The organism is Actinoplanes sp. NPDC049316 (genome assembly GCF_040677315.1).
Classification (GTDB): Bacteria; Actinomycetota; Actinomycetes; order Mycobacteriales; family Micromonosporaceae; genus Actinoplanes.
In genome coordinates, this window is record NZ_JBFAQM010000018.1 from 113,449 (window position 1) to 166,092 (window position 52,644).

The 52,644-nt window shown below is 72.9% G+C and carries 47 protein-coding genes and 1 pseudogene (1 of these 48 only partly in view); 18 read left to right on the top strand and 30 right to left on the bottom strand.

Annotated features, from left to right (window positions below; all coding sequences use genetic code 11):
• The 13 genes from AB0K03_RS25460 to AB0K03_RS25520 form a co-directional block, all read right to left on the bottom strand.
• A protein-coding gene (locus tag AB0K03_RS25460; RefSeq protein ID WP_364689097.1) for a ricin-type beta-trefoil lectin domain protein crosses the window boundary here: on the bottom strand, positions 1–1,521 show its 5' portion. Its footprint begins 42 nt before the window's first position; the window shows 1,521 of its 1,563 coding nt (coding positions 1–1,521); its start codon is at positions 1,519–1,521; its stop codon lies beyond the left edge, outside the window.
• Complete coding sequence (locus AB0K03_RS25465) at positions 1,518–2,177, bottom strand: hypothetical protein (RefSeq protein WP_364689100.1); 660 nt, start codon at positions 2,175–2,177, stop codon at positions 1,518–1,520. Before AB0K03_RS25465 ends, AB0K03_RS25460 begins: the two co-directional genes overlap by 4 nt.
• Entirely contained in the window at positions 2,177–3,910 is a 1,734-nt protein-coding gene (locus tag AB0K03_RS25470; RefSeq protein WP_364689103.1) for a putative Ig domain-containing protein, read from the bottom strand. Before AB0K03_RS25470 ends, AB0K03_RS25465 begins: the two co-directional genes overlap by 1 nt.
• A gap of 46 nt (positions 3,911–3,956) precedes the next feature.
• A complete protein-coding gene (locus AB0K03_RS25475) occupies positions 3,957–4,157 on the bottom strand; it encodes a hypothetical protein (RefSeq protein WP_249609201.1) in 201 nt (66 codons plus the stop codon).
• The gene (pilO, locus tag AB0K03_RS25480; RefSeq protein WP_364689106.1) at positions 4,157–4,750 is read right to left on the bottom strand and encodes a type 4a pilus biogenesis protein PilO; all 594 of its coding nucleotides are present in this window, start codon (positions 4,748–4,750) and stop codon (positions 4,157–4,159) included. Before pilO ends, AB0K03_RS25475 begins: the two co-directional genes overlap by 1 nt.
• Positions 4,750–5,460, bottom strand: coding sequence for a hypothetical protein (locus AB0K03_RS25485; protein WP_364689109.1), 711 nt, complete (start codon positions 5,458–5,460; stop codon positions 4,750–4,752). The genes pilO and AB0K03_RS25485 overlap by 1 nt, the downstream gene beginning before the upstream one ends.
• Complete coding sequence (pilM, locus tag AB0K03_RS25490; RefSeq protein WP_364689111.1) at positions 5,460–6,485, bottom strand: type IV pilus assembly protein PilM; 1,026 nt, start codon at positions 6,483–6,485, stop codon at positions 5,460–5,462. The genes AB0K03_RS25485 and pilM overlap by 1 nt, the downstream gene beginning before the upstream one ends.
• Before the next feature lie 51 nt (positions 6,486–6,536).
• Positions 6,537–7,325, bottom strand: coding sequence for a prepilin peptidase (locus tag AB0K03_RS25495; protein WP_364689114.1), 789 nt, complete (start codon positions 7,323–7,325; stop codon positions 6,537–6,539).
• Positions 7,326–7,404: 79 nt separating this feature from the next.
• Complete coding sequence (locus AB0K03_RS25500) at positions 7,405–7,875, bottom strand: prepilin-type N-terminal cleavage/methylation domain-containing protein (RefSeq protein WP_364689117.1); 471 nt, start codon at positions 7,873–7,875, stop codon at positions 7,405–7,407.
• A gap of 101 nt (positions 7,876–7,976) precedes the next feature.
• On the bottom strand, positions 7,977–9,209 hold the full coding sequence (locus tag AB0K03_RS25505) for a type II secretion system F family protein (protein ID WP_364689120.1): 1,233 nt from the start codon (positions 9,207–9,209) through the stop codon (positions 7,977–7,979).
• Position 9,210: 1 nt separating this feature from the next.
• Entirely contained in the window at positions 9,211–10,341 is a 1,131-nt protein-coding gene (locus AB0K03_RS25510; RefSeq protein WP_364689123.1) for a type IV pilus twitching motility protein PilT, read from the bottom strand.
• Between the two features lie 97 nt (positions 10,342–10,438).
• Complete coding sequence (locus tag AB0K03_RS25515) at positions 10,439–12,106, bottom strand: ATPase, T2SS/T4P/T4SS family (RefSeq protein ID WP_364689126.1); 1,668 nt, start codon at positions 12,104–12,106, stop codon at positions 10,439–10,441.
• Between the two features lie 74 nt (positions 12,107–12,180).
• The gene (locus AB0K03_RS25520; RefSeq protein WP_364689128.1) at positions 12,181–13,146 is read right to left on the bottom strand and encodes a helix-turn-helix domain-containing protein; all 966 of its coding nucleotides are present in this window, start codon (positions 13,144–13,146) and stop codon (positions 12,181–12,183) included.
• 71 nt (positions 13,147–13,217) lie between these two features.
• Here AB0K03_RS25520 and AB0K03_RS25525 point away from each other — a divergent pair, with 71 nt between their 5' ends.
• Both AB0K03_RS25525 and AB0K03_RS25530 read left to right on the top strand, forming a co-directional pair.
• Positions 13,218–14,558: an MFS transporter gene (locus AB0K03_RS25525; protein WP_364689131.1), complete on the top strand. Its 1,341-nt coding sequence runs from the start codon at positions 13,218–13,220 to the stop codon at positions 14,556–14,558.
• A 57-nt stretch (positions 14,559–14,615) separates the two neighbouring features.
• A complete protein-coding gene (locus tag AB0K03_RS25530) occupies positions 14,616–15,146 on the top strand; it encodes a snapalysin family zinc-dependent metalloprotease (protein WP_364689134.1) in 531 nt (176 codons plus the stop codon).
• Positions 15,147–15,187: 41 nt separating this feature from the next.
• Here AB0K03_RS25530 and AB0K03_RS25535 read toward each other — a convergent pair whose 3' ends face one another.
• Positions 15,188–15,505 (bottom strand): STAS domain-containing protein, encoded by a 318-nt coding sequence (locus tag AB0K03_RS25535; RefSeq protein ID WP_364689137.1) that lies wholly within the window; start codon positions 15,503–15,505, stop codon positions 15,188–15,190.
• 99 nt (positions 15,506–15,604) lie between these two features.
• Here AB0K03_RS25535 and fxsT point away from each other — a divergent pair, with 99 nt between their 5' ends.
• Positions 15,605–18,028, top strand: coding sequence for an FxSxx-COOH system tetratricopeptide repeat protein (fxsT, locus tag AB0K03_RS25540; protein WP_364689140.1), 2,424 nt, complete (start codon positions 15,605–15,607; stop codon positions 18,026–18,028).
• 7 nt (positions 18,029–18,035) lie between these two features.
• Here the strand turns inward: fxsT and AB0K03_RS25545 are convergent, their stop codons facing one another.
• Genes AB0K03_RS25545 through fxsA form a run of 5 tightly spaced genes read right to left on the bottom strand, consistent with a single transcriptional unit; the run spans position 18,036 to position 23,630 of the window.
• Complete coding sequence (locus tag AB0K03_RS25545; protein ID WP_364689143.1) at positions 18,036–18,575, bottom strand: hypothetical protein; 540 nt, start codon at positions 18,573–18,575, stop codon at positions 18,036–18,038.
• Positions 18,572–20,182 (bottom strand): serine/threonine-protein kinase, encoded by a 1,611-nt coding sequence (locus AB0K03_RS25550; RefSeq protein ID WP_364689145.1) that lies wholly within the window; start codon positions 20,180–20,182, stop codon positions 18,572–18,574. The genes AB0K03_RS25545 and AB0K03_RS25550 overlap by 4 nt, the downstream gene beginning before the upstream one ends.
• Before the next feature lie 39 nt (positions 20,183–20,221).
• Positions 20,222–21,907 carry a bifunctional diguanylate cyclase/phosphodiesterase gene (locus AB0K03_RS25555; RefSeq protein WP_364689148.1) on the bottom strand — a complete coding sequence of 562 codons (1,686 nt, stop codon included), beginning with the start codon at positions 21,905–21,907 and terminating at the stop codon, positions 20,222–20,224.
• 45 nt (positions 21,908–21,952) lie between these two features.
• The gene (locus AB0K03_RS25560) at positions 21,953–23,410 is read right to left on the bottom strand and encodes an aKG-HExxH-type peptide beta-hydroxylase (protein WP_364689151.1); all 1,458 of its coding nucleotides are present in this window, start codon (positions 23,408–23,410) and stop codon (positions 21,953–21,955) included.
• Positions 23,411–23,423: 13 nt separating this feature from the next.
• Positions 23,424–23,630, bottom strand: coding sequence for an FxSxx-COOH cyclophane-containing RiPP peptide (gene fxsA / locus AB0K03_RS25565; protein WP_364689153.1), 207 nt, complete (start codon positions 23,628–23,630; stop codon positions 23,424–23,426).
• Between the two features lie 183 nt (positions 23,631–23,813).
• Between fxsA and AB0K03_RS25570 the strand changes: the two genes are divergently transcribed.
• The gene (locus tag AB0K03_RS25570; protein WP_364689156.1) at positions 23,814–24,017 is read left to right on the top strand and encodes a hypothetical protein; all 204 of its coding nucleotides are present in this window, start codon (positions 23,814–23,816) and stop codon (positions 24,015–24,017) included.
• Positions 24,007–24,402, top strand: coding sequence for a hypothetical protein (locus AB0K03_RS25575; RefSeq protein WP_364689159.1), 396 nt, complete (start codon positions 24,007–24,009; stop codon positions 24,400–24,402). Before AB0K03_RS25570 ends, AB0K03_RS25575 begins: the two co-directional genes overlap by 11 nt.
• Positions 24,403–24,451: 49 nt before the next feature.
• Here AB0K03_RS25575 and AB0K03_RS25580 read toward each other — a convergent pair whose 3' ends face one another.
• On the bottom strand, positions 24,452–24,736 hold the full coding sequence (locus AB0K03_RS25580; RefSeq protein ID WP_199515271.1) for a DUF427 domain-containing protein: 285 nt from the start codon (positions 24,734–24,736) through the stop codon (positions 24,452–24,454).
• Positions 24,737–24,894: 158 nt separating this feature from the next.
• On the opposite strand from AB0K03_RS25580, the gene AB0K03_RS25585 reads away from it, so the two are divergent.
• The 4 genes from AB0K03_RS25585 to AB0K03_RS25600 are packed head-to-tail and all read left to right on the top strand — an operon-like array spanning position 24,895 to position 28,176.
• Complete coding sequence (locus AB0K03_RS25585) at positions 24,895–25,494, top strand: hypothetical protein (protein WP_364689162.1); 600 nt, start codon at positions 24,895–24,897, stop codon at positions 25,492–25,494.
• Entirely contained in the window at positions 25,491–26,561 is a 1,071-nt protein-coding gene (locus AB0K03_RS25590; RefSeq protein ID WP_364689165.1) for a hypothetical protein, read from the top strand. Before AB0K03_RS25585 ends, AB0K03_RS25590 begins: the two co-directional genes overlap by 4 nt.
• Entirely contained in the window at positions 26,558–28,030 is a 1,473-nt protein-coding gene (locus AB0K03_RS25595; protein WP_364689167.1) for a hypothetical protein, read from the top strand. The genes AB0K03_RS25590 and AB0K03_RS25595 overlap by 4 nt, the downstream gene beginning before the upstream one ends.
• Positions 28,021–28,176, top strand: a complete 156-nt coding sequence (locus tag AB0K03_RS25600; RefSeq protein WP_364689170.1) for a hypothetical protein — start codon at positions 28,021–28,023, stop codon at positions 28,174–28,176. The genes AB0K03_RS25595 and AB0K03_RS25600 overlap by 10 nt, the downstream gene beginning before the upstream one ends.
• On the opposite strand, the gene AB0K03_RS25605 is transcribed toward AB0K03_RS25600, so the two are convergent.
• The 4 genes from AB0K03_RS25605 to AB0K03_RS25620 all read right to left on the bottom strand — a co-directional run bounded on the left by AB0K03_RS25605 (position 28,163) and on the right by AB0K03_RS25620 (position 32,938).
• Entirely contained in the window at positions 28,163–29,968 is a 1,806-nt protein-coding gene (locus tag AB0K03_RS25605) for a SpoIIE family protein phosphatase (protein ID WP_364689173.1), read from the bottom strand. The two genes, AB0K03_RS25600 and AB0K03_RS25605, sit on opposite strands and share 14 nt — an antisense overlap.
• Before the next feature lie 233 nt (positions 29,969–30,201).
• Entirely contained in the window at positions 30,202–30,870 is a 669-nt protein-coding gene (locus tag AB0K03_RS25610; protein ID WP_364689174.1) for an activator of HSP90 ATPase, read from the bottom strand.
• 26 nt (positions 30,871–30,896) lie between these two features.
• Positions 30,897–31,853, bottom strand: a complete 957-nt coding sequence (locus tag AB0K03_RS25615) for a bifunctional DNA primase/polymerase (protein WP_364689177.1) — start codon at positions 31,851–31,853, stop codon at positions 30,897–30,899.
• A gap of 53 nt (positions 31,854–31,906) precedes the next feature.
• On the bottom strand, positions 31,907–32,938 hold the full coding sequence (locus AB0K03_RS25620; protein WP_364689180.1) for a beta family protein: 1,032 nt from the start codon (positions 32,936–32,938) through the stop codon (positions 31,907–31,909).
• Positions 32,939–33,073: 135 nt separating this feature from the next.
• Between AB0K03_RS25620 and AB0K03_RS25625 the strand changes: the two genes are divergently transcribed.
• Positions 33,074–34,384 (top strand): AAA family ATPase, encoded by a 1,311-nt coding sequence (locus tag AB0K03_RS25625; RefSeq protein WP_364689183.1) that lies wholly within the window; start codon positions 33,074–33,076, stop codon positions 34,382–34,384.
• Positions 34,385–34,410: 26 nt separating this feature from the next.
• On the opposite strand, the gene AB0K03_RS25630 is transcribed toward AB0K03_RS25625, so the two are convergent.
• From AB0K03_RS25630 to AB0K03_RS25640, 3 genes are all read right to left on the bottom strand, one after another.
• Positions 34,411–35,619 (bottom strand): hypothetical protein, encoded by a 1,209-nt coding sequence (locus AB0K03_RS25630; protein WP_364689186.1) that lies wholly within the window; start codon positions 35,617–35,619, stop codon positions 34,411–34,413.
• Between the two features lie 327 nt (positions 35,620–35,946).
• Positions 35,947–36,948 (bottom strand): hypothetical protein, encoded by a 1,002-nt coding sequence (locus tag AB0K03_RS25635; RefSeq protein WP_364689189.1) that lies wholly within the window; start codon positions 36,946–36,948, stop codon positions 35,947–35,949.
• Positions 36,945–37,274 carry a helix-turn-helix transcriptional regulator gene (locus AB0K03_RS25640; protein ID WP_364689192.1) on the bottom strand — a complete coding sequence of 110 codons (330 nt, stop codon included), beginning with the start codon at positions 37,272–37,274 and terminating at the stop codon, positions 36,945–36,947. The genes AB0K03_RS25635 and AB0K03_RS25640 overlap by 4 nt, the downstream gene beginning before the upstream one ends.
• Before the next feature lie 359 nt (positions 37,275–37,633).
• On the opposite strand from AB0K03_RS25640, the gene AB0K03_RS25645 reads away from it, so the two are divergent.
• Positions 37,634–38,302: a hypothetical protein gene (locus tag AB0K03_RS25645; RefSeq protein WP_364689194.1), complete on the top strand. Its 669-nt coding sequence runs from the start codon at positions 37,634–37,636 to the stop codon at positions 38,300–38,302.
• 5 nt (positions 38,303–38,307) lie between these two features.
• Here the strand turns inward: AB0K03_RS25645 and AB0K03_RS25650 are convergent, their stop codons facing one another.
• Positions 38,308–38,748 carry a hypothetical protein gene (locus AB0K03_RS25650; RefSeq protein WP_364689196.1) on the bottom strand — a complete coding sequence of 147 codons (441 nt, stop codon included), beginning with the start codon at positions 38,746–38,748 and terminating at the stop codon, positions 38,308–38,310.
• A gap of 65 nt (positions 38,749–38,813) precedes the next feature.
• On the opposite strand from AB0K03_RS25650, the gene AB0K03_RS25655 reads away from it, so the two are divergent.
• The 4 genes from AB0K03_RS25655 (at position 38,814) to AB0K03_RS25670 (ending at position 46,473) form a co-directional block, all read left to right on the top strand.
• A complete protein-coding gene (locus AB0K03_RS25655; RefSeq protein ID WP_364689199.1) occupies positions 38,814–39,560 on the top strand; it encodes an SDR family oxidoreductase in 747 nt (248 codons plus the stop codon).
• A 111-nt stretch (positions 39,561–39,671) separates the two neighbouring features.
• Positions 39,672–41,807, top strand: coding sequence for an RNA polymerase recycling motor ATPase HelR (gene helR, locus AB0K03_RS25660; RefSeq protein ID WP_364689202.1), 2,136 nt, complete (start codon positions 39,672–39,674; stop codon positions 41,805–41,807).
• A 30-nt stretch (positions 41,808–41,837) separates the two neighbouring features.
• Positions 41,838–46,043: an AAA domain-containing protein gene (locus tag AB0K03_RS25665; RefSeq protein WP_364689204.1), complete on the top strand. Its 4,206-nt coding sequence runs from the start codon at positions 41,838–41,840 to the stop codon at positions 46,041–46,043.
• Positions 46,044–46,098: 55 nt separating this feature from the next.
• Positions 46,099–46,473, top strand: a complete 375-nt coding sequence (locus AB0K03_RS25670; protein WP_364689206.1) for a cupin domain-containing protein — start codon at positions 46,099–46,101, stop codon at positions 46,471–46,473.
• 2 nt (positions 46,474–46,475) lie between these two features.
• On the opposite strand, the gene AB0K03_RS25675 is transcribed toward AB0K03_RS25670, so the two are convergent.
• On the bottom strand, positions 46,476–48,041 hold the full coding sequence (locus tag AB0K03_RS25675; RefSeq protein ID WP_364689209.1) for a restriction endonuclease: 1,566 nt from the start codon (positions 48,039–48,041) through the stop codon (positions 46,476–46,478).
• A 399-nt stretch (positions 48,042–48,440) separates the two neighbouring features.
• Here AB0K03_RS25675 and AB0K03_RS25680 point away from each other — a divergent pair, with 399 nt between their 5' ends.
• The 3 genes from AB0K03_RS25680 (at position 48,441) to AB0K03_RS25690 (ending at position 51,778) form a co-directional block, all read left to right on the top strand.
• The gene (locus AB0K03_RS25680) at positions 48,441–50,204 is read left to right on the top strand and encodes an EAL domain-containing protein (protein ID WP_364689212.1); all 1,764 of its coding nucleotides are present in this window, start codon (positions 48,441–48,443) and stop codon (positions 50,202–50,204) included.
• A gap of 61 nt (positions 50,205–50,265) precedes the next feature.
• Positions 50,266–50,655, top strand: a complete 390-nt coding sequence (locus tag AB0K03_RS25685; RefSeq protein WP_199515294.1) for a cupin domain-containing protein — start codon at positions 50,266–50,268, stop codon at positions 50,653–50,655.
• A gap of 664 nt (positions 50,656–51,319) precedes the next feature.
• Positions 51,320–51,778 (top strand): MarR family transcriptional regulator, encoded by a 459-nt coding sequence (locus tag AB0K03_RS25690; protein WP_364689215.1) that lies wholly within the window; start codon positions 51,320–51,322, stop codon positions 51,776–51,778.
• A gap of 139 nt (positions 51,779–51,917) precedes the next feature.
• On the opposite strand, the pseudogene AB0K03_RS25695 reads toward AB0K03_RS25690, so the two are convergent.
• Positions 51,918–52,644, bottom strand: a pseudogene (locus tag AB0K03_RS25695) (hypothetical protein); the annotation flags it as partial.

Sequence of the window (52,644 nt, forward strand, 5' to 3'; positions counted from 1 at the left end):
GTACGGCGGAGCGTTCCATTTCTGCAGCTCGTCGCCCGTGCAGGGAGCGACCTTCACCTTGGCGGTGCCGTCGCTGGGATGGACGTCCGGGCTGGGCACCGTCAGGTCGGTCGGGGTGAGGCAGTTACCGTTGGTGTCGACGATGCGGTAGCTGGTGACCGGGTTGCCGGTGTCGCCGTACACGATCCATTCCATGTTCTTCTCGGGGATCGGGCCCGCGCCCTTCGCCGGGCAGGGCTTCATGGTGACGTAGCCGCTGATCGAGTCCGGGGTCCGCAGGCAGTATCCGGGGTTGCCCGGGCCGTAGGTCCGGATGCGTTCCGTGTTCGCGTTCTTCAGGTCGACTGAGATGTCCGGCAGCGCCCACTGCTGATTCCAGGAGACGTTCTTGTTCGGGTCCTGCTTGCAGAACCACACGATCATGTAGCCGAAGGTGGGCGTGTGGTTCGTGACGTCGAGGCAGCGGCTGAACTGCTTGTAGTTGACCACTTGATGGGTCGCGGCGGAGGCCATGCCGGCGCCGGCCTTCGCCTCGGGCCGGAAGACGTTCTTGTTCGTGACGCCGCCGCAGCCGCCGATGACCAGGACGTCCGGCGTTCCCGCCGTCTTCAGGTTGAGGCAGTAAACGTCCAGGTTCACGCCGTCCGACGTGCCCTGGAAGTTGCCGTTGTTGTTGAGGCTCCACTGCTGCCGGGCGTTCTTGCCGAGGCAGGGCTGGAAGGTCACCGGGTCGTTCGGCTTGAGCGGCACCGGGGCGTCCAGGCACATGCCGTTCGGCGCCACGCCCGTCTCCGAGCCGACCAGCTTGAGGTTGAGGTACTCGTTGTACGCGAAACGCTGGTCGCTGGTTCCGCCTTTGCACCACTGCATCCTGACCGCGGTGCCGGCGGCGGGTGTCGCGTCCGCACCGCCGTCCATGCACAGCTGCTGCGGGCTGGTCGGGGCGGCGAGCCGGATCACGCCGCCGGTGATGTTCTCGTTGGTGGTCTTGAAGGTGTACGTGGCCTCGAGGGTGCGCGTACCGGCGCTGCCCTTGGTGAGCGTGGCCGTGGCGACGCCGGAGCCGGTCGCGGTGATGACGGCCGTCGACGGGACGCTGACCGGGGGGCACGCCAGCAGCGCGGGCGTCGGGTCGGTGGCGTCGTCGGGTACGCCGTAGTACGCGATCTCCACGCCGTAGTACAGCAGCGAGTCCTTCGCGTTCAGCATGCCGCCGCTGTCCTGGCTGCCCGTGAACGTGCAGGGCGGCAGGCTCTCCAGGATGCCCTTCATGATCGGGGAGCCGTCCGTCGCCGTGCCCGGGGTGCCGGCGGCGCGCAGCTGGCCGAGCGCCACGTCGATGCCGATCTGCGCGGCGTCGAGCGCCACCGTGCGCGAGTCGGCGGTCCGGGTCGTGGTGAACTGAGTCACGACGACCGGCACCAGGCTCGCGGTCAGCGACATGGCGACCATGGTGACCAGCAGCGCCATGGGCATCGAGCCCTCGTCGCGTGGCCGTCCGCGCCGCAACGGGTTCCTCACGGGGTCGGCCTCCCTTCGCTGCAGTCGTTCGAGGCGGGCGTGGTCTGGGTGGTGTTGAGCGCGGTGAACGTGGTGTCGATCTGCGCGGTACCGGCCCCGGATCTCGTGGTGAGCTTGATCCGCAGCCGCTGGAAGACGGTTTGGAAGCTCGTGCCGACGGGACCGCCGCTGGGCGTGGCCGTCGGGCTCGCGTACGGGGTCGCGCCGTACGCCTGCTTCTCGAAGAACGGCCGTTTGTCGGCCGTCGTGACGACCTGCGAGGCGATGGTCTGGCCCGGCGTGCCGGCCGGTGGCGGGGCGCCCTGGGTCCAGGTGAGCAGCCGCAGCACCCCGAGATTCTGCGGGCCGGGCACGAGCTGGAGCTGGAAGCACGTCTTCGGGTCCGGACCGGCGAACTCCACGTACCAGGGGCCGGTGGTCGACGCGGTCTGGCTGCTCGGGGTGCTGACCCAGGACGCGTAGCGCAGCTCCCGGTCGAAGCGCTGGAAAGCGCGGCTCAGCTCGTTCTGCGAGTCGCTCAGTGTCTCGGTGGTGTTGACCGTGCGGTAGATCTGCACGATCGCGCCGGTGAAGAGCACCATCACCACGGACATGACCGCGAGCGTCACGAGCAGCTCCGCCAGCGACGCGCCGGCGTCGTCCGTGCGGCGCCGCATCATGTCACGGTCCAGGTGAACATCTGCTTGGCCCAGCTCGTGCCGCTGGTCACGATCAGGGTCACGTGGTAGGTGCCCTTGACCGTCGGCTTGCCGCTGACCGTGGCGGTCGTCGTGTTGCCGGGACCGGTGGAGGTCCGGGCGATCGTCACGCCCGGCGGCAGGCCGGTCGCCGTCCAGGTGTGCGAGTTCGGGTTGGACCCGGTCGAGCCCGCGGTGAAGCTCACCGAGGTGTTCACGGCCGTACTGCGGTCCGGGTTGGTCGGCGACGTGATCGTCAGGTCGCCACCCGAGCTGGGGGTCACGGTGCAGACCACCGTCATCGTCGCGGTGCCGCCGGCGTCGTCGGTCACCGTCACCGTGACGACGTACCGGGTGCCGTGCCGCACCACGCCGCTGACCTCGCCGGTCTTCGGGTCCATCGTCAGCCCGTCCGGCAGGTTCTGCGCCTGCCAGGTGTACGGCCCCAGGCCGCCCCAGGCGTACGGCGTGAACGTGCCGACGTTGGTGTTGTTCGTCATGCTCTGCGGCCCGGGGTTGTACAGCTGCACCGGCGTCAGCACGCGCCACGAGAACGTGGCCGTGACGGCGCGCTTCCCGGCGTCGGTCACCGTGATCGTCGTGGTGAGCGCCTGCACGGTGGTCGGCGTGCCGGTGATGAGACCCGTCGACGTGCTGTACGTGAGCCCGGCCGGCAGACCGGTGATGCTCCACGTCAGTGGCGCCTGCCCACCGGTCAGGACCGGCTGGAGGCTCACCGCGGTGCCGGTCCGGCTCGTCCGGTTGCCCGGGTTGGTGAGCGCCGGGGCCTGGAAGACCTTCCACGTGAAGCTGGAGTCGTCGGTGCGCTTGTCCCGGTCGATCACGGTCACCGTGACCGAGGACGTGCCGGCCGTCGTCGGCGTACCGCTGATCAGGCCGGTTGCGGCGGCGATCGTGAGGCCCGCGGGCAGGCCGGTCGCCGACCAGGTCAGCGGCGGGGTGCCGCCCGACGTGACCGGGAGGCTGACGGTGTCGCCCACATAGCTCACCTGAGCGGCGAGGCCGTTGATCGTGGGTGGCGGCAGCTTGGTGTTGAAGACGGGGTCGATGCCGATGCTGGTCATCGTCGAGGCCAGGTACGCGCAGACGTGATCCACGGTCGTGCACGCGCGGCTGGTCCAGGTCGTGGCCACCACGACGCGGTAGAACGCCGGGCCGGCCGGGGTCACGGTGGCGTCGGCGGGTGCGGTGCACGCGCCCACGACGGGCGGGCTGCCGGCGGCCACGCCCTGCCAGCACTTGCCGACGTACCACTGGGTGTTGTAGGTGGTGCCGTTCACGACGGTCTCCACGGCCTTGGTGGGCAGCGGCGCCAGCCGGCCGTCGGTGGAGCCTGCGGGAAGCATCGGATCCGACGCCGACCGCATCGTGGCGAGCCGCGACTTCACCACCGCGGGGGCGGTGTCCCACTGCTCCTTGACGCTCTGCTCGCCGCGCCCGGTCAGCAGCGACTTCGGGTTCAGGGCCCGGACCCGCTCGAGCCCGTCGGTGGCGAGCTGGATCGCGACCTGCTGGTCGGCCTGCTGGTTGCTGGCGGCGAGCGTACGGGTCATGAACGGCACCGAGGCGCCCATCACGGTCCCGATGATCGCCATCGCGACCAGCACCTCGACCAGCGAGAAGCCGCCGTCACCCGCGGCGCGCCGGCGGGGCGTGCGCGGTACGGCGACAGCGGCTCGGTCGGTCGGCATGACCGTCTCTTCGGTCGGCGGGACCGGGACTTGAGGATTGCCGGGCTCACGCCGCGGGATCGGCCTCCACCAGCAGGTGCCGGGGGACGCCGGCCTCGTCGAGGATGCGCTCGACCGCCGCGATGGAGAGCCAGTCGAGCACGTCGTCGCCGTGCACGATGCGGTACCAGCGGGTCCGGCCCCGGCGGACCACCTCGACCCGCCAGGCACCGTCCGGCGTCTGCATCGCGCCCTCGACGTCGCCCATCAGTTCGTGGTGACCGTGGGCGCCCCGGCGCCGACCGGCGGCGCCACGAACGCCTTGACCGTGAGGCTCAGACGCAGATCCTTCGGATTCTGGCTCTCGCTGTTGGCGAGGCTGGCGGATTCGATCAGAACCGCGCGCTTCTGGTCGCTGCCCTGCAACTGACCGAGGAAGTCGTCCAGCTCGTCCGGTTCGCCGTCGGCGATGAGCTGGATCTCGATGGACCAGACGCCGGGCACGGACTCGTCCTTCGTCGGGGTGCCGACGGTCAGCGCGCTGACATCGGCCCCGACCTCGGAGCCCGAGGCCTGCAGCTGCCGCAGGAACGCGGGAACCCCGGAGTCGGCCGGCAGCGCGTCCCGGTAGGCGTCCCTCGTGGCGGTGAGCTGCTTCTCGTTCTTCTTGTCCGCCTCCAGCTTGGCGATCTGCTTGCGCAGCGCCACCATCTGGATCTGCGCCGTGCCGGTCTGGTCGTGGAGAGCGTCGGCGTCGGTGGACATCGTGCTGACCACGCCGAAGTACGTGCCGGCGACGAGCAGGACGACGACCAGGAAGCCGGCGGCCAGCCAGAGCCGGTTGCCGTAACGGATAGTCATCACTTGCCTCCGCTCGGCTTGCAGGCCTGGCCGAACCGGCCGCACAGCGCCTTCTGGGTGATGTCGACGGTGAGGCTGAACGTCACGTTGCCGGCCTCGGTCGACGCGACGTTCGTCACGTACGGGTTGGCCAGCGTCGGCTGCTTGGCGAGCAGGTCCACGTACGCGGCGACGGCCTTCTTGTCGGGGGCGGTGCCGGTGACGACGACCTGTCCGATCGAGCCGGACTTGCTGGTGCTGGGCAGGGCACTGGAGGCCTCCGGGGCATCGCCGGCGGTGGTCAGCTTGCCGTTGACCCCGGTGACCTCGATGTCCACCGGCTGGCCGGTGGTACGCAGCAGCATGAGCAGCGCGCCCCAATCGAGGTCCCTGGCCATGACCGACTTGAGCTGCTTCTTGAGCAGTTCGGTGTCGCTGCGCACCTTGACCACGTCGGCGTACTCGCGCTGGTCGCGCTGCAGGGCGAGCACCTGGGTGGTGGCCTCGGTCAGCTCCCGGTCGGCCAGCTGCTTCTGGTTGTTGGCGTACGCGACCCAGCCCCCGCAGGCGGCGGCCACGAGGAGCACGAAGACGATCACCCAGATCCGGGTACGGCGGCCCTGCCGCGCGCTGACGATCTCCTCGGGCAGCAGGTTCGCCGAGATCGTCAGCAGCCGGGTGGTCCGCTGCGGGGACGCCGCCGGGTCGACCGGCATGAGGGTGGTGGCCATCAGGCTGCCGCTCCCAGAGTCAGGCCGATCGACACCGCCGCCGACGGCAGGAAACTGTCGAATCCCCGCTCCCGGGCCTTGCGGGTGTCACGCAGGCGGCCGGCGTTGTCGGCGTACATCACCGACACGCCGAGCTGGCGCTGCACGTGCTCGGCCAAGCCGGGCATGAGTGCGCTGCCGCCGCAGAGCGAAACCCGGGTGACCTGCTTCTGGCGCTCGCCGGAGGCGAGGTACGTGAAGGAGCTGCGCAGCTCGCTGATGAGCGGCCGGACCGCGTCGGCCGCGGCGGTGGCGGTGTCCGGCCGGCCGTCGCCGTGCAGCCCGAAGCGGCACTTGACGGCCTCGGCCTCGGCCGGCGGGATGCCCAGCCGGGTGGCGATGCTCTCGGTGATCTCGACCCCGCCGCGCGGCACGGTACGCACGATCAGCGGCTCGCCGTCGGCGTGCACGACCACGCTGGTGACCTCGGCGCCGATGTCGACGATGGCCTCGACCTGGGCGTCCAGCCGGGAGGCGGCGCGCAGCAGGGCGAACGAGGCCAGGTCGACGTTGACGACGTGCAGGCCCGCCTTCTCCACCGCCTGGACCAGCTCCATCACCGCGTCCTTGGGGATGGCGATGAGCAGGCCGCGTACGGTCGGGTTGGTGCCCGGCTCCTCGAGCGGGCGGAAGTCCAGCAGCGAGCGCTCGACCGCCAGGGGCAGCATGTCACGCACCTGGAACGGCAGCGACTTGCGCATCTCCTTGGCCGGCAGGTTCGACACCGACATCTCGCGGACGACCAGCTGCGGGTTCGTCACGCCGAGCATGACCTTCTTGGTGGTGAACTTGCAGGCGGCCCAGAGCTGTTTGAGCGCCGAGGTGAGCGCGACCGGTTCCGCGAGGATGCCGCCCTGCACGGTTCCGGGCGGGAGGGGCACCTGGCCGAAGTTGGAGAGGGTGAAGTCGTCCTTGGCGCGGCGTACCTCCACGGCGCGGACGGACGACGAGCCGATGTCCAGCCCGATCGGATTGACGCCAGCCATCGGTTCCTTCCTCTCTCGGTGCGGTCGGTGCGGTCGGTGCGGTCGGTGCGGTCAGACGGTCGGGACGAGCAGGGACACGTACCAGTCGGCGATGGGCGCCGCGGCGAAGACCGCCAGGAACGCGCCCGCGAGCATGTACGGCCCGAACGGGATGCGGCTGCCGCGCCCGGCGGCCTTGAGCAGCATGAGCACGGCGGCCACGACGCCGCCGATGAGGAAGCCCGCGAAGGCGCCCACGGCGACCGAGCTCCAACCGAGCCAGCCCAGGTAGAGGCCGAGCAGCGGGGCGAGCTTCACGTCGCCGCCGCCCATGCCCCGGGGTACGAGCGCGAGCAGGCGGTAGAAGGCGTACAGGCAGGCAGCGGCCAGGAGTGCGCGGAGCGCGGCGTCCCAGCTGTGGCCCGCGATCGCGGCCGGCAGGAACAGCAGGAGCGCGACGCCGTACGACGGCAGGACGATCTGGTCGGGCAGACGCAGCACGTCCAGGTCGATCGCGGTGAGCGCGATGGCGACGGCGGCCAGGTACAGGTACGCGGGCAGCTCCCACGACCACCCGAACCGCGCCGCGACCGCCACGAAGAGCGCGGCGGTGCCGGCCTCCACGAGGGGGTACCGGGCGCTGATCGGAGCCTTGCAGTCGGCGCACCGGCCCCGCAGCAGCAGCCAGCCGAGAACCGGGATGTTGTGCCGGTTGCGGACCTCGTTGCCGCAGGCCGGGCAGTGCGAGCCGGGCCGGACGAGCGACTCGCCCCGCGGCACCCGGTGGATCACGACGTTGAGGAACGAACCGACGGCGAGACCGAGCAGGGCGACGACGCCGAGCAGCATGAGCTGGGGCATCGTCGGTCCTCCTCGGTCTCGCCCGTCGTGGCCGCCGGTGGCGCCGCAGGGACGGCGCCACCGCTCAACTCGGATGTGATCAGTCGCAGCTGTCGACGCTCAGTTCGCCGTCGGCAGCCTGGACGGAACCGCCCGCGGCACTGTCGTACAGGTACCACTTGCCGCTGCCGCCGCCGTTGGTCGCGCAGATCTTGTACTGGCTCGGTTCGGCGGCGTCCTTGACGTAGCCCAGCATGGTCTTGTCCGACAGCGTGATCTTCAGGCCGGACGTGCCGAGCTCGATCGTCTTGACCGAGCCGTCGGCGTTGTCGCCCTTGGTGGTGTCCGGGTAGTTGTTACCGTTGTCGGTGTAGTACTGCTCGACCGCGCTGATCGCGCCGCGGACGTCGGACTGGGCCGACTTGTCCGCCGCGCCCTGCCGGTAGTTGAGGTAGACCGGCACGGCGATGGCGACCAGCACGCCGATGATGACCACGACGACCAGGAGCTCGATGAGGGTGAAGCCCTCGTCGTCCTTCTTGGCGCGCAGCCGGCTGATGATGTCCTGCATTGGGGGTGCCTCCAGGGTGGCGTCAGGGTGGGGCGGGGATTGGTTGTCCGGGCTCGGGCGCCCGACGTCGACCTTCAGACCGGTCGCCTTGCTCCAGGGCGTCAGTTGCTCTGGATGTTCTGGTAGATGGTGAACATCGGTAGGTACAGACAGATCACCATTCCGCCGACCACGGCACCCATGACGAGGACCATGATCGGTTCGATCGAGGCGGTCAGGGACTCGGCGGCGCTGTCGACTTCCCTGTCGTAGAAATCGGCAACTTTGTCGAGCATCTGACTGATCTGACCGCTTTCTTCGCCGACTTCGATCATCTGGGTGACCATCTCGGGGAAGATCTTGTGCTGGCGCATGGCCGAGGACATGGGCTGGCCGTCGCGTACGGCGGACTGCACGTCGCGCATGGCGATGTTGATGACCTCGTTGCCGGTGGTCTCGCCGACGACCGCGAGCGCCTGCATGACGGGCACGCCCACGTTCAGCAGCAGGCCCAGGTTGCGGGAGAAGCGGCTCATCGCGAGCTTGCGGAACAGCGACCCGAACACCGGCATGCCGAGCTTGATCTTGTCGACCGTGAGCCGGAAGGACTCGCTGGCCCGCAGCTGGCGCTTGTACGCCACCGTCCCGCCGATCGCCGCGGCGAGCGTCACCGGGCCGATCCAGTACATGTTGTGGCTGGTGTCGACGAGGAACTGGGTGATGCCCGGCAGCTCGCCGCCGAGGTTCTTGAACATGTTCTCGAAGATCGGGACGATGAACTTCAGGACCGCCGCGATCAGCACGAACGTGAAGGCGAGCACGATCGCCGGGTAGGTCAGCGCGCCCTTGATCTTGCCGCGGAGCGCGGTGTCCTTCTCCATGCTGTCGGCGATCTGCTCGAGCGCACGGTCGATCATGCCGCCCGCCTCGCCGGCGCGGACCATGGCGATCATGAGGCGCGGGAAGACCCGGTCGTGCTTGGCCATCGCCGAGGACAGCGACACACCGCCGGCCACGTCCGTACGGACCTCGCCGACCGCCTTCTTGAGCGACAGCGCGGCCGTCTGCTCCTCGAGGATGGCCAGCGAGCGCAGCAGCGACATGCCGGAGGCCGTCATGGTGGCGAACTGGCGGGAGAAGACCGCCAGATCCTTGAGCTTGGTGCGGTTGCCCAGCCCTGGGATCTTGATGTCCATGTTCAGGCCCTGGCCGGCCGCGGTCAGCTCGAGCGGCACCTCGCCGCGCTGGCGCAGCATGTGGGTGGCCGCGGCCTCGTTCGGCGCCTCGACGGTGCCCTTGGTCTTGCGGCCCGTGGCGTCGATGCTGTTGTAGTGGAACGTCTTGGTCGCCGGCATGTCACACCCGTCCGATCAGGCGCTTGAGTTCGTCAGCGGAGTGGCAGATCTCCATCGCGGACTGCATCGTCACGACGCCCTCGCGGACCCGCTCGGCCAGGTGCTGGTCGAAGGCGAGCATGCCCTCGCTGCCGCCGGCCTGCATGAACGACGGGATCTGGTGGGACTTGCCCTCGCGGATGAGGCTGCGGATGGCCGGCGTGGCGGTGAGGATCTCGCAGACCACGGCCCGGCCCTTGTTGTCGGCGCGCGGCGCGAGCGCCTGCGTGACGACGCCCTGCAGGCTGGCCGCGAGCTGGGCGCGGATCTGCAGCTGCTGGTGCGGCGGGAAGATGTCGATGACGCGGTCGATGGTCTGCGTGGCGCTCTGCGTGTGCAGGGTGGCCAGCACCAGGTGACCGGTCTCCGCGGCGGTCAGCGCCGTCGCTGTCGTCTCCAGGTCGCGCAGCTCGCCGACGAGGATGATGTCGGGGTCCTGCCGCAGCGCGTGCTTGAGCGCCTGGGCGAAGTTCTCGGTGTCCGAGCCGACCTCGCGCTGGTTGACGACGCTGCGCTTGTGCGGGTGCAGGAACTCGATCGGATCCTCGATCGTGATGATGTGCGCGGCGCGGCTGCGGTTGGCCAGGTCCAGCACCGAGGCGAGCGTCGTGGTCTTGCCGGAACCCGTCGGGCCGGTGACCAGCACCAGGCCGCGCGGCAGGTGGGCGAAGCGGGACACCGACTCGGGCATGCCCAGCTCGTCCAGCGGCTTGATCTTGTGCGGGATGGCCCGGAAGACCGCGCCGCACGAGTTGCGCTGGATGTAGAGGTTGCCGCGGAACCGCGAGACGCCCACGATGCTGTGCGCGAAGTCCATCTCCTGGACCCGCTGGAACGTCTCCCACTGCGTGGGGGAGACGGCGGCGCGGGCCAGCAGGGCGGTGTCGGCGGAGTTCAGCTTGCCGTACCCGGGCAGCGGGCGCAGGCTGCCGTCGACCCGGATCATCGGCGGCGCGCCGACCGTCAGGTGCAGGTCGGAACCGCGGGCCTCGACGAGCGAGATGAGCATCTGGTCGAGCACGGCCAGGTCGTCCGCGACCGGGTCGGCCGGGGGCGCCGCCTGGTGCGGCACTTCGTGATCGAGCGTGTACATCCGCTGCACCCGACAATCTGCTGGTGAACCTCTGACGCCTCACCATTCGGCACGGCCGCGGGCGGGTTTAGGACCTGTGCTCCGGGGCCCCGGGCGCTCAGATGGCGACCCGGGAGACCTCGGTCAGCGACGTCAGCCCGCCGGCCGCCTTGGCCAGGCCGTCCGAGCGGAGGTCGTACATGCCCTGGTGGAGGGCGACCTCGCGGATCTCGTTGGAGGAGGCGCGGCGGATCGTCAGGGACTCGATCTCGTCCGAGATCGGCATGACCTCGTGCAGGGCGATGCGGCCGCGGTAGCCGGTGTTGGCGCAGTCGCGGCAGCCCACCGGGCGGTACAGCGCCTCGGGGATCTTGAGGTCGTGGATCGGCCAGCGTGCGGCCTCCAGCTCCTCGTCGGTCGGGACGTACGCCTCCTTGCACCAGTCGCACAGCCGCCGCGCGAGCCGCTGGGCGAGCACGCAGTCCAGCGACGAGCCGACGAGGAAGGGCTCGATGCCCATCTCGGTGAGGCGGGTGACCGCGCCGGGTGCGTCGTTGGTGTGCAGCGTGGAGAGCACCAGGTGGCCGGTGAGCGACGCCTCGACGGCGATCTGGGCGGTGTGGCCGTCCCGGATCTCACCGATGAGCACGACGTCGGGGTCGGAGCGCAGGATCGCCGGGAGCACCGCGGCGAAGGTCAGGCCGGCCTTCGTGTTGACCTGGACCTGGTTGATGCCGTGCAGGCGGAACTCGACCGGGTCCTCGACGGTGATGACGTTGATCTCCGGCTTGCTGATCCGGCCCAGGGTCGCGTACAGGGTGGTGGACTTGCCGGAACCGGTGGGGCCGGTGACCAGGACCATCCCGTGCGGCTTGCTGAACGACTCCGCGAAGCGGGTCAGGTTGTGCTCGGTGAAGCCGAGCTTGCTCATGTCGAGGTCGATGCCGCCGGTGTCGAGGACCCGCAGGACGATCTTCTCGCCCCAGACCGTCGGCAGCGTCGCGGCTCGCAGGTCGACCTTGCGGTCGCGGATCATCACGGTGATGCGGCCGTTCTGCGGCACCCGCTTCTCGGTGATGTCGATGCCCGACATGATCTTCAGGCGCGAGGTCAGCGCGGACATCACGCCGCGCGGCACGGTGTCCAGCTCGTGCAGGACGCCGTCGATGCGGTAGCGCACCCGCATCTCGTCCTCGGTGGGCTCCAGGTGCAGGTCGGAGGCGCGGTTCTGGACGGCCTGCTCGATCAGGTTGTTGACGTAGCGCACGATCGGCGCGTCGTCGGCGCTGGTGACCTGCGCGGCCATGCCGGCCTGGTCGTCGAGCGAGGTGTCGGCGAGGTCGCCCAGGTCGCTGGCCTCGCGCTGCAGCCGCTCGATGATGCGGCGGACCTCGCTGCGGGCCACGACGACCGGGCGTACGGTCATGCCGGTCGCGGCCCGCACGTCGTCGAGCGCCACCACGTCGCCGGGGTCGGTGACGCCGACGGTCAGCTCGCCCTCGTTGATCGCCAGGCCGAGGACCCGGTGGCGCAGCACGACCGAGAGCGGGATGCGCCGCAGCGCGGTGGGGTCGAGGGGGTAGCCGACCAGGTCGACGGTGTTCATGCCGAAGGCGTACGCGGCCGCCTCGGTCAGCTGCTCCTCGGTGACGATCCGCTCGCTGATCAGGACCGCGCGAACCGACCGGCCGCTGCGCTGGGCCTCGTCGGCCGCGGCGTCCACCACGTCTTCCTCGATGCCCATCTGCTTGAGGGCGTCGAGCAACGGGCGGAAGGTCTGGTCCATGACATCCTCACGACAGGCACTACGGGGGTACGCCTGTCCCATCGGACACTTCCGCTGCGAACTGAGCCCACGAGTCACGGGTGCCGGAACGCGCGCCGGTACGCGCTCGGCGCCACCCCCACGGACTGCTGGAAGTGCTGGCGCAGGGCGGTGCCGCTGCCCAGCCCGGCCCGGCGGGCGACCACGTCCACGCTGAGGTCGGTGGATTCGAGCAGCAGCCGGGCGTGCGCCACCCGCTGCTGCAGCAGCCACCGGCGCGGGCTCATGCCGGTCTCGTCGCGGAACCGGCGGGTGAACGTCCGTACGCTCATCCGCGCGTGCGCGGCCATCTCCTCGAGGCTCACCTGCTCGCCGAGCCGGCTCAGGGCCCAGGCGCGGGTGGTCTCGGTGCCGCTGCCGTGCGCCGCCGGCACGGGACGCTCGATGTACTGGGCCTGGCCGCCGTCGCGCCACGCGGGCACCACGCAGCGCCGGGCCGCCTGGTTGGCCACCGAGCTGCCGTGGTCGCCGCGGACGACGTGCAGGCACAGGTCCACGCCCGCCGCCACGCCGGCCGAGGTCAGCACGTCGCCGTCGTCGACGAACAGCACGTCGAAGTCCCACGCGACGCGCGGGTAGAGCCGGCCCAGGCGCTTGGCCCAGGCCCAGTGGCTGGCGGCCTTACGCCCGTCGAGCAGCCCTGCGGCCGCGAGCACGGAGGCCCCCGTACAGATGGAGATGATCCGTGCCCCGCGGGCGTGCGCGGCCCGCAAGGCCTCGGCCACCTCGCCGGGGACCGTGCCGTCGGTCATGGTGGGGCCGCCGCTGACGCCGGGGACCAGCACCGTGCCGGCCGTGGCGACCGGGCCGAGGTCGTGGTCCGGCACGACCTGGAAGCCGCCGCGCTCGGGGCGTACGGGCAGGCCGCCCACGCCGCACGTGACGACCGAGTAGAGCGGGCGGTTCTGCGTGTCGCGGGCGGCACCGAAGACCTGGGGCGGTACGCCGAGGTCGAACCCCACCACGCCGTCGAGCGCGATCATGGCCACGGAATGCGTCATGGCCCGATTCTTGCGCATGATGGCTCTCTGGCCACTCGTCCGTCCGTACCCGGGTTCCCCAGAATGATCGGGTGACTTCCCGCCGCCTGCACCCCGCCTGGCTCGTCGCCGCCGTCGCGTTCATCGCGCTGGTCGGCGCGGCCGGCTTCCGTGCCACGCCGTCCGTGCTGCTCCAGCCGCTGCACGAGGAGTTCGGCTGGTCGCTCGGCACGATCTCCGCGGCCGTCTCGATCAACCTCCTGCTGTACGGCCTGACCGCGCCCTTCGCCGCCGCGCTGATGGAGAAGTTCGGCATGCGCCGGGTGGTGGCCGGGGCGCTCCTGCTCGTCTCCGCCGGCAGCGGCCTCACCGTGTTCATGCACGCCAGCTGGCAGTTGCTGCTCTGCTGGGGCGTGCTGGTCGGGCTGGGCACCGGCTCGATGGCCCTGGGTTTCGTGGCGATCGTGGCGAGCCGCTGGTTCGTGCACCGGCGCGGCCTGATCACCGGCGTGCTGACCGCGGGCGGCGCGACCGGTCAGCTGATCTTCCTCCCGGTCCTGGCCGGACTCACCGGCGAGCACGGGTGGCGGGTCGCCGCGCTCACCGTGGCCGCGGCCGCGTTGCTGGTGGTGCCGCTGGTGTGGTGGCGGCTGCGGGACCGGCCCGCCGACCTGGGGGTCACCGCGTACGGTGCCGGCCCGGACGACGTGGCCCCGCCGCTCGCCGTGCCGCCGGGCAACGCGGCTCGCAACGCCGTGCGCGCCCTCGCCCGCGCGGCCCGCACCGGGCCGTTCTGGCTGCTCGCGGGCGGTTTCGCGATCTGCGGCGCCACCACCAACGGGCTGGTCGGCACCCACTTCATCCCCGCCGCGCACGACCACGGCATGGCCGGGACGACCGCGGCCGGCCTGCTCGCGCTGGTGGGCATCTTCGACATCGCCGGGACGATCGCCTCCGGCTGGCTCACCGACCGGGTGGACAGCCGCCTGCTGCTCGGCGGGTACTACGCGCTGCGCGGGCTGTCGCTGCTGGTCCTGCCGTCGCTGTTCGCCGCCACGGCGCACCCGAGCATGGTCGTCTTCATCCTCTTCTACGGCCTCGACTGGGTCGCCACCGTCCCGCCGACGGTCGCGCTGTGCCGCGAGTACTTCGGGGCGAGCGGCGCCGTCGTGTTCGGCTGGGTGTTCGCCTCGCACCAGTTCGGCGCGGCGATCGCGGCGACCGCGGCCGGCCTGGTCCGCGACCGGCTCGGGACCTACGACTGGGCCTGGTACGGCGCCGGCACCCTCGCCCTGGCGGCGTCCCTGCTGTCGCTGATGCTGCTCGCGGGCCGGCGCGCCCGCGATGGCGGCCCCGCAGGGCCGGGCATCGGCCTCGCGTTCCCATCACGTGCCGAGGAGGCGGCAGTCGGTATGACCGAAGCGCATCGATAGGCATCACTTTCTGGATACGGTGTGGGCAGTCCGTCCCCCACCCCAGGGAGGTCCCCGATGCTGTTCAAGAGACTGTCCGCCGTCCTGCTCGCCGTGCTGGCGACGGCCGGCCTGCAGGTCGCCGCCGCCGGCCCCGCGGCTGCCGCACCGCGGGTGCTGTACTACGACGCGAGCCAGGCCCAGGAGTTCGTCGCGGCGGTCGACCAGGGCGCCCAGATCTGGAACAGCCGGGTCACGAACGTGCGCCTCGAGCGGGTGCCGGCGGGCCGCACCCCCAACATCCGGGTGTACGCCGACAACGGCTGGCCGCGCACGTACACGACCTCGCTGGGTAACGGCCGCTGGTACATGGGCCGGGAAGCGGTGAACGACGGCTACTACGTCCCGCGGATCGCCGCCCACGAGTTCGGCCACATCCTCGGGCTGCCGGACCGGCGTACGGGCCTCTGCGCGGACCTCATGTCGGGCAGCAGCGCGCCGGTGTCGTGCACCAACGCGTACCCGAACGCCACCGAGGCGGCCACCGTGAACAGCAACTTCCGCACCTCGGCGGTCGTGCCCGCCCGGGAGTTCGCCTGGGTCGGCTGACGCCGCGAACCGCTGAGGGCCGTCCGCGCGCCGGGCGGCCCTCACTGCTGCAGATCGACCACCTCGAGCACGCCGCTGAGCACCAGGATCTGGTGCACCCCGCGGGTGGGCCGGGCCAGGGAGAACGTGATGCCCTCGTCACGCGCGCGCTGGAAGCCGAAGATGATCGCGCCCAGCCCGGTGGAGTCGATGAAGGACAGCTGCGACATGTCCACCACCAGCGCCCGCGGGCGCGTCTCGATGGCCTCGACGAGCGCCACCCGTACCTGGTCCACGTTCAGCACGTCCACCTCGCCCTGCAGGGCGACGGTCGCCACGTCGGCGTCGCGGTCGAGACTCGTGACGGGTTCGTCGGTCACCAGCGGCTCCAAAGCAATCTTCCGTAGTGGCGATAATTCCACGTACGGTAATCGGCAGAATGACAGTAGAGTGCCGAGTCACCAGTGGGGAGGGGCGGCGTGCCGATCCGGGGTGGTCTGCCGCCGCGTAATCCACGCTTCGCCGGGCGCGAGGATCTGCTCGCCCGGATGCGCGGACTGCTCGGCAACGGACCGGTGGTGCTGTTGCCTGCCGCCGATCACCAGTTGGGTGGCACGGGACGTACCCAATTGGCGGTGGAATACGCCTACCGGTACGCGGACACGTACGACCTGGTCTGGTGGATCCCCGCCGAGCAGACCGCCGGCATGCGCGCCGCGCTGGTCGGGCTCGCGCAGGAGCTGAAGCTGCCCGAGGCCCGCGACATCAACCGGACGCTGGGCGCGGTGCGCGACGCGCTGAGCCGCGGGGAGCCGTACCGGAACTGGCTCGTGGTCTTCGAGAACGCCAACCGGCCCGAGGACATCAAGCCGTACCTGCCCAGCGGCGCCGGGCACGTACTGGTCACCTCGCGCAACCCGCGCTGGACGACCGAGGTGGCACAGGCGGTGCCGGTCGCCGTCTTCGACCGTACGGACAGTGTGGACTTCCTGCGGCGCCGCAACCCGGAACTCTCAACCGAGGACGCCGAGCGCCTGGCCGCGCATCTCGGGGACGTGCCGATGGCGCTCGACCAGGCGTCCGCCCTGCGGTTCGCGACCGGGTGGAGCGTCGACGAATACCTGAGCCGCTACGACGCGCGCGCCGCCGAGCTGGCGTTCCCGACCCCCATCCGGGTCGCGTGGGGACTCGCCGCCGACGGGCTCGCCGAGGCCTCCCCGGCCGCCTTCGAGCTGCTCGAGCTCAGCGCGTTCCTGGCCAGCGCGCCGATCTCCTGGGAGCTGTTCTGGGCGGCCCGCGGCCTGGTCGGTGGCGAGCTGGCCCGGACCCTGCGCGTCGAGCGCCGGCTCAAGGCCGCGGTCCGCCTGATCGGCCGGTACGGGCTGGCCGACCTCGACCCACCCGGCGAGAGCCTGATCGTGCACCCGCTGGTCCGCGGCATGCTCGGCCAGCAGCTCACCTCGGAGCGGCACGCCGCCCTGCTGCGCTCGGTGCGGGCCATGCTCGCCGCGGCCGACCCCGGCGACCCCGACAACCCGGCGCACTGGCCGCGGTACGCCGAGATCATCCCGCACCTCATCCACTCCGATGTGCTGGGCGGCGACACCGAGGAGGTCCGCCAGCTGGCGATCGGCTGCGCGCGTTACCTGTACGCCCGCGGCGACTACGACTCCAGCCGGGACCTGGCCGCGCAGGCGGTGGCCCGGTGGCGCGACAGCCTGGGGGAGACCGACGAGCAGACGCTGCTGGCCTCCTTCCACCTGGCGAACGCGTTGCGCGTGGTGGGGCGTACGGCCGACGCCCGCGTCCTCAACGCACAGACCCTGCGTTCGCAACGCGAGGTCCTCGGCGGCGACGACGAGACGACCCTGGCGACGGCCAACAGCGTCGGCGCCGACCTGCGCATGCAGGGCCACTTCGAGCAGGCCCGGCAGCTGGACGCCGACAACCTGGTCCGTTACCGCCGGCTGTTCGGCGAGGGCTTCCCCACCGCGCTGCGCTGCGCCAACAACCTGGCCGTCGACCTGCGGCTGCTCGGCGACTTCCGGGGCGCCCGGGCGCTGGACGAGCAGGTGCTGCGGCACCGGCAGGTGATCTTCGTCGAGGGGCACCCGGAGACGTTGTCGTCGCGGGCCGGCCTGGCGTTCGACCTGTTCGGGCTCGGCGACTACGCGGGGGCGGCCGCCCTGCTCGCCGCCGCCGGGCACTTCGAGGCGCTCGGCGACGACCACCCGATGGTGCTGTGGGCCGGGCGGTTCGCCGCGATGGCGGCCCGCCGCGGCGGCCGGGCCGAGGCGCGTGAGCTGGCGGCGGCCAACGTCGAGCTCTTCCGGCACAAGTTCGGCGACCTCAACGTGGAGACGCTCGGGGCCGTCGTCTCGCTGGCCAACTGCGCCCGCGACGCCGGTGACCTCGACGAGGCGCACCGCCTCCTCGAACGCGCTGTCGCCCGCTACCACGCCGTGCTCGGCGACGAGCACCCGTTCACCCTCGCCGCCGGCGCCGACCTGGCCGGGGTGGTCCGGGCGACCGGCCGGTACGCCGAGGCCCGCACGATCGACGAGGAGGCGCTCGGCGGCCTGCGGCGCAGCGTCGGCGCCGACCACCCGTTCACGCTCGCGTGCGCCAACGGGCTCGCGGCCGACCTGCTCGCCGTCGGGGAGGCGCAGCGGGCGCGGGAGATCGCCGTCGACACGCTCACCCGGTCGCGTGCGGTGCGCGGCGCCGAGCACCCGGACACGCTGGCGTGCGCGTTCAACGTGGCCCTGGACGCGGGTGACGAGCAGTCCGCCGAGGCCGCGGTCCAGCGGCTGCAGAAGGCGTACGGCGAGGGCCACCCGGTGCCGGCCCGCGCGCAGGCGGGCGTACGCCTGGAGACGGAGATCGAGCCGCCGCCGCTGTGACCCGGGGTCAGGGCGTGTAGACGATCGCCATCCGGGTGACGGTGCCGTCCTCGGTGGCGATCGCGACCATGGCGCCCTTGTTGAGCTTGAACCACCCGGCGAACTCCTTCGCCGTCATCGGGCAGGTGCCGCCCTTCTCCGGCGCGTCGATGCACACGTCGCCGTCGGCGCCTTCCCAGGTGAAGTACTTCGCCGTGGTGGCGATCGGCACGGTGATCTTGGTGTGGCTCTCCTCGGTGACGTACTCGTGGTGGACACATCGGTTGTCCGAGCGCTTGAGCTTGAACGTCCGGCAGTACGCGTCGCCGGTCATGAAGATGATCGGCTCCACGACGGCGGACGCGTTCTCCGCGTCGTACGCGTGCAGGTTCACGACCGAGGTCGTGCTGCCCTGGGTGAGGTCGGCGAATCGGGGCTGGGGCGCCGCCGCTGAGGGCGACGGCGAGGCCGACGCCGACGGCACGGGCGGTGCCGACGCCTCCGGCGTGGCGGTGCCACAGCCGCCTGCCATGAGGATCAGCACGACGGCGAGGAGTGCGCGCTTCACAGTTCCATGACCTCCGCACGGGCGAACGCGGCTCGGGCGTCGCCGCTGATGATGTCGTCGACGACCCCGAAGGTCACCGTGCCGGCCGGCCGGTACGGCTCCCCGAGCCGCGTGGTCAGCAACGCCGCCCCATCCACCGTCACGGTCGCCTCGTCGCGTCGCACGACGATCTCCACCCGGCGCGCGCGGCCCGGCGTGCCCCCGGTGACCGCGGCCTTCACCTCGTTCACGACGCCGTCCGCGGTGTCCACGCCGAGCCGGACCTCCGTCTCGCAGAGCGACACCAGGTACGCCTCGGCGCCGGCCGACCGGAACCAGATGCCCGCGCAGGCTCCCGGGGTGAGGACCGTCGCGTCGACGCTGATGGCCTGGTCCTTGGCGATCGACTCCGCCGGGCCCCGGCAGCGGTAGACGGGAGCCATCCCGGTCCGCGCCTCGAGCCGGCCGTTCTCGAAGACGCAGCGGCCCTCCGCGTCGCCGCGCGCCGCCCGCCACTGTCCCGGCCGGTCCAGCCGGTCGATGATCGCCGCGCCGCCGGCCGCCCGGCGCAGCGAGGGGGCCGGCGAGGGCGCGGTCGTGCCCGCGCTGAGCGACTTCGAGTCGTCCGAGCGCGCAAGCGTGTGAGCAGCGAGGAGGCCGGCCGCGCCCAGCACCAGCACACCGGCGCCGGCCAGGACCGTGCGCCGCATCCGGCCGGACCGGGGGCCACGCGGGGCGAGCCGCCGGGTCCGCTGCGCGGCCGCGGCCGCGCGGAGCAGTTCCGGGCGGACCGGCTCCGACTTCGCGTCGGTATCCTGATCCAGCAGCAGGTCGAGCAGTTCGTGCGCGGTGGGCCGCTCCGCCGGATCCTTCGCCAGCGTGCGGGCGACCACCTGGCGCAGCGGATCGGGCAGCCCGGACAGGTCGGGCGGCTGGGTCAGGATGCGGGCCGCGGTCGCCGCGGGGGAGTCCGCCTGGAAGGGGGTACGCCGCGTTGCCGCGTACGTGACGACGGCGCCCCAGGCGAACACGTCGGCCGCCGGGCCCACCACGCCGTGCCGATCGGTCTCGAAGCGTTCCGGCGCCATGTACGCGACCGTGCCGACCATCTGGTCGGTACGGGTGTGCTGGCTCGTCACCTCGAACGCGCGCGCGATGCCGAAGTCGATGACCTTCGGCGTGCCCAGCGCGAACAGCACGTTGCCGGGCTTGAGGTCCCGGTGGATCACCCCGGCGCCGTGGATCGCGGCCAGCGCCGTCGCCACCCCCACGGCGACGCTGTGCAGGTTGCCGCCGGTCAGCGGGCCGTTGCGGGCGATCACCTCGGAGAGGCTGGGCCCGTCCACGTACTCGACGACCAGGTAGGGCGTCGGATGGTCGGGGTCGGCGTCGAGCACCTCGGCGGTGCAGAACGGCGGCACCTGCCGGGCCCGGTTGACCTCGCTGCGGAACCGGCCGCGGAACTCCGGGTCGTACGCGTATTCGGGCCGGATCATCTTGACGGCGACCAGCCGGCCGTCGGCGGCCCGCCCGAGGTAGACAGCTCCCATGCCGCCCTGGCCCAGCCGCCCGAGCAGCCGATAGCCGCCCAGTTCGGCCGGATCTCCCGGTAGGAGCGGATCAGTCACCCGCAGGACGATACCTGGATTGCGCTGAGTGACTTGGATCTATGCGGACAGCGCCGACTGCCGGGTGAGCAGCTCGGTGAGCTGGCCGGCCGGCATGGGCCGGGCGAAGTGGTAGCCCTGCGCCTGCGCGCACTCCAGCTCCCGCAACCGGGAGGCCTGGCCGGCGTCCTCGACGCCCTCGGCGACCGGCGCGAGGTTGAACGTACGGGCGATCTGCAGCACCGCCTCGGCCACCGACGCGCCGGTGGTCTCCTGCATCGCCTGCACGAACGACTTATCGATCTTCACGACGTCGACGGGCAGCGTGCCGAGGTGGCTCAGCGACGAGAAGCCGGTGCCGAAGTCGTCGAGCGCGATGCGGACGCCCAGCGTCTTCAGCGCGCCCAGCACCCGGGCGGACTCGACCAGGTCGACCAGCGCGACGGACTCGGTCAGCTCCAGCACCAGCAGCGACGGCGGCAGGCCGGTCCGCTCCAGGACGCCGCGCACCTCCTCCACCAGGTCCGGGTTGCTGAGCTGGCTCGCCGAGAGGTTGACGTTGAGCTCGAAACCGGGCCGCTGCTCCTGCCAGGCGGCGGCCTGCCGGCACGCCTCCTCGAGGACCCAGCCGCCGAGGCGCGGCAGCAGGCCCAGCGACTCGGCCATGTCGAGGAACGCGATCGGGGGCACCAGGCCGCGCTCGGGGTGGTTCCAGCGGACCAGCGCCTCCACGCCGACGGTGTGCTCGCCGGCCAGGTCGACGATCGGCTGGTAGTGCACCTCGAACTCGCCGTCGTCGAGGGCGCGGCGCAGGTCCGCCTCCTCGCGCCGGCGGGCCTCCACCGCGGCGAACTGCGCCGGGTCGAAGCGCCGGGCGACGCCCTTGCCCTCGCCCTTGGCCTGGTAGAGGGCCAGGTCGGCCTCGCGCAGCACGTCGTCGACGAGCACGTCGCTGCCGCGGGTGATGGCGATGCCGGCGCTGGCCCGCATGCTCAGCACCGCCTCGCCGACGGCCAGCGGCTGGGCGAGGTCGCGCAGGATGCGGTTGGCCACCGTGTCCGCGATCTGGTCGTCGACCAGGCGCGGCAGCAGCACCACGAACTCGTCGCCGCCGAGGCGGGCCACGGTGTCGTTGGTGCGGACGTTCGCGGTGAGCCGGTCTGCGGCGCTGCGCAGGAGCTCGTCGCCGACGGTGTGCCCGTACGTGTCGTTGACCTCCTTGAACCCGTCCAGGTCGACCAGGATCACGGCGGTCATCGTGTCGTCGGCGTCGGCCAGCGCGTCGATGGCGTGGTCCATGAAGAGCTTGCGGTTGCCGAGCTCGGTCAGCGGGTCGCGGAACGCCTGCCGTACCAGCTGGGCGCGCTGCCGGGTGAGGTCCCGGACGAGGCCCTCGTTCGCCCGCGCGCCGAGGAACTGCCGGACGAGGATGACGGCGGCCACGGCCAGCGTGAGCCAGGTCAGCCCGGGGCTCAGCTGCCCGTCGCGGCCGAACCGGAAGGCGGCGAGCACGACGGCGGCGGCGACCGGCACGTAGTGCACGAGCGGCCGGCGCCGGGCGAGCAGCAGGACAGCCGCGGCGGCCGTACCGACGACGGCGATCGCGGCGATCAGCCGGGTGGTCCCGGCCTCGCCGCGCGCGACGTCCTCGAGCAGCGCCGGCCACGCCAGCAGAAGAAGCGACGAGAGGATCATGGCGTGGTCGACCCAGCGACGCACCCGATCCATGGCACCCGTCCGGCTCATGCTCACCTCCAACGGGGGCCATGATCGGCTCGTCGGCCGCGGACTTTAGGAAAGCCAGTTCACTATGGCGAGCGGATCGGGCCGGTCGGGTCCCAGCGCCGCGTACGTCGCCGCGGCCACCTCCGGCGCGGCGCGCGCGCCGCTGACCAGGAGCATCCCGGCCCAGTCGACCTGGTCACCCGCTGGTGTCGCGTACGCCCGCAGCGCGGCGCCCTCATCCCCGCGGACGTACGCGACATCGCCGTCGGAGCCCTCGAGGGGCAGTCCGCGCAGCAGCCGATGCGCCAGATCGAGCCGCGCGCTCGCCTCCAGGGCCCGCCGGGGCGCCCGGTGCAGCCGCGCGGTCACCGGCGGCGGCCGCTCGCCGCGCCGCCAGGCCCGGGCCAGTGCCGCCGCGCCGTCCGGCTCGACGTGCAGGTTCCGCAGCCGCCAGCGCAGGTGGTGATCGTGGTTGGCGCCCTCCGCGAGCCGCAGGATGCCCGGATCGACCGGCTCCGCCGGCCAGGGGCGGACCTCGGCGAGCAGGGCGTCCACGAACCGCCGGCCCGCCGGGGTGAGCTCCGTCAGGCTCTCCGCCGCGGAGACGACGGCCGCCCGCCAGCGGGCGAACTCGAACCGGGCCAGCGGATCCGCGGGCCACGTCCGCCAGAAGCGGGTCACCGTCAGGTACGCGTACGCGCCGTGCAGGATGCCGGAGGCGGGCCGCGGATCGTCGCGCCACGGCGAGTAGCCGGGGGTGTTCGGGGCCTTCAGCAGGTCGAAGAGGTACAGGACCGCGTTGAGGATGCTGTGCTGCGCCTCGTGCAGCAGCCCGACGGCGAGCGCGGCGGGGTCGGCCGGCTCCGAGATCGCGACGGCCCCGTAGGCGTGCGCCGAGGTCGCGCTGATGCCGCGCGCCGCCGGATCGGTCTCGACGGGCACCACGCAGTCCAGCGCGCGGGTCAGGACCTCGGCGTCGGGGCGTACGCGCTCGGCCAGCATCCGCCACGCCTCGGTGAACGCCGCCTGCCAGCGGGCCGCCGCGGCCTCGGACAGCGGCGGGGTTGGGGTCAGCCCGAGGCGGGCGCGCAGCGGGTCCCGGTCCTCCAGGCGTACGGAGATCGACAGGCCGTCGTGGGTGGCCGTGAGCAGCCGCTCCGCCTGCCGTGGCCGGGGGATCCGGGCGCGCGCCGCGAGCTCGGCCAGATGGCCGACGCCGGCCTCCGCCGGGGATGCACCCTCCCGCAGGGCCCTGAGGCAGTCCGCGGCCCACGCACCGAAGAGCGGCCGGTCCAGCAACGCGCGCGTACGGGCAGGGTGGGCGCGTTCGGCGGCGGCGAGCGCGGTGAGGCTGCCGGTTCCTGCGACGGCGGCGATCTGGCGCAGCAGGAGCAGGTGGCGGCTCAGCCGTACCCGGCGCAGCTCGGCCAGCACCTCGGGGCCGGGACGGCCCGAGCCGAGCGCGACCAGCGCCGCGTCGCTGAGCCGGTGCGGGCGCGCCGCGCGGACGCCGGCGACTGTCATCGGGCTCGACGCGTCACAGGGCCGAGTTGAACCCGGCGATCGGCTCGGCCGGGTGGGCCAGGTCGTCCGCGAGCCGGCGCAGGCAGTGCGCCAGCGGGCTGTCGTCCGCCCGGTCGGCCTCGGCGTCGGCCGCCAGCTCGGCCAGCGAGAGGCCGGAGACGTCGATCATGGCGGACCGCCAGTCCGGCGTCGCACCGGTGGTGCTCGTGCCCCCGTCCACCTACGCCTACCTTCGTCGGAGGATGTCGGTTGTCGTCCTGCAACGATCAACCCGTTGCCGTGAAGATTACGGCGGTCGTCGGGTCGGGTGATGTCCGGGCGTGTCGCCGGGCGGGGTCGCCCGGCACGGCGGGTCGTGATCTCATAGGCCGACACCGCGAAAGTCGGCAACGGAGGACAAACTGTGCTAAGGCGCCAGGCCGGGGAGACCGGGGAGCAGGTGCACGACCACGCCGAGGACGAAGGGACCGACGATTCCGCCGAGACCGCGCCCGAGTCGCCGGTGATGCCGTCGCCGCCGTTCCCGACCTTCCGCAGCCGGCCCACGCTGCCGGCCCAGACACCGGGCGTGGGCTTCGAGAGCGGACGGGACAGCCGTGCCCGCTGACGACTCCCGGCCGCCGCTGCCACGCCGCGGACCGGCCCCCGCGGTCGAGCGGATGGACAACGCCGAGCTGGCCCGCATGGTGGAGGCGGAGCACCCGTACCGGGGGAAGGCTCTCTTCGAGCTGTCCGACCGGATCGCGCACGACGACGACGCGGCGACCAAGGTGGCCATGCTCAGCCGGCTGACCTCGCTGCGCCAGGCGCGCCTGTTCGACCGGGTCTCGCTGGCCTGGTCGGCGATCATCGCGCTGCTCGCCGCGGAGACCCCGCACTCGCGGGCGGCGGCGTACGAGGCGTTCGGCGCGCTCGACGTGGCGGAGCAGCGGGACATGCTGGACTACCTCGAGGTGACCGCCATCGAGGACGCTCACCCGAGAATCGGCTGACGCCGCCGCCGGCGGCGCGGACCCGTCCGGTCCGCGCCGCGGCGGCGGGTCAGGCTTCGACCTTCACGTCCTTCCAGAACGCGACCCGGTCGCGCACGGCCTTCGCGTCCGGCTTGGGGTCCGGGTAGTACCAGACGGCGTCCTGGCTGACGTGGCCCCCGGACTCGAGCGTGTAGTAGGACGCCCGGCCCTTCCAGGGGCAGACGGTGTGCGTGTCGGACGGGCGCAGCACGTCCTCCCGCAGCGCGGAGCGCGGGAAGTAGACGTTGCCCTCGACAACCACGGTGTCGTCGCTCTCGGCGATGATCTCGTCGTTCCAGATGGCCTTCGGCATACCCCGAACGTAGCGCGCTCCCGGGCCCGCGTCCGATATGCGCGCTTTATTCGCCTCCCGGGGGTGAAACGCCGTCGGACAACCAGACCGTTGCTAGGGCCCCGTACGAGGATCTAAGGTCGATCCGCCCACGAGACCCCCGAACGGGAGCAGCCGCCATGAGCACGAGCATCCTGAGCACGTTCCCGGTCCTCCGGGAACAGGCCCGGCACGCGTTGCTGCTGCTCGGGGCGCCGGCCCCGGCCAACCTCGTGGTGGACGTGCACACCGCGCTGTTCGACGGCGACCTGTCCATGTCCGGCCTCGCGACGGTCCTGCGCGACGAGGAGCGGCAGTACGACCCGGACGCGCTGCGGCCGTACCGGATCTGCCCGGCCCTCCACCACGACCTGACGGTGGCCCGCGGCCTCGTCGCGCTCTCCTGCTGGCCGGGCGAGCGCCGAATGATGTCGCCCGTCGCGGCCCGGGCCAACGCGCTCGCCGCGGTGGTGCGCATCGCCGAGTTCGTCGTCATCCGCAACACCGCGAGCCCGGCCGTGCTCGACCTGCTGCGCCGCCTCGCCGAGACGGTCCCCGGCGGTCCCGAGGCGTTCCTCGTGCACGACCCGCGGGCCCTGGCGGACGCCGCCCGCGCGGCGCGGGCCGAGCTGAGCGTCGAAGCCGTCCCCGAGACGGTCCTGCGCCGGTGGGAGGGGCTCGACGAGCGGCAGCGGCTGTTCGGCATCACGAGCCTGCCCCACCAGCGAGCCCGCGCGTGACGTCGGCGCTCGACCGGCTCCGCGGCGGGGCCCCCGCCAAGCGGCACAACGCGCGCACGATCGCCGCGCTCACCGCCAACCCCGGCTGCACCCGCCGCGCGGTCCTCGACGCGGCCGGGATCGACAAGCCGAAGCTTGCCCAGCACATCGGCTTCCCCGGGAACTTCGGGCAGTCCCGCTTCGCGCTCGCGCGCGGCAACGGGTTCGAAGCCATGCTCAAGGCCGACGACTGCGCGCTGCTGCTGTCGGTGCTGCGCGACGTGCTCGGCCTCGAGACGCCCGAAGTGTCGTACGACGACCTCGGCGAGGATGCCGACGACACGCTCGCCGCGCGGCACGGGCGTACCCGTGATCTGCTCGCGGCCGCCGCCGGCGCCGCCCTGATCGACCACCCGCTGCTCACCCTCGACGTGGCCGGCCGGAAGGTCTTCCTGGAGCCCGACCTGATCGCGTTCCAGGTGCGGGGACGGCTGCACGTCGTGGAGATCAAGTCGTTCGCGATCGTCGACGGGCAGGCCGACAGCGCCAAGGTGTCGGCCGCCGCGGTCCAGGCCGCGGTGTACGTGCTCGCGCTGCGCCGCCTGCTCGCCGAGCTGGGCCACGACCCAGCCCTGGTCAGCCATGACGCGGTGCTGGTCTGCCCGCGCGACTTCTCGCTGCAGCCCACGGCGGTCCTCGTCGACGTGCGCAAGCAACTGTCCACCCTGACCCGGCAGCTCAAGCGGCTCGCCTCGGTCTCCGACGTGGCCGAGGCCCTGCCGCCGGGCGTCAGCTTCGACCTGTCGTTGCCGCCGGCCGACCTGATCGCCTCGCTCCGGCACGTCGAGGCCCGGTACGCGCCCGAATGCCTCTCCGCCTGCGAGCTCGCGGTGCACTGCCGCCACGAGGCCGCCGGCACCACGGCCGCGCTGGGCCGGCCCGTCCGGGACGCGCTCGGCGGCGTCGACACGGTCGAGGAGGCGCTGGCGCTGGCCGCGGGCACGCGGACGCCCACCGGGGAGCAGGCCGAGGCCGCCGCGCTGCTGCAAGCCGCCGCCCGGCTGCGCGCCGAGGTGCTCGGTTCTTGAGCACGCTCACCGCACTCGCCCGGGCGCAGGCCCGCGCCGAGGGGCGCGCGCAGCCGATCGCGACCGTACGCCACCTGCACCTGCACCCGCGGCCGTTCGTGTTCATCCCGTACGCGATGGCCGGCGAGGCGAACGCACCCCTCGCGGCGCTCGCCGGCACCGGACCGGACGACCCGCGGCTGCTCGTCGTGGCGCAACCCCGCAACCGTGACGACCGCTTCGCCTTCGCCGCGGAGCTCGCGGAGCTGCTGTTGCCGTACGTCGACTCGTTCACCGGCGTGGCCGAGCCGGTCGCGGTGGACCGGGGCCGGGACGTGCGCTACCGGTACGTGGACGCCCCGCAGCTGTGGGTGCCCAACACCGGAGGCGTCGACTTCGTCCGGCTCTTCGGGCGCTCCACCCGCTTCCGCACCACCGAGGGCGAGTACGCGGTGCCGGCGGGCGTACCGCTGCTCGGGCGCTGGCTGACGTTCTTCGCCGGGTCCGCGGAGGTGCCGGGCTCGTCGCTGCTGCTCAACGCCGTACAGGCGCTGTCGTCGCACTGGGCGACCGGGCAGAGCAGCGCCGAGGACGCCCAGCTCGCCGCCCTGATGGCCTGGCTGCGTCCGGAGCCGGGCCGGTCCGTCCTCGAGGCCGCGGCGGCGGCCGAGGATCCCTCGGTGACCCCGCCGGCCGGGCCGGCCACCGACCCCTCCTTCGACAACCACGTGCTCGCGCCGCTGCTGTCGGTCGCCGAGCCGGACGTCGCGCAGCTCTCCGAGGTGCTGCGCGCGCAGCTGATGCCGACCTGGCGGCTCATGTGGCAGGCGCTCGACCTGCTCGCCACGCTCCCGCCGGGCACCCGGGTGGCGAGCCGGTGGGACGGCGACCGCGACGCGTTCTCGGCGTTCGCGCAGCATGTGGCCGAGGGCGGCGCCCCGCAGCCCCGCCGTGACGGCGCGGTCGCCGCGGCCGCCCGCCTCAGCCGCCTGGAGGCCGCGGCGACCCGGTACGCGGTCCAGCGCGCCTTCGACGACCCCCTGGTCATGGCCGAACACCGGCTGGCGGGCTCGGCCTTCGCCGCCGAGGTCACCCTCGCCAAGGCGGACCGCGTCGACGACAGCGGCAAACGCCCGGTGCTGCGCCCGCGCATCATGGTGGTCACCTCCGAGCCGGTACGCGTCGAGCCCGGCGCGAACCTCACCTCACCGGCCCGGCCCGGCCAGAAGGCGACGGTCATCTCGGTGACGCCGCTCGGGGACGGCGCGAAGACCGAGGTGCTGCTCGAACTGTCCGGGGGGATGGGGCGCAAGCTGGTCGCCGAGCCGGGCAGCGTGCCCGAGGTGGGGGAGCGGATCCTGCTGACCACGCTCAGCGAGGCGTACCGGCCCGGTGGTGCCCTTCCCGAACCGGACCAGACCCCGTGGACCCACGGCGGACCACCGGCTCCCGTGCTCTTGAGAGGAGTAGCTTCGCCGGCATGTCCGTGATCAGCAGTGGGACCATCGAGCTGGGCGGACGCACCGTCCACCGGCTCGGCTTCGGCGCGATGCGCATCACCGGTGAGGGCATCTGGGGGCCGCCCCACGACCACGACGAGGCGATCCGCGTCCTGCGCCTGATCACAGCAGTCTGATCAGCAGGAACGCTATGTCGTCGGCGCGGCGGGGGGCTGTCCCCACCAGACAGGTGCACAGCTCCTCGCCGGGCCGCTCCGCCTCGCTGCGCAGCGTCTCCGCGACCCGGGCGATGCCGTCGTCCAGCAGACGCCCCGGCTCCTCGACCAGCCCGTCGGTGTAGAGCAGCAGGGTCGACCCCGCCGGCACCGTGCGCCGGTGGGTCGCCCGCTGCGCGCGCTGCGCCAGGCCCAGCAGCGGCTGCGGCGTCTCCCACCAGGCCTCGACCGTGCCGTCGGCGTGCACCAGCAGCGGCGGCGGGTGACCCGCGTTGGCGAACGTCACGTCGTAGCCGGCGTCGCCGCGGCGGATCCGGGCCAGCACGGCCGTCGCCGCCGCCTTGACGTTCAGCCCGCGGATCGCCCGGTCCAGCTGGGTGAGCAGAGCCCCCGGCTCGTCGTCGCGCCCGTACGCGTCCCCGCGGACGAGATTGCGCAGCTGACCCATCGCGGCGGCCGCCTCGACGTCGTGCCCCGACACGTCACCCACGGCGAGCATCACGGAGCCGTCGGGCTGGGCGAACGCGTCGTACCAGTCCCCGCCCACCGCGGCCCCGTCCTGCGCCGGCAGGTAGCGGGCGTGCAGCTCCATGCCGGGGATGTCCGGCAGCTCGGTGAGCATGCTGTGCTGCAGCACCTCGGCGACGTGGCGCTGGCGGCCGTACAGTCTGCTGTTGTCGATCGCCAGGCCGGCCCGCCGCGCGATGTCGAGGGCGGTGCGCTCGTCCGCCTCGGTGAACGGCGGGCGGCCGGGGCCGTTCACCAGCGTCACGGAGCCGAGCATCCGCTGGGTGACCGGGGCGGAGACGGGGGCGATGACGAACGACGCGTACCCCAGCTTCTCGGCGATCTGCGCCAGCTCAGGGTTCGTCGTCCGCGCCAGGATCTCGTCCGAGGTCTCCCCGGCGCGACGGATCGGCTGCCCGGACCGCTGCACCCCGAGGACCGCGGACCGCGTGCCCAGCCCGGTTTTCATCAACTCGGCGAACCGCTCCACGTCCGTCGCGGCCCCGGCGTCCCGGTGCGCGGCGGCGACATGGCGTACCGCCCCGTTCTCGTCGACGAGCGTGACCAGACACCAGTCGGCCAGCCGCGGGGTCACGCCCTCGGCCAGCCGCCGCATGCCCTCCGCCATGTCGAGGGTGGTCGCGAACGTCTCGGTCAGCTCGGCCAGCATCGCCAGCTGGTCGTGGGCGCTCTCGGCGAGCCGCCGCGCCTCCTCGGCCCGGTCCCGGGCGATCCGCAGCCGCAGCTCCGACGCGCACGCCTCGGCGAGATCCTCGAGGATCGCCAGCTCCTCCTTGGTCCACGCGCGTGGTTCGGTGTCGATCGCGCAGAGCGAACCCAGCGTCAGACCGTCGGAATCCTTGAGCGGCATGCCCGCGTACGCCACCACCCCGAGATCCGGGATCGCCAGGTTGTCGCGGACCTGCGCGTAGACCCGGGCGTCCGGGAAGACCTTCGGCGCACCCTCGGCGACGACATGCTGACAGAACGAGTGCGACAGCGGCGTCTCCCGCTTGTCACCCCACGGCTCGGCCAGGCCGACCTGCCCGGGGAAGAACTGCCGCTCGTCGTCGACCAGAGACACCAGAGCCACGGGTACGCCCAGCAGGCGCTTCACCATGGCGGCGAAACGGTCGAAAGCGGCGTCCGACTCGGCGCTGACGCAGACCCGCTGCAGCGACCGGAGCCGCGCAGGATCACTCAACGTGCGCGAAGCGGACGCGGCGGCGTCACCGTGCTCGGCCATGCCCCTCCACCCGTCGCCCCCCGGCGGCTCGATCAGCCAGGCTACCCGCCGGAACGCGACACGCAACCCGGGTTCAGGGTGTGCACCCTGAGCGGCGACGGGTGTCTTCGCTTGGTCGGGCCGGGTGTCTGCGCGCCCGCCTGGGCCGGGTGTCTGCGCGCCCGCCTGGGCCGGGTGTCTGCGCGCCTGCCCGGGCCGGTTGGGTGCTCGGCGGGGCCCGTTTGCTGCCGTCGTTACGGGGCCGGGGTGTCGGCGGTCGTGACGCGGGCGTCCCGGGCGACCCGCGCCCAGCGTTCCCGCCACCGTTTGCGCAGCACGTCGAAGGCCGCGTCGTCGAGGCCGTACGTCGACACGGTCACCTCGACCATGCCGGTGTCCAAACTGTCCAGCGGTTCCTGCCCGGCGACCACCACCAGATGCCCGTCGGCGTCGATCAGCCACGCCACCCGCTTGCCCGCCCGGGTCGCCTCGCCGCCGGCCGTCTCCAGTGCCCGGCGTCCCGTCGTCGTGCCGGTGAGATACACCGTGCGGCGCGCACCGCTCGGCTGCTCGCCGAGGAAGTGGCGGAGCTGGATGAGGAACGACCGCCAGCCCTCCTCGATCGCGTCGTAGCGGTCGGCGTCACCGGTCCGCGGGCCGTCGCGCGCGACCCGGACCGTGGCCCGCTCGTCGTCGCCGGTGACCACCAGATACGACCCGTCGGCCCAGCCCATCTGCTCGGGCGCCTGCAACGTCGCCTCGGTCACGAAGATGTGCCGGATCTCCGCGTCGAGCTCGTCGTAGTCCCAGCCGAACCACTGCCGCAGCACCTCGGGCTGCGTCACGGCGGCCCAGACCCGGTCCCGCCCGGCGGCGACGGTCACTTCGACGGCATACGGCTTCGATATGCGTTGATCGCTCACGCCCCCATCCTTGCGTAGTCCATGGATCACGCCACGCGATGGTCATCGATTTCCGGCAGCGACATTCCGGATCTTCCACCACCCCTCCCGGACGCCGGCGCCGGTTCCGTGCCGCGGCCTGCCCTCGGCCGCGCACCCCGGCCCGCCCGCCGGCCCGCTGTCAGTCCCGAGCGGATCGTCCGCACCGTCTCCGTGCGGCCGAGGCCCGCCCACGCCGCGGCCGCGGTGAGGTCGCGGGTCGCCGTCGCCGCGTCGAGCAGCCCGGCGGCGACCAGCCGGCCCAGGGCGAACGCGGCCCGGTTCAGGGTGTCGTTGCGCGTGCCGACGGGGGCGCGCGCCACCCGATCGGTCTCGGCCTCGAGGGCGACCGCCGCGTACCGGTCCGGGTGGACGATCTGGGAGCGGCCGGGCTCCCAGCCGCCCTCGTCGCGGCCGGCAGGCGGGGGATCGGGGCCGGCGATCAGGCCGCACAGGGCCTCCGGCGCCGGTGCGCACGACTCGTCCGGCCGCACCACCCAGTAGTAGGAGGTGCCGTTCGCGTGCCGGGACGGGGGCGCGAGCACGTACCCGCCGGCGCCGCGCCAGTCGACCCCGGGTAGAAGGTGCACCCTGTTGCCATACCCGGTGGGGGTGAACCAGAAATGCCAGCCGCCGCCGCCCGTGCGGACCTGGGGTCCCGCCGGGATCGCGCCGCCCAGCAGGTGGCGCAGGCCGTGCCAGCCGGTGGCGGAGTCGACGTCGGCCACGTCCATGGCGATGCCCGTGCGCAGCCCGATGTTCGCGTCGGGCCAGCGGGCCCACCACATCTCGATCCGGCGGGGATCGGTGCTGGCGTCGGTGAGCCCGTGCCGTAGCCGTGGATGCTTGCCCGGCCGATCGCAGTCCGGCCGCCCGCACGAGCAGGATCCGTCCTGCCCAGGGTGGTGCACCGGCAGGACCGGGATCCCGTGCCGGGCGTACGCGAGGGCGGCGTCGAGCATCATTCGAACAAGTGTACGAGTGTTCGAGCGGGCTCGCTGGCCGGCCTGTGGACAACTCAGGAAACGAGTGTGTGCAGGACGTACGCGATGTGGTGCGACGTGCTCCAGGCCATCCACCCCGACGGGCTGCCGCCGCCGCGGGCGCTGCGGGCGTTCTGCGCGATCTGCGCGTCTCCCCATGAGAAACGTGCGCCCGTCGGCGGCCAGTGCGGGGAGGTGACGAGCGTACGGCAGAGGTCGTGGCATCGGTCGTCGCTGCGGCCGCCGCGCCGGGCCCAGCGGTAGATCCACCAATCCCGTTCGGCGGTGTAGCGCAGCGTGGGGAGTTGGCGGTGGTGGATGCCGTTGCGGCGTACGGGAGAAGTCACGCCGTAGTCCGCATAGCCGACACCGGGCTCGCGCAGCCGGGCCCACACCCGGGCGTCGTGCCGGCCCACAGTGACAGGCTCGTCCGTCGGCAGGTCGTCCAGGTTGGGCGGCATCGCGCCCGCCGCCACGGTGACCGAACGCCACGGCGTCGCGCGCGCCCACCGCAGCACGTGCCGGGCGCGTTCCTCGAAGCGGTCGGCGTGCGCCGCGCAGGCCGTCTCCGCGAGGTCTATCACCAGGTCGACGTGTTCGGCCTCCAGTCCCGCGCCGGTCAGCAGGCGGGTGGTGGTCGCGGTCGCCTCGGCCGGGTTGCGGGCGTCGGTATGCGGCTGAAGCCGCAGAACTGCGCGCATCAGGTGCATGCGCGCGGCCAGGCCGTGCTCCACCAGGCGGCGACGGCTGTCGTACGCCCGCAGCACCGGAAGCATCGCCACGCCCAGATCCGCCAGTTCTTCCGCGAGATCGAGCGGCGGTGACGACAGCGGGCCGGCGGGATCCGGCACGGCGCCCAGGTCGACGGCCATCACCCCGGTACGCGGCGGCATCTGGCGGACGAGCTGCGGCAGCCGGTCGGCGGGGGAAACCTCGACGATCGGGGTGACCCGGCGCGCCGCGGCGGCGTCGAGGTGGTGGAGGGCGGCCAGTTCCCCGCGCCGGGGTCGCAGGATCGGGCGGTAGACACCGTCCTCTCCGGCCTCGGGCGCCGTGAATACGGTCATTCACTCAAAGTAGCGAAGAATGTCCGGCGCGGGCCGATGCAGACTCCATTCCTCACATCGGGCGAAGATGCGAGGCTCGCCGGGCGCCGATCCGCCTCTCGAAGAAGTGTCGGTGCCGACCGCTACGGTGACGCCGTGACAGTGATTCCGCAGCTGGAGACGCCGGCCGCCGAGGCCGCCCGGGTCGTCGACGCCGTCCTGCGCGACCTCGCCACGTCGCCGCACCGCGGTGTGGTGGTCGACTCGCCGCCGGGCGCCGGCAAGAGCACCCTCGTGGTGCGTGCGGCCGGGGTGCTCGCCGCCACCGGCGCCCCGCTGATGATCGTCGCGCAGACCAACGAGCAGGTGGACGACCTCATCGCCCGGCTCGGTGCGGCCTCGCCGGAGCTGAGCGTGGGACGGCTGTCCGCCGTGGACTACTCGGCCAGCGAGCGGGTCCGCAACCATCCGTCGTGCCGCGTCGGCGCCAAGGTGGCCGACCTGGGCGGCCCGCCCGTGACGATCGGCACCGCGGCGAAGTGGGCCACGGTCACGGACGGCACGTGGCCGTGGGCGATCGTCGACGAGGCTTACCAGATGCGCTCCGACGCGCTGCTGCGGGTCGCGGCCCGATTCGACCGGGCGCTGTTCGTCGGCGATCCGGGTCAGCTCGACCCGTTCTCCACGGTGGAGGTCGACCGCTGGACCGGCCTGTCCTGGGACCCGATGCAGAGCGCGGTCGCGGTCCTGCTGCGGCACAACCCCGACCTGCCCGTGCACCGGCTTCCCGTCTCCTGGCGGCTGCCCGCCTCCGCGGCGCCCGTGGTCGCCGAGGCGTTCTACCCGTTCACCGGCTTCCGCTCCGGCACCGGCCCGGGGGACCGCACGCTCAGCTTCGCCACCCCGGCCACGTCGCCGCTCGACGAGGCGCTGGACACGGCGGCAGCGTCCGGCTGGGGTCTGCACGAGCTGCCGTCGCGCTTCACCGTGCGTACGGATGCGGAGGCCGCCGCGGCGTGCGCCGGTCTGGCCGCCGCCGCGCTGTCCCGTGGCGGCACGACCTCGTCGGAGTCGGGCACGGCATCGCTCACCGCCGACCGCATCGCGATCGGAGCCGCCCACCGCGATCAGGTCGCGGCGATCCGGTCGTGCCTGCCGCCTGAGGCGCGCGACGTCACCGTGGACACCGCCAACCGTCTCCAGGGCCGGGAATACGACCTCACGGTGGTCCTCCACCCCCTGTCCGGGCGCCAGGACGCGACGGCGTTCCACCTCGAATCGGGTCGCCTCTGCGTGCTGACCTCCCGCCACCGGCACGCGTGCGTGGTGGTGGCCCGGGCGGGCATCGCCGAGCTGCTCGACGCGCACCCCTCGACGGAACCGGTGCACCTGGGGGTGCCGGTGAAGTTCCCGGACGGATGGGAGGCCAATCAGGCGATGCTCGCCCACCTGTCCGCGCTGCGATGACCCACGCCCCGTCTGGTGAGACCGGCTCAGCCGAGCCAGGCCCTGATCTGCGGCTCGCAGACGGTCTGGACCCGCGGCCAGGGCACGCCGAAGACCGTCGTCGCCGAGTGGTCCACCGTCCGTCCTTCGTGGACCAATCGCGTGAAGAAGGCCACCAGCTTGTCGTCGCCGTAGGTCGCGCCCAGGCAGCGGATCGCCAGGTAGCCCATGGCGTAGAACCCCGCCCGGTCCGCCCGGTCCGGGGACCACGCCAGGTCCAGGCGGCCGGTCCAAGCCGTACGGGCCGCGTGCCGGCGGGCGTCCGGCAGGCGGGGGTACGCGGTGACCGGTGTCCGCCCGTACGCGATGTATTCGGCCATGCCCTCGATGGCCCAGGTGTCGTGCGCGCCCAGCGTGCCGAGGAGGGTGGCGATGTGACCTAGTTCGTGCGCGAGCAGCCGCTCATCCGGTGCGCCCGCCCCGTCCATCACGGCGAAGGCCGTCTGCGCGCTCGTCCGGTCCACGAACCCTGCCGCCTCACGGTCCTCGCCGATCGTCGCGTTCCAGTCGTCGCGGTCGGCCAGGTAGATCAGGTACCTGCCCGGTCGCCGGCCGGCCGCGGTGAACCGGTCCGCGTCCCGGGCGGCGTTCTCCGCCGCGGACAGCCAAGCCGCCGGCTGGGTGCCGTCCGATGCGGCGACGACCGTACGGGACCCGCGCGCGAACGTCAGCGCGGCCTGTTTCCACGGCACCACCCCGGCCGCGCCGGCCTGGTCGAATCCGGTCAGCACTGCCCGGCGCCCGGTCAGCCGCCACTGCGTCCGGGCGGTGATCACCTCGTCGTGCGGGACGTACGAGTCGGGCGTACGGCGGCAGGGCGCCCCCGCGAAGCAGACGCGCACCTGGACCTGCGCGGACCACGACTGGCCGCCGCCGGTCGGTGCGGCGGCGCGCGGAAGCCACGCCGAGATCTCGAAGCCGCGCAGGTTGGCGTACAGCCGTCGCAGTTGCGGGGTGAGCGACGGGTCGGCGGCGCGCAACCACCCGGCTTCGTCGCCCCGCAGCAGCGCGGCACCCTGCTCCTCGAGCACGCCGCGGATCGTGCGTTGCACGGCCTGGGCCCGGGCGGCCGCGGTGCGCGCGCGGCTCAGCGCGACCACCGACACGCCGCCCACCAGCACCGTGAGGATCGCGATCGCGGCCAGCCAGCGGGCCCGCCTGCGGGGCGGGGCATCGACGAGGGCCGGGCCGGTCACAGTGGCGGACCCTACCAAGCGGGGAGCCGGCTGAGCCGTGGTCGCGGCCGGATCGGCGCGGGTCCGGGCCGCGATCGGCCGCCGGATCGACGCCGGCGGCCGCGGCTCACGAGCGCTGCGTGTTCGGTAGACAACCGCCCGGTCACGACCGTGCGCGACCGGGAAAGCGCCGGCCGCGCGACCGGGAAAGCGCCGGTTGCGCGGCCGGGAAAGCGCCGGTTGCGCGGCCGGGAAAGCGCCGGTTGCGCGGCCGGGAAAGCGCCGGTTGCGCGGCCGGGAAAGCGCCGGCCGCGCGGCTGGAGGAAGACCGCGCGGCCGGAGGGGCTGTCAGGCCACGGCTGCGCGTTCGTCGCGGGGCCGGGCGAGGAGCGCCCCCACGGCGATCAGCGCGAAGCCCCAGATCGGCAGCTGCTGGAAGTCGCTCGGGGTGAGGAACCAGCCCTCGCCCAGATCGAGCCCGCGCATCAGGTCGACCGTCGGCCCGAAGGCGAAGCCGTGCGAGTGCACCAGCTCTCCGGTGCCGGCCGGGTCGGCCACGGTCAGGTAGCGCAGCAGCGAGGCGACGAATCCGGCGGCGGACGGAACGATCAGCACCAGGCCGGCCGCGGTGAGGATCGCGCTGCGGCGGGGCCGGCCGGCCGCCCGGATCCGGTGGCTCAGCGCCACGCCGGTGAGCCAGCCGGCGACGAGGCCGAGCAGGGTGCCGGCGATCGTCAGCGGCAGGTAGGAGGCGGGGCGCTTCGGCCAGCCGGCGATGGTGAGCATCGGGTGGCCGCCGGTGTCGGGGTACGCGTACACGTCGAGCCGGGTGTCGGCGTTCTCCGCGGCGAAGTGGACGTTGGCGAGGACGCCGTCCGATCCGTCGCCGGCCCGCAGCGGTCCGGTCTGCCAGCCTTCGGCGGCGAGCTTGCGGCGGGTCTGTTCCGCTGCCTGCCGCGCGTCCGCTCCGGTCGGGAACGGCGAGTCGGCCTGAAGGTAGAACTCCGAGGTCTGGCCGTTGTCCGGCGACGGCAGTACCCGATGGGCGAGCGCCCCGGCGTCCGGCAGGCCGGCGTAGCCGAGGGTGCCCGCCCACGAGCCGGCGGCGGCGCCCATGGCTGCGCCGATGAACAGGGCGAGGACGGCCGCGGCCAGGGCCAGCGGGCGGCGCGCCGGGGGCCGGAACCGCTCGCGGAGGCCGTCGAGGACGAGCCGCCCCTTCTCGGTGCGGGTGGGGCGGCCGTCGGGGCCCGCCATCTCGACCATCGTCTGGATCAGTTCGGCGCCGTGCTTGCGGCGCAGCCGGGCGGGGTACGCCGCCAGCAGCGTCCGGTGTCCGTTCACGCTCATGCGGCACCTCCGGCGGTGCCCGGCCGGAGGGAGAGCTGCTTCCCGGCTGCGGCGGCGTGGCGGCGCAGGCGCTCCGCCTGCTCGGCGAGGGCCGCGGCGCCGCTGTCGCTGAGCCGGTAGTAGCGGCGCAGCCGGCCGTCGACGGACTCCTCGCGGTCGACGGCGATGAGGCCCTGCTGGTCGAGCCGGTCGAGGGCGCCGTACAGGGTGCCGGGCCGCAGGTTGACCTCGCCGTCGGACAGGCGGGTGACGGACTGGACGATCCCGTAGCCGTGCAGTGGCTGGGCCGCCAGCGCGGTGAGGATGAAGAAGGTGGGTGCTTGCACGGCGAGGACAGTACGGTCGCCGATGTATATCGTCAATCGTTCTATTGCGATCGCGAGGTCACCGTCCGTTGATGTTCGCAGCGCTGTCACCTGCTCGAAATATCCGACCGATTCACTGTGAATAGAGGACTGACTCGCGAGCTGACATGCAACTTGCACGCGCGGTTCGCCGTGCAAGTTGCATGTTCGCGGGTCTCGGACCTGCTGCTCCAACGTCGCCGCAACGGTTTGATCGTCCCGCCGGCTTTCATTCACGACCGTTTCTGAGATCTCGGCTGAATTCTCTTCCAGTCGATCTCCGGAGATGGAACTCTTCTAGCCAGACGTAGCGCCAGCGACACGGACGGTGGTGGTACCGAATGCGTCCAGACGTTCTTGTCGGTCCCAGCGAGTGGGTGGTCGAGCAGTTCGGCGACAAGGTCGCCGCCGAGCTCTGGACCCGGGTTCCCGAGGCGTTGAGCACGGCTATCGACCGGGAGGTCAACGCCCGCCCCTCGACGGCACAGACCGCGGAACGGATCCTCAGCAACCCCCGGTGGCCGTTGCCGTACGAGGAGCTCGTGCTCTTCCTCGGCACGCTGCCGGGAGCGGACATCATCAGTGTGCCCCGGTCGGTCTACCAGCTCGTGGTCATCAACGGGCACGTGGTCGTCCCGTGGTGCTACGGCCAGTCGGCCGGCGACTCCATGCGCGACGCCCCGGTGGGGCGCTCGTTCGGCCGGCTCGCCCGGGAGCTGCTGCGCCGCTTCGGCCCGCCGTGGCGGCGGTCGCAGGCGGAGATGCCGCTGCCGCTCGACGCCGTCGACGAGCGGGAGGTGGCCAAGATCTGCGCGGCGATCGCCCGGATCGAGCCCACGCCCGAGGTCGTCATCGCCGGGTACGCGGGGGCGCCGAACCTCGGTCTGCTCCGCGCCTGCCTTGGCGAGATCAAGTCGACCGACAACGGCTCGCTGAACTGGAGCCACATCGACGACCTGCCGCTGCCACCCCCGGTCATCCCGCGCCCTCGCCGCATGCAGTTCCCCTGAGTTGCTCAGGTGGGGAAGGCGCACATCCTCCAGCGGTCGTCGACCTCGTCGAGGATGTAGACCTCGTCGGTCGTGGACCCGTTCGCGCGCCTGACCTCGACGCCGACCGTCGCCTGGCGCCGGTCGTAGTCGACGTCCGTCGAGGTGATGCGGAAGCCGGTGATCGCTTTGTCCTTCTTCGGCGCGGCGAGGTCCTGCCGGGGATACACGTCCTTCGCCTCCGCGCACAGGGCGTCGTACCCGGCGGGGCTGAGCCCGTCGCGGTAGTCCTCGATGAACGCGGACGTCGCCTTCTCGACCGCGTCGTCGATGTCGCTCACGTGCCTGAGCCGGAAGTAGAGCCGGCCGATGCCGAGGCTGCACGCGATGAAGACGAGCACGAGCACCGCGCCGAGGACGAACGGCCATTTCTTGCGCTTGCGGGGCGACGGCGCGGATGAAGTCACGCGCGTCACGATAAAGGTCGTCGATCTTTTCCGTGGTCCCGTACGGGGCTGCGAGAATGCCGGTCATGTCCGTGGATGGCGGGGTGGTGGTCACCGGCGGCGGCCGGGGGGTGGGACGCGCGATCGTCGAGCGGCTGGCCCGCGACGGCGCGACCGTCGCCGTGATCGAGATGGATCCTGCCGCCCTGCAGTGGGTGGCCGACCGGCCGGAGATCGTGGCGGTCATCGGGGACGCCGCCGACCCGGGCGTGACAGAGCAGGCGGCAGCCGCGGTGCCGGGCCCGCTCACCGGCTGGGTCAACAACGCCGCCGTCTTCCGCGACGCCTGGCTGCACGAGGACCCGGCCGCGGTCGCCGACCTCATCGGCCGCAACCTGCACCCGGTGATCGCCGGGAGCGCCGCGGCGCTGCGGGCCGGCTGTCCGGCGATCGTCAACGTGTCGTCGCACCAGGCACAGCGGGCGGTCCGGGGCGCGCTGCCGTACGCGACGGCGAAGGCGGCGATCGAGGGCCTGACTCGCGCGACGGCGGTGGACTACGGCCCGCGGGGCGTACGCGTCAACGCGGTCGCCCTCGGCTCGATCGCCGCGGAGCGCTCGGATGCTCATATGGCCGGTCTGGCGCCGGCCGCCGCCGAGCACTTCACGCGTGAGATCGCCGCGCTGCAGCCGCTGGGCCGCATGGGGCGTACGGCGGAGGTCGCGGAGGTGGTGGCGTTCCTGCTGTCGGACGCGGCGAGCTTCCTCAACGGCGCGATCATCCCGGTCGACGGCGGCCGATCGGCTCAAGGTCGAGACCCGGAGGAGGTGTGAACACTCCCCGCCACTCTTAACGTATATCGCACCCGGGGGCTTGCCGCAAGACCCGGGGTGCGCTGCAAAATCGCAGGTCAGAGCCCAGATTCTGACTGAGGAGAGACCTGCGTGAAGCCGCTGACCGCCGGCGCTTTCGACCTTCCCGACCGGCTTGCCGCCAAGGCGGATCCCGTCCTCGTCGCCGCTGACGAGCGGCACTTCGCGGCCGTCGCTGCGAGCCTCGAGCGGTCGATCGCCGACCTGTCCGAGCGTCTCGAGGCCGAGCGCCGGGCGCCGGCCGGGAAGGGCCGGCAGGCGGTGGACCGGGACACCGAGGTGCGCCGGCTCGCGGCCCGGCTGCGGACGCTGCGGCGTTTCGGCCTGGATCTGTGTCTCGGGCGGATGGTCGGCGCGGAGGACGGCGAGCCGGTGTACGTGGGCCGGCTGGGCCTGACCGACGGGTCGGGGCGCCGGCTGCTGCTCGACTGGCGGTCCCCGGCGGCCGAGCCGTTCTTCGGGGCCACCCACGCGAACCCGATGGGGCTGGCCAGCCGCCGCCGGTACCGCTGGACCCGGGGCCGGATCACCGACTACTGGGACGAGGTGTTCAGCCCGGACGGCGTGGAGGGGCACGCGGCGCTCGACGACCAGTCCGCGTTCATCGCGAGCCTGGGCGGGAACCGGTCGGCTCGGATGCGGGACGTGCTCGGCACGATCCAGGCCGACCAGGACGCGATCATCCGCGCCGGGTCCCGCGGCGCCCTCGTCGTGGACGGTGGTCCGGGTACGGGCAAGACCGTCGTCGCGCTGCACCGCACCGCGTACTTGTTGTATTCCGATCCCCGGCTCGGTCACCGCCGGGGTGGGGTGCTGTTCGTCGGGCCGCATCAGCCGTACCTGGCGTATGTCGAGGATGTCCTGCCCAGCCTGGGCGAGGAGGGCGTGCAGTCGTGCACGCTGCGCGACCTCGTCGCGGAGGGCGCCACGGCGACCGTCGAGACGGACGCGGAGGTGGCCCGGCTGAAAGCGGGAAAGGGCCTGGTGGCGGCGATCGACGCGGCCGTCCGGTTCTACGAGGAGCCGCCGGCCCGGGCGATGACGGTCCCGGCCGGCGACGCCGATGTCCCGCTGACCGCCGACGACTGGGCCGAGGCGTTCGAGGCCCCGGGACCGGGAACCCCGCACAACGAGGCGCGGGACGAGATCTGGGCGGAGCTGCTGACGATCCTGCGGCGCAAGTACGACGCGGACGGGCCGGACGAGATGGTCCGCCGGGAACTGCGCGCCGCCTTCAACCGGGCGTGGCCGGTGCTCGAAGCCACCGACATCGTCGGCGATCTGTGGTCTGTGCCCGCATACCTGCGCAAGTGCGCTCCCTGGCTCAGCACTGAGGAGATCCGTACGCTCCAGCGCAGCGACCCGGCGGCCTGGACGGTGTCCGACCTGCCGCTGCTGGACGCGGCCCGGCGGCGGCTCGGCGACCCGGAGGCGTCCCGGCGCAACCGGCAGCGGGAGACCGCCCTGGCCGCCGAGCGCGCGCGCATGGCCACGGTCGTCGACGAGCTGATCGAGGCGCACACGTACGACGACGGTGAGGGGGTGCTGGCCAGCCTGCGTCAGCTGGACCTGCAGGACGCGCTGGTCGACGAGGCCGCGCTGCCCCGCGCCGACCCGGACCTGCTCGCCGGGCCGTTCGCGCACGTCGTCGTGGACGAGGCGCAGGAACTGACCGACGCGGAGTGGCAGATGCTGCTGCTGCGCTGCCCGTCCCGCAGCTTCACCATCGTGGGGGACCGGGCCCAGGCCCGGCACGGGTTCACCGAGTCGTGGCAGGACCGGCTGGCGCGGGCCGGGTTCGACCGGGTCGCCCTGGCGTCGCTGAGCATCAACTACCGCACGCCACGGGAGATCATGGCGGCGGCCGAGCCGGTCATCCGGGCCGCGCTGCCCGACGCCAACGTGCCGGAGTCCGTCCGCAGCACCGGCGTCCCCGTCGTCCACGGATCCGTGGCGGAGCTCGGCTCGATCCTCGACAGCTGGCTCGCCGGGCATGCCGAGGGAATCGCCTGCGTGATCGGCCACCCGGCCTTCCGCGGGACGGCCCGGGTCCGCTCGCTGACCCCGGAACTGACGAAGGGCCTCGAGTTCGACCTCGTCGTCCTCGTCGACCCGCACACGTACGGCACGGGCATCGAGGGCGCGGTCGACCGCTACGTCGCGATGACCCGGGCCACCCAGCGGCTCGTGCTGCTCACCAGCCGGTGACGCAGGCGGACATCGGATAACCTGCGAAGAATGCCCGAGCCGCAGCCCGAGTCGCCGACCGTCATCCGGGACCGGGCCGTCTCCGTCGCCGACTACCTGCTGGCCGTACGCGCGCAGATGGAGCGCCCCGCGCGCGTCGTGCCGGCCGAGGCGCACTGGCTCGACGCGCTGCCGTCGCATCCCGCGTGCGAGATCGGGCCCGGCGTGGACGGCACGAGCTGGCTGCGCGTCGGCCTGCCCGAGCTGCCCGGGTCGCCGCCGGTCCCCGCGGAGCTGCGGCGGCGGTTGACCGAGGTGAGCCCGGCGGCCGAGCCGGTGCTCGCCGGCGAGCCGGCCGACGACGGCTTCGCGGCGTGGCGGGACGAGGTCTGGCGGCCGTGGTCGCTGCTGAGCCGGGCGGCCGAGCAGACCCGGGTGCTGCACCGGCAGCTCTTCGACCTCATGCACCAGGTCGACATGGCCGCAGCCACCACCGAGCTGGTGTGGGGTCACGGCATCCTCGAGACCGTCGTCGACGGCCAGCGGGTGAGCTATCCGCTCATCGCGACGCCGGTCCTCGTCGAGTACGAGCCGGACCGCTCGCTGATCACCGTGTCGCCGCAGGGCCCGTCCCGGCTGCAGACCGACGCGCTGTCCGGGATGGACGAGCGCTACCTCGGGCAGTTGCTCGCGCTGGCGGGCCCGGCCGGCACGCTGGAAATGGACCTGTGGAGCGACCTCGAACGCCGCGAGCTCTACGAACGCGCGCTGGGCCGGCTCGGGTACGACCGCGTCGTGACAGCGCCCGGGGAGGTAGCGTCCGGTCCGCACGTCGTGGACACCGGGGTGCTCTTCGCTCGGCCCAAGCAGCGCCTGCTCCGCGGGTTCCTCGAGCGGCTGCGCGACCGACTGCTCGCCGGCGACACCGAGGCGGCCGGCGCGCTCGCCGCGATCGTCGCGCACGAGCCGAGCCGCCTGCGCATGCCCGGCGACCGGCCGGAGGACTGGCAGCGCGTGGGGGAGCGGCTGCTCATGCCGCTGCCCACGAACGAGGCGCAGGAGTCCATCGCCCGGCGGCTCGCCCAGCACCGCAACGTCGCCGTCCAGGGGCCGCCGGGAACCGGCAAGACCCACACGATCCGCAACCTCATCTGCCACCTCATGGCGAACGGCAAGCGGGTGCTCGTCGTCGCGCAGAAGGAGGACCCGCTGCGCGTGCTCCGCGACGGCCTCCCGGAGGAGGTGCAGGCGCTCTGCCTGGCGGTGCTGGGGCGTACGACGGATCAGCTCGTGCAGTTGCAGCTGGCGGCCCGCGAGCTCTCCGACCGCGCGGCCACACTGGACCGTTCCGCCGAGGAGCTGCGGGTGCAGCGGCTCACCCGCAAGCTGGAGGAGGCCGAGCGGGAGCTGGCCCAGGCGCTCGGCGGCCTGCGTGCCGTGGCCGAGAACGAGGACGCGACGTACCGCATCGACGGCGTCGACCTCTCGCCCGCCGACGTCGGCGCCTGGCTGCGCGAGTGCGCCGCGGCCCACGGCGGCATCCCGGACGCGGTCGCGCCGGGGGAGGAACCGCCGCTGAGCGGCGACGAGTTCGCCGACCTGCTGGAGCTCGCCGCCCGGCTCGCCCCGGCCGACCGCGCGGCGGCGCTGCGGCAGCTGCCGGACATCGCCGCCCTGCCGGGCGCGGCGCAGGCCAAACAGGACCGATCCGACCGGTACGCGGCCGCCGAGCGGGTGTCGCGCCTGGAGGCGGCCGGGGTCGACCCCGATGCCGTACGCGCGCAGGGCGCCGACGCCCTCGCCGAGCTGCTCGACGGCCTGCGCGACGCGGTGGCGTGGCTGCGCCGCCGCGAGGGTACGTGGACCGACCGGCTCGGCCGCCTCGTCGCCGACCCGCACTGGGCCACGGTGTGGGCCGACCACGTCACGGCGACCGAGGAGCTGCAGCACTCGCTGGCCGTCCTGACCCGCCGGCTCGCCGGGCACCGCGTCGTCGCGCCCGCGGCCCTGACCTCGGCGCCCAAGCGGCTGCTGGCCTCCCTCGCCGAGCTGCGCGAACGGTTCGCCGCCGGCAAGGGGGTCAACCGGCTGCTGCAGGCCGCGCTCTGGAAGCTCGCCGAGGAGGTCCGCGTCGACGGCGAACCGCTGCGCTCGGCCGGCGACACCGACATCGCGATCGCCTGGGTACGCCGCGGCCAGGAGCAGCGCCGGCTGGGCGAGCACTGGGCGGAATGGATCCAGCGCCTCGGCATCCCGCCGCGTGAGGGCGAGCCCGAGGTGTGGGCCGGGAGCCTGCTGGCGGAGGCGGCACAGTCGCTCGCCTGGGACTCGCAGCGCTGGCCCGAGCTCTCCGCCCGCCTCGCTGAGCTCGTACCCCAGGAGGAGCTGGACCTCGACGCGACCCGGCTGGCGGAGGTCTCGGCGCTGCTGGACGACAGCCCGGTCGTGCTCGAGCTCGACCGGCTGGACACGGCCGACCGGGTGGTGGCCGACCACCTCGCCCGGTGGCCGCGGCTGGCCGCGGCCTGGCGCACCCTCGACGGCTGGGACGAGGCGCTGGCCGAGACCCAGCGACTCCTCGCGCTGCGTCCCGACATCACCCGGTACGGGCACCTGCGGGACCGGCTGGCGGCCGTGGCCCCGGAATGGGCGGCGCAGATCGAGGCGGGAGCCGTCCCGGCGGTCTCCGGCACGGCGTGCCTGCAGGCGTGGCGCTGGCGGCAGGCACAGACCTGGTTCGACGTGGTCGTGGGCAGCGTCGACCCGGCCGTGCTGAGCCGCCGCGCCGAGCACGGCCGCGACCGCATCCGGCGGCTCACCGGCGACCTGGTCGTCGCGTCGGCGTGGCTGGAGGTCGCCAAGGCGCTCGACGACCGGCGCCGGGCCGCGCTCGCCGACTGGACGACCGCGCTGCGCAAGATCGGCAAGGGCACCGGCCGCAGCGCCGCCGCCTGGCAGGCGCACGCCCAGCGGGCCATGGCCGCCGCGGTCGAGGCCGTACCCGTCTGGGTCATGTCGGTGGACCGCGCGATCGAGCAGTTCGCCGGCGGCGCCCGCTTCGACGTGGTGATCGTCGACGAGGCGTCCCAGGCCGACCTGTTCGCGCTGCCGGTGCTGTCGCTGGCCGAACGGGCCGTCGTGGTGGGCGACGACCAGCAGATCGGCCCGCAGCTCGGCTTCGTCGGACCGGTCACCGGGCTCATCCACAACCACCTCGGCGACGTGCCCTCCGCGGAACACTTCGACCCCGAGTCGTCGCTGTACGACCACGCCGTGCGGCGCTCCCCCGAGCGCATCCTGCTCACCGAGCACTTCCGCTGCGTGCCGCAGATCATCGAGTTCTCGTCCCGCCACTACTACGACGGCAAGATCCAGCCGCTGCGCGCGGACCGTCCGGCCCTCGCGCCGGTCCGCGCGGTGCTCGTGCCCGAGGGGGTACGCCAGCACCTGGCCGCGTACGGGGACGTCAACGTGGCCGAGGCGGACGCCCTGGTGGACCGCGTCGCGGCGATCGTGGCGGACCCGGCGTACCGCGGACGGTCGCTCGGCGTGATCAGCCTGCTCAGCACCAGCGGGCAGGCGACGTACCTGCTGGCGCGGCTGCGCGAGACCATCGGCGAGGACGAGATCCAGGCGCGGCGGCTGCGGGTCGGGGACGCGTACACGTTCCAGGGCGACGAACGCGACGTCGTGCTCGTGTCCACAGTGGTCTCGGACAACGACGAGCGCGTCGCGGCCTTCACCAAGCGCGAATACCACCGCCGCGTCAACGTCGCCGCCTCCCGCGCCCGCGACCAGCTCTGGATCTTCCACTCGGTGCGGCCGTCGTCCCTGCGCCCCGACGACGCCCGCGCGCTGCTGCTGACGTACGCGCTGAACCTCACGACGCCCGGCCCCCAGCCGGACGCCGAGCTGCTCTGCGAGAGCGACTTCGAACGCGCGGTGCTGCGCCGCCTGATGGCCCGCGGCCACCGCCCGACCCCGCAGTTCCGGATCGGCGGCTACCGCATCGACTTCGTGCTCAACGCCCCGGACGGCCGCCGGCTGGCCGTCGAATGCGACGGGGACGCATACCACGGGCCGGAGCAATGGGAGAGCGACATGCGCCGCCAGGCGGTGCTGGAACGGGTGGGCAACTGCGTGTTCGTCCGCATCCGGGGCAGCATCTTCGCCCGCGAGCCGGAAGCGGCGCTGCGGCCGCTGTGGCAGCGCATCGACGAGCTCGGCATCACCCCGGCAGCAGACGCCCGGGCCTGAGCCGAGTCCGGGAAAGGCCTTCCGGCGTACGCGGGAAAGGGCCCAGGATCGGGGGATGACCGAACCGATCTCCCTGGCCGCGGCGCTCGCCTCCTTCGACGAGCTGTGGAGCCCGCGCATCGTGACCAGCGTCAACGACTATGACGTGCGCATCGCCAAGGTGCAGGGCGAGCATGTCTGGCACACGCACGACCACACCGACGAGTTCTTCCTGGTGATCGAGGGTGAGCTGCGCATCGCCCTGCGTGACCGGGAGGTGGTGCTCGGCAAGGGCGAGGTGTTCACCGTGCCGCGTGGTACGGAGCACAAGCCGTCGTCCGAGGCCGGCGCCGCGATCCTCATGTTCGAGCCGACCGGCACGCTGACCGTGGGGGACCGGCACGAGGAGGTGCCCGGCCACGTCGACGCGACGACCGGGCACGCCCTCTGAGCTCAGCTGCCGTCGGGTTCGATCCGGGCCTTGACGCCGAGATGCTCGGCGAGGAGGTTCAGCAGCGCCGGGCCGTCCAGCAGTTCCAGCGGCCGGCCCGCGCCCGCCTCGTGGGCCTGCGGCTCGTAGCCGTCGAGGGCGACGAGGATGCCCTTGGTCGCGCCCGCCTCGGCCACGGCGTCGCCGAGCGCGCGGGTGGCGGCGGCGTCGACCTTGCGGCCGCGGACCGCGTGCACGACCACCGGGCCGCCGAAGAGCGGGCGCGGGTCCGTGGCCTGCCAGCGGCCGTCCGCCGCGGTGCCCATCGCGAGGCCCATGGTGCCGAACAGGTCGGCGACGGTCTGCTCCCACTCCGCGGCGTCCATCGTCGCGAGGTTGGGCCGTTCGTCGATGTCGCGCAGGACGTTGAACTCCTGGGTGGAGTCGATGGCGTCGCGGTCGAGGTCGACGGCCGGGGGCACGCCCTCCAGCTCCGCGGGGCTGGGCGACAGGCCCGCGTGCAGGTGCTTCAGGCAGGCCACCGGGTCGACGCGACGCAGCTTGATGGCGGCGAAGGTGTCCCGGTCGGTACGCAGCGACACCAGGCACGGCCGCACGAAGCGGCCCGTACGGCGGTCGATCGTGTCGACGATGCCGTTGAACAGCACCTCCGCGACCAGCCCACCGCGGTCCGCCTCGATGATCTCGTGCACCGTCCGCAGCGCCACCATCGAGATGATCTCGGTGTACCGGCGGCGGATCTCGGCCTCGTCGCGCGGCACCGCCACCAGGTCGTCGCGGACGCGGTCGTAGCGGTACTCCTTCACGACCGGGATGACCTCGACCGGCGGGAGGTGGTACTCGACGAGCAGGTGACGCTTCTTCGGCAGGTACGCGAGCCGGAAGTGCTGGGGGAAGTCGTCCGGGTACACCGAGTTGCCGAGCACCATCGCGAAGTACTCGACCACCGAGGCGGGGTCGGCGTTCGCCACGGCCGCCGCGAACCGGTCCACCTCCGCGTTGTACGCAAGCAGCTTCGCCTCGTAGCGCTTGCGGCTCTCCTCGTACTGCCGGCGGCGCAGGGCGAGCTGGCGGGTACGCCTCTCCTCACGCTCCGCCCACTGCGCCTTGGCCTGCGCGAACGCGCGTTCCGCCTGGGCCGTCTGCTGCTGGTGGAGCCGCTCGCCGCCGAGGATCTTGCCGACGCCGCGGGGCTCCTGCGGGGCGTAGCTCTGCCACGACGGCTCGGGCGTCGGGCGGCCCAGCGGGCCCGGGTCGAACGGCGGCACCTCGATCGGCTTCTTGAAGCGGTCGAGGTCGATGTGGTCGTCGACGTCCAGCGTGGACAGCAGCAGCGAGTCGAGGTCCGACAGTCGGGCGCGCAGGTCCGCGTTGGCCGCCGCGGCGTCGGCCGTGCGTGCTTCCGCGTACAGCCGGCGGTGCTCGCGCTGCCGTTCCGCGTCGGCGGCCGCCTGCTGGGCCGCCGCCATCGCCAGCTCGGCGTTGCGCCGGATCAGCTGCCGCTGCTGGGTGGCCGCGGTTCGTGCCCGTTGCTCGGCGGCCGCCTGCGTCGCGTGCGTCCGCTGCATGTCCCGAATGATGCCCATGCGTCGTCGTCCTCGCTCACGTGTCCGAACGGCCACCATATCCACCGCCTCGTGATCTCGTTACGGGGTGCACCGCTTCGGGCGCGGAACGTGCATATTGATCGTGGTCGACGGGTAGGAGTCGCACATGGTTCCACAGTCGGCACTCCGCGTAACTGTCCGTCATGGAAGTCCGGGTTTCCCCGCCACGCATCGGCGCATCCCGGCCGTCAGCCGATCGGCTAGATTCACCCTCTGATCGGGCTAGAACTGCCTGTTCGCCGTTCTGGCCGGCGAGGTGCGAAAACATTGTCGCGGCTGCCCCCTGTTACCCGGGGCGGTGACGCGTTGTAGTAGGTCAGGGGTATCGGTTCACTCGTGAAGGGGAGGTGGCGGCGGCGCATGACGGCACCCGATGAGCGCTTTCCCCGTCCGCGCGCCCTCCGGGACCGGCTCTCCCGCCGTCCCCGGCTGAGCCCGAACGCCGGTCCCCAGCAGCCGCGCCTGCCCGAGTCGCGCACCCCCGTCGAGGACGAGGTCTGGTTCACGTACACGGCCGACGGTGACCGGATCGTCTGGTCCGACGGACTCGCCTCGCTGCTCGGCCGTCCGCCGCGGGACACCGAGGTGAGCCGGCAGATCCTCGCCCGCCACGTGCACCGCGACGACCATGCCAAGGCGCTGGGCTCGATCACCCGCGCCTGGACGGCCCGCGAGCCGGTGCGCACCACCGTACGGCTCATGCGCGCCGACGGTGGCTGGTTCGACGTGGACTGCCGCCTCGAGCCGATCGCCGGCGCCGACGGTGCGGTCAACGGCATCCGCGGCGCGCTGCGCGACGTGTCGGCCCGCGAACGTGCCCGCCGCGAGGTCGCCCGGCTCACCCGCCGCGGTGAGACGGTGCAGCCCTCGGTGATCGAGCCCGACCCGGCGACCGGCCTGCTCACCCGCGCCCGCTTCGCCGACGAGATCGACCGCGCGCAGCGCCGTGGCGGCGGAGCGCTGCTGGTCGTCCGCGTGGAACCGGACCGGACGGACGGCGAGCGGCTCGAGCGCAACGCTGATTTGTTGCACCGTGCTGCGCGCGTACTCGAAGGGATCGTCAGGCCGGACGACCTCCTGGGCCGCGCCGGCCCGCACGAGATCGCCGTGCTGCTGCCCGGCGCCTCCTGGGTCATGGCCCGGCGGCAGGCCGACCTCTTCGTCGAAGCGTTGCGGACGCAGCCGTTCGTGCTGCCCGACGCCTGGGTCCACGCCCGCGCCTGGGCCGGGCTCGTCCGCTTCCGGCCCGACGGCGAAGCCGGCAGCCACGACCTGCTGATCGACGCGGAGCAGGCCTGGCGCCAGGCCCGCGACGCCGACCGGCCGGTGACCCTGGTCGCCGACCCGGTGCCGGCCCGGGCGCGGCAGGGCACCTACCGCAGCCGGGTCGCCGACGCCCTCGGCACCGACCGGTTCACCCTGTTCGCGCAGCCCATCCTGGAGTTGCAGACCAACCTGGTGCTGCGCCACGAGGTGCTGCTGCGGGTGCTCGACGAGACCGGCGGCCCGCAGTCGCCGATTCAGGTGCTGGACACCGCCGAGCGGCTGGACGCGGTCTACGACATCGACCTGTGGGTGGTCGAGCGGGCGATGGAGGTCGCGGCCTCCCTGCCCGGTCACTCCTTCCAGATCAACCTCTCCGGGCGTACGGTCGGCGACCCGCGCCTGACCGGCGAGGTCGAAACCCTGATCGACCGGTACGGCGTGAACCCCGAACAGCTCACGTTCGAGATCACCGAGACGGCCCTGATCGGCAACCTCAGCGAGGCCCGCCACTTCGCCGACCGCATCCGCGACCTCGGCTGCCAGCTGGCGCTCGACGACTTCGGCTCCGGGTACGCGTCATTCCGCTACCTGCGGCTCTTCCCCATCGACCTGGTCAAGATCGACGGTGAGTACGTGCGCAATCTGGTGCACAGCCCGGAGGACCAGGTGCTGGTGCGGGCCCTGGTGCAGGTCTGCCAGGCGTACGGGATCCACACGGTGGCCGAGTTCGTCCAGGACGAGCCGACGCTGCGGATGCTGCGGGAGTTCGGCGTCGACTATGTGCAGGGTTATCTGATCGGGCGGCCGGAGCCGGTCGCGGCGCTCGGTGCGCCGGCCCAGCGCCTCCGCCCTTCCTGACCGTTATGTCCCTCGACGTCCGCTGCGATTGCCGGCCGCTTCATCGGGGTAACGAGCCGGCATGGAGCACTACACGATCGCGACGATCGCCGAGAAGAGCCCGGACTTCCGCCGGGTGCTGTGGACGGGCAAGCACACCCAGCTCGTGATCATGACGATCCCGCCGGGCGGCGAGATCGGCGAGGAGGTCCACGAGGTGGACCAGATCCTGACGTTCGTGAGCGGTACCGGCGAGGCCAAGGTCAGCGGCCAGACCCGCAAGGTGAACCAGGGCGACCTGGTGGTGGTGCCGGCCGGCCACAAGCACAACTTCGTCAACGAGGGCCCGAACCCGCTGGTGCTGTACACGGTCTACGGCCCGCCGGAGCACGCCGAGGGCGCGGTCCACAAGACCAAGGAAGAAGCGGACAAGCTGGAAGAGGCCGGCAAGGACGAGCCGCCGCAGTCCTGACTTGCGCATCCTGCGCTGTCGCCCGGGAGACGTCCGGGCGGCCCGGCTTGCTCTGTTTGCTCTTGCTTGCTCTTGCTTGCGGCGGTCGCGCCTCCCCGCGGGGCGGTTGCGCCTTTTGCGGGCTCTCGCGGGGCGGTTGCGCTTCCTTCCGGGCGGCTTTCGCCTGCATTCCGGGCGGCGCAGCGCCGAGGCTCCAGCCGGCCTGTCCCGGACGGTGCAGGCGCCGAGCCTTCGGCCGGCTTGTCCCGGACGGTGCAGGCGCCGAGCCTTCGGCCGGCCTGTCCTGGCTGAGCCCTTCAAGCCGGCCTGTCCCGGACGGCGCAGCGCCGGGGCCGGCCGAGGCCCCCCAGCCAGCCGGTCCCGGCGCCGCGCCGGGGTGGAAAGTCCGAGCGGAACGATACTCTTGAGAGTTCAAGGAAGTCGATCGGCGTGCCCGATCGTTCGGTCCCCGTTACCCGAAGAGGGTGCGCGTTCGTGCAGGTCGCTGCCTTCGCGGCGGGACTGCCGCCAGGGTCCCGCAGCATTCCGAATCGGACGGACGCTTCCGTACTCACCGCGACAAAACGCCCGCAGCTGGTGAGGACGCCACGTCAGCAGCGGTTTTCTCCGGCGGGTCGCCCACCCGGCCGGTGAGCGGTCCCGGACAGGTCATTAACCTGCAGCCATGGACGAGCCGAGGTGGTTGACCGACGAACAGCAGCAGACCTGGCGCCGCTTCGTCGAGGTGCTCGTCAAGCTGCCGGCCGCGCTCGAGGCCCAGCTGCAGCGGGACGCCGGCCTCACCCACATGGGCTATCTCGTCCTGGCCACCCTTTCCGAGCGTACGGACCGCCGCCTGCCGATGAGTCGCCTCGCGAAGAAGGCGAGCGCCTCCCTGTCCCGCCTCTCCCACGTGGTGGCCCGCCTGGAAGCGCAGGGCTGGGTACGCCGCGAACGCGACCCCGAGGACGGCCGCGTCCAGATCGCCGTGCTGACCGACGAGGGCTACCGCAAGATCGTCGAGACGGCGCCGGGGCACGCGGGGATGGTGCAGCAGCTCGTCTTCGACCGGCTGTCCCCGACCCAGGTACGCCAGCTCGCCAAACTCTGCGACGCCCTCGTCGAGAGCCCGGCCGAGCGGTAGAACGAGCCGCCGCCCACGCCCGCCGAGCCCCCGCCGCGCTCATCGAAAGCCCGGCCGAGCGGTAGGACGAACCCCCACGGCCGCCGACCTCCGCGCCGCGCTCATCGAAAGCCCGGCCGGTTGCCGGAACCAGCAACGGCTAGAACCGGCCGCCGCCGCCCGTGCGGCGTCCCCGGCTGCCGCTGCCCCCGAAGCCGCCGCCGGACCACCCGCCGCCGAATCCACCGGACCGTCCGTGCGACCGGCCGCCGCCGGCCAGGATCCCGCCGAGCACCGCCCCGGCGAACGCCCCCGGGTCGAAGCCGCCCGTACCGTAGCCTCCCGAGCCGTAGCCACCCGGGCCGTGGCCGCCCCAGCGCTGCACATCCGCGTGCGCCGCCTGGCGGGCCGCTGCCGCGTGCTGCTGGGCCTGCTGCGCCTCGGCGACGGCCGTGGCCGGGTCCGAGCCGGCGAGGCTCTCCGCGATGGCGAGGTGTCGCTGCGCCTCGCTCAGCGCGGCCCGGGCGTCGGTTTCGACGACACCGCGCCGGGTGCTGATGAAGTCGGTCGCCGCCGCCACCTCCGCGCGCGCGACCGGGAGAGCCTGGGCCAGCACGCTCCGGGCCCGGGCCGCGCGTTCGGCCGCGTCGCGGGCTTCGGCGAGGGCCTGGTCGAGGGCGGTGTCGGCGGTCTGCAGGACGGCGACGGTCGCGATCGGGTCGGGCTTGGCGGCGCTCAGCCGGGTCCGGGCCTCGGCGACCGCCCGCTCCGCCCCGGCGACCGCCGCACCGAGGCCGGGAGCGCCGCCGCCCTGGCCGGGAGCGCCGCCGCCCTGGCCGGGAGCGCCGCCGCCCTGGCCGGGAGCGCCGCCGCCCTGGCCGGGAGCG

Bases quoted from the DNA above. Each gene is read 5' to 3' on its own strand.
- AB0K03_RS25580 (WP_199515271.1), bottom strand. From the start codon at position 24,736: ATGCCGAAGGCCATCTGGAACGACGAGATCATCGCCGAGAGCGACGAC.
- AB0K03_RS25520 (WP_364689128.1), bottom strand. From the start codon at position 13,146: ATGACGCATTCCGTGGCCATGATCGCGCTCGACGGCGTGGTGGGGTTC.
- AB0K03_RS25470 (WP_364689103.1), bottom strand. From the start codon at position 3,910: ATGCCGACCGACCGAGCCGCTGTCGCCGTACCGCGCACGCCCCGCCGG.
- AB0K03_RS25670 (WP_364689206.1), top strand. From the start codon at position 46,099: ATGACCGAACCGATCTCCCTGGCCGCGGCGCTCGCCTCCTTCGACGAG.
- AB0K03_RS25665 (WP_364689204.1), top strand. From the start codon at position 41,838: ATGCCCGAGCCGCAGCCCGAGTCGCCGACCGTCATCCGGGACCGGGCC.
- AB0K03_RS25585 (WP_364689162.1), top strand. From the start codon at position 24,895: ATGAGCACGAGCATCCTGAGCACGTTCCCGGTCCTCCGGGAACAGGCC.
- AB0K03_RS25510 (WP_364689123.1), bottom strand. From the start codon at position 10,341: ATGTACACGCTCGATCACGAAGTGCCGCACCAGGCGGCGCCCCCGGCC.
- AB0K03_RS25465 (WP_364689100.1), bottom strand. From the start codon at position 2,177: ATGCGGCGCCGCACGGACGACGCCGGCGCGTCGCTGGCGGAGCTGCTC.
- AB0K03_RS25600 (WP_364689170.1), top strand. From the start codon at position 28,021: ATGTCCGTGATCAGCAGTGGGACCATCGAGCTGGGCGGACGCACCGTC.
- AB0K03_RS25500 (WP_364689117.1), bottom strand. From the start codon at position 7,875: ATGCAGGACATCATCAGCCGGCTGCGCGCCAAGAAGGACGACGAGGGC.
- AB0K03_RS25620 (WP_364689180.1), bottom strand. From the start codon at position 32,938: ATGACCGTATTCACGGCGCCCGAGGCCGGAGAGGACGGTGTCTACCGC.
- AB0K03_RS25680 (WP_364689212.1), top strand. From the start codon at position 48,441: ATGACGGCACCCGATGAGCGCTTTCCCCGTCCGCGCGCCCTCCGGGAC.
- AB0K03_RS25645 (WP_364689194.1), top strand. From the start codon at position 37,634: ATGCGTCCAGACGTTCTTGTCGGTCCCAGCGAGTGGGTGGTCGAGCAG.
- AB0K03_RS25685 (WP_199515294.1), top strand. From the start codon at position 50,266: ATGGAGCACTACACGATCGCGACGATCGCCGAGAAGAGCCCGGACTTC.
- pilM (WP_364689111.1), bottom strand. From the start codon at position 6,485: ATGGCTGGCGTCAATCCGATCGGGCTGGACATCGGCTCGTCGTCCGTC.
- AB0K03_RS25655 (WP_364689199.1), top strand. From the start codon at position 38,814: ATGTCCGTGGATGGCGGGGTGGTGGTCACCGGCGGCGGCCGGGGGGTG.
- pilO (WP_364689106.1), bottom strand. From the start codon at position 4,750: ATGACTATCCGTTACGGCAACCGGCTCTGGCTGGCCGCCGGCTTCCTG.
- AB0K03_RS25555 (WP_364689148.1), bottom strand. From the start codon at position 21,907: ATGAGCCGGACGGGTGCCATGGATCGGGTGCGTCGCTGGGTCGACCAC.
- AB0K03_RS25675 (WP_364689209.1), bottom strand. From the start codon at position 48,041: ATGCAGCGGACGCACGCGACGCAGGCGGCCGCCGAGCAACGGGCACGA.
- AB0K03_RS25495 (WP_364689114.1), bottom strand. From the start codon at position 7,325: ATGCCCCAGCTCATGCTGCTCGGCGTCGTCGCCCTGCTCGGTCTCGCC.
- AB0K03_RS25515 (WP_364689126.1), bottom strand. From the start codon at position 12,106: ATGGACCAGACCTTCCGCCCGTTGCTCGACGCCCTCAAGCAGATGGGC.
- AB0K03_RS25605 (WP_364689173.1), bottom strand. From the start codon at position 29,968: ATGGCCGAGCACGGTGACGCCGCCGCGTCCGCTTCGCGCACGTTGAGT.
- AB0K03_RS25475 (WP_249609201.1), bottom strand. From the start codon at position 4,157: ATGGGCGACGTCGAGGGCGCGATGCAGACGCCGGACGGTGCCTGGCGG.
- AB0K03_RS25530 (WP_364689134.1), top strand. From the start codon at position 14,616: ATGCTGTTCAAGAGACTGTCCGCCGTCCTGCTCGCCGTGCTGGCGACG.
- AB0K03_RS25690 (WP_364689215.1), top strand. From the start codon at position 51,320: ATGGACGAGCCGAGGTGGTTGACCGACGAACAGCAGCAGACCTGGCGC.
- AB0K03_RS25485 (WP_364689109.1), bottom strand. From the start codon at position 5,460: ATGGCCACCACCCTCATGCCGGTCGACCCGGCGGCGTCCCCGCAGCGG.
- AB0K03_RS25635 (WP_364689189.1), bottom strand. From the start codon at position 36,948: ATGAGCGTGAACGGACACCGGACGCTGCTGGCGGCGTACCCCGCCCGG.
- AB0K03_RS25615 (WP_364689177.1), bottom strand. From the start codon at position 31,853: ATGATGCTCGACGCCGCCCTCGCGTACGCCCGGCACGGGATCCCGGTC.
- AB0K03_RS25505 (WP_364689120.1), bottom strand. From the start codon at position 9,209: ATGCCGGCGACCAAGACGTTCCACTACAACAGCATCGACGCCACGGGC.
- AB0K03_RS25560 (WP_364689151.1), bottom strand. From the start codon at position 23,410: ATGACAGTCGCCGGCGTCCGCGCGGCGCGCCCGCACCGGCTCAGCGAC.